This window comes from Pseudomonas sp. GW822-FHT04C11, from assembly GCF_058800905.1.
On the sequence record NZ_JBXAMS010000008.1, the window covers coordinates 55,575 to 110,813 of the forward strand.

Sequence of the window (55,239 nt, forward strand, 5' to 3'; positions counted from 1 at the left end):
AGCGAGTAGCCGCTGACCACAATTCGCTCGTCAGCCTGCACGGCCAGCGAGGTTGCGGTGTCCAGGCTGCGCCCCAGGCGAGTACGAACCCAACCTTGGCCATTGGCAAAATGGCGATCCAGGCGTCCGTCCGGGAGATGCCGCGCCAAAAGAAAATCCGCTGCAATGCCGCCAATGGTTGCTCCGACGCTGAGCACCCGGCCATCGGCGAGCACCTGGGCGGCTGTCCATTGGCAGCCGCTGTTACCTATTTCAGTGAGTCGCGCGTGACCGTTATTGCAATGAGTGTCCGGCCGACCATTGTTGCGCACGGTCAGCGACAGGCATTGCATCGGGTCGCGGCTGCTACCGAAACACTGCAGGCGCCCATCCGGTTGCTCGATCACCTGACTCACCTGGGCACTGCGCCCCTGGACCTTGAAGCTTAAAAAGCCGTCTTCAGCGAAGTCTTCGTCCAGCCGGCCGGTGCTGTCGAAGCGTGCCAGCAAACCTTCCTGCGGCAGGTTGATCGATCCGGCGACCACAATCCGACCATCTGCCTGCAACAGGAGGCTGCTCAGCCAGGTATTCATCAGCAGGTGCCTGACCATGACAAATCCGTGGCCGTTGAATGTCTCGTCCAGTGTCCCGTCTGGATTGAGCCGTATCAGGATGCCGACGTGATCCGCGAATTTGTAGTGATGGTTGGCCAACAGCAGGATTCGGCCGTCGGCCAGTACCCGAAAGTCGCAGGCTTCGGCGCCCGAGACTCCCGGTGGTAACCAGTCGTCACGCAGGCCTCTGGACAAATCACCGGGCAAACGCACGATCTGTACCCCCCGGTCGCCAAATTGCAGAACCAGGTGTCCCTGCGAGTCAAACATTGCCAGTGCCGGGAGTGTGCGGTGGGGGCTTTCGTAATGCAGGCCGGATAACAGGATTTTTCCATCGGGCAGTTCTCGAACCTTGCCTCCAGTGGCTTCGAAGCCGCTTGCGAACTGTCCGGTAATGCTGCCCTCCATGCCGAAGCTCCGATCCGCTGAGCCATCCTCAAGTAATCGGGCCAGCCCATAACCGTAACCGTCCCAGGTTCCGACCTTGGCCGCGACCAGCAAGCGGCCCATCGAATCGACCGCCACATCGTTGGCCATACTTGAAAGGCTGCCCGCGAACTGCACCCAGGCCTTGCCGGATGATGCAAAACTTGAGTCGAGTTGTCCCGCTGTGCCGAGAGGGGCCGCGAAGGCAAAAGCGTTATGGATGGGCATGTCGCATCTCCTTGCGAGTCGACCAGATCCAGAACCTCGGAGGAAGACCTTGAAGGAAATATTCAATCCCTGATTGATGCAATGCACAACGGTCTGAAATCACAAACGGAGCGTCGTTCTGTGCCAGAACAATGTCTTTGCGAACCGCTGACAAGTTGGTCTGGTTTATACGACCGTCTATCGCAATAAAGCGTTAACCGAGAGGGTCGAAGAGGAGGGGGTATCTTGAGAGGTATCGATAAAAAAGTGCGGATCACGGCGCAGTGATCCGCACTTTTTGTTTACTGCGGCATTGTCCAGGATTGCAACTGATAACCTTCCTCGCTCAATTCGGCGCGAACTTGTTCCAGCAAGGATGCAAGTTGGGCCGGGTCGGTATAGGTGCTGCTGGGGATCTGTTTGCGGCCGATAGGGGTGCTGGTGCGGTCGATGACGGTCAGGCTGAGTTCGCCGGTGCCGTCCTGTGGAGCCCAGGCCACGCATTGGAAGGGGGTAAATGCGCGGTCGGCAATCAAAAGAGCTTCGTTGATACGGAGCGGGGCGTTCATGGGGGCTTCTCTCGTCTGTGCCCAATCAAGTGATGTGCCGTCGGTTGGGCTTACCGTTCGGCTGGTTACTTGTACTGATGCGCGCAATGGGGGGGCGGGTCACACACATTCAAAAGAATTTTCAACTTTCTTTTATAAAGGCAATGACAAGGGGGGCGTTGAAAGCTGGATGAAAGGTTCAAACGTGTCAGGTCGCTAATATGGGCAGGTTTTATAACGTAAACAACGTTGACCTTATTATTAAACGATACAAGGCCGCGTCAAGATCTTGCTAACGTTACATTCAGGGACGCCAAACGACTGTTTCTAATAAATTTTCTAATTTTTGGCGCCAAGGAACAGTCATGACCGAAACGCCTGCATTGCGACGTTTGCTAGTGGTTGATCCGTGTGACGACTGCCATCGCTTATTACCCGGCCTGCGTACGATCGGCTGGGATGTCGACAGTTGTACCCTGGAGAACGCTTCCCATCGTACCTGTGATGTCGGCCTGCTGCGCCTTAAACCTGTTCATTTTGAGCGTCCTGAAGCCGTCAAGGAACTGATCAGCCGTAGCGACACTGAATGGATCGCTGTTCTCAACCAGGAAGTCCTGCGGTTGCAGAATGCCGGCGATTTTGTCTGCGAATGGTTTTTCGATTTCCATACCTTGCCGTTTGACGTCTCCAGGGTTCAAGTGACCCTTGGGCGGGCATTCGGCATGGCGCGTTTGCGCGGCCAGGGCACGATTCACGTCCACCAGCCCGAACATGAACTGCTCGGCGACAGTCGGCCGATCCGCGAACTGCGCAAATTGCTGAGCAAATTGGCGCCTACCGAGTCGCCGGTGTTGATTCGAGGGGAAAGTGGTACCGGTAAAGAGCTGGTTGCCAGAACCTTGCACCGTCAGTCGCAACGCCACAGTAAACCGTTTGTCGCGATCAATTGCGGGGCGATTCCCGAGCATCTGATTCAGTCCGAGCTGTTTGGTCACGAAAAGGGCGCTTTTACCGGTGCACACCAACGTAAAGTCGGACGCATTGAAGCCGCCAATGGTGGCACCCTGTTTCTGGATGAAATAGGTGATCTGCCCCTTGAACTGCAAGCGAACCTGTTGCGTTTCCTGCAGGAAAAACACATCGAACGGGTCGGCGGCAGTCAACCGATTCCCGTGGATGTCCGGGTCTTGGCAGCCACTCACGTGGACCTGGAAGCTGCGATCGAGGCCAAGTGTTTTCGCGAGGACTTGTACTACCGGCTCAACGTCCTGCAGGTGGTCACTGTGCCGCTACGCGAGCGTCACGGCGACCTGGCTTTGCTGGCCAACCATTTTTCTCACTTCTACAGCCGGGAAACCGGACGTCGGCCGCGCAGCTTCAGCGAAGACGCACTGATTGCCATGGGCAAGCACGATTGGCCGGGCAATGTCCGTGAGCTGGCGAACCGAGTGCGTCGAGGGCTGGTGCTGGCTGAAGGCCGACAGATCGAGGCACGGGATCTGGGGTTGATTGGCCAGCAGGTGATTGCCACGCCGATGGGCACCCTCGAAGACTACAAGACCCGCGCCGAACGCCAGGCATTGTGCGACGTATTGAACCGCCACAGTGACAACCTCAGTGTGGCCGCTCGAGTACTGGGCGTTTCACGGCCGACTTTTTACCGATTGCTGCACAAGCACCAGATCCGCTAGGGCGCGGAGAAACGAAAAGGCCCGCTGCGATTTACCTCGCAGTGGGCCTTTTCCTTGTGTGGCGTTTAGAAGTAGTACGGGAATTTCAGGCTGAAGGAGAAGGCCGGTGCGTCCTGGGTCAAGCCGATGGCGAGGTTGGGGACTATCGTCAGTTTGTCGGTTGCCGCCATGGTCAGGCCGATGTTGAAGTTGGCAGCGTTGTAGTCGCTGTCCGGGATTGATTGCCAGTCCTGGCCGCTTGGTTTGACTTTGCTTTTGCGGGCGAATTGGTCGGAAAACGAAAACGACATACTCATTTTCTCGTTCAAGGCAAATGCAATGCCGGCGCCGATCTGCCAGGAATCGCCCAGTTTCACGTCCCCCGGGACCGTGGAATTTACAGTGGGGCTGATATCGCTGAAGGAGTCCTGCATGTTGTAGGTATAGGACAGGCTGCCGAAGAGCACGGCAGGGTCGAAGGTCTTGACCAGTGAGATACCCGGGGTAATCGACCAGACACCGTTGCCGGTAGGGAGTGACTGAGGTACCGACAAATTGTCGTTGCCCGGGTCCTTGATCAGCTTGATTCCGTACGGATTTTTGCCGGTCGGCGCCTTGACTCGCAGAGTGACGACCGCGTCGGGCAGGTTTTCCGATTCATCCAGGAACTTGTAGGCAATACCAAAGTTGACATCGCCTATGGTCGGATCGCGCTTGACGGTGGCGTCGGATGAGACCGGGGCTGCGCCTCCTGCGCCACCAGAAGAGTATGTCGATTCTCGATAGACGACCGGGACGTTGATGTCGAACTGCCAGCGTTGCGCCACGTTGTAGCGGCCTGTCAGGTCCAGGGTCCAGTTGTCGGCCTTGATGCGGTCAATGTTGATGTTGCCGAGAAAAATCGAGTCAAGGGCCAGAAAGCCATTGAGCACCAATGCACGGGTATCGTAGTGGGTATAGGTCATGCCCGTTTCGAAACTGAACTTGCCACCACCGAAGAAACCGCTGGCTTCGTCATACAGGTTGGACACGCTTTGCGCCGGTCCCGAGTCGTCCTTGAGCGACTGCCCATACGAACTGGTCCCTGGGGCACCCGTGGCCACGGTCTTGGCGCCCGCGGTCTTCTCGGCAGGGGAGCGGGTCAGGCGCTTGGGAGCAGGTGTTGCTGGTGTTTCTTCGACTTGTTTAACGCGCTGCTCAAGTACCATCAGCGCGTTTTGTTGTTCTTGGTAACGCTGTTTCAGCTCCATGAGTTCTTGTTTTAAGGCTTCTACCTGGGGGTCCGGTGCGGCTTGCAGCAAAGTGGCCGGGACCAAGGTACTCAAACAAACGACAGCTCTGAACGTAAAAGATCTGTGCATGGGTTTGTCGTCCCTTCTGACTACATTCAATGAGACTCAGCGTAGATCAGTATCCTAGAGTGCGTAGGCCTTTTAGTTGGTCCAGATTGCAGTCCAGCGCCCCGACGGTCGGCAGGTTATTGCGCAGGACAACATTGAGGGACGTCAGGTTGTTCACCTGGTTTCTTCCGCCGAGCAAGGTCGCGTTCTGCATCAGGCCGCCCTGGGCAAGGCGTTGCACGGTACTGCCCTGATTGTTGTTGGCCTGGATGCTCAACTGCACGCCAGTGTTACTTGACGACATACTGAAGGTGCCGGCACCGTTGGACGCAGACAGGGTCGTACCGGCAGCCAATGGCTGGCCCTGGGTATCCATTTGTGGTGCCTGGTTGGCTTCTTTGACGTTGATGTCGACATTGTTGTAGGCGCTGTTGTAGTCGCCAGCGGCGCGCACGACCTGGGTTACACCCTGGGAGGTGCTGAGGCCGGCGCCGCCGCTGACAATGCCGGAACCCTGGGAGACCGGTGAACCATCACCTTTCTTGTCGATCATCGACACATAGAACTGTGGCTTGATGGTCGATTCCTGAATCTGCATCGAGGAGGTTGCCCCGATCACTTCGCCGCTGGCATTTTGCCAGGTACTGGTCATGACAATCCCGAAACTGATGATCCGGCCCGGCATGACATACCGGCCTCGAAGGGTCGCCAACTCCTGATCCTTGAGTTCAATCGGTTTGAACGTGAGTGCTTGTGTTGGCAGGCTGGCGGCCAGGCAAACGACGGCCAGCCAGTATGGAGTCTTCATTGGATACTCCCGGAGCTTCGTGCTCCCTTGTCATTAGAAAAAGTCGCTCTGGATGAATCCGAAATCCATCAATTCTGTGTCCCGCACCGGGCTGAAGGTGTTGATGCGGTTCTTGGCGGTCAGTGGCAAAGGTGGATCGCGCAAGACGTTGGTCTTGTCGTAGCCCTGGCCTATGACGGCGAAGATGATGCCGTTCCAGCCTTTGACAAAATCGTCGAACTTGAAGCGTCTGTGACCGAGTACCGGATCACCGATATACACCCAGTCTTTCTCCGCTTTTTGCATGACCACGAAGTGCTTGTAGCCGCGGATGTCCATGAGCACGATGACCGGAATGGCGACGCTGGTCAGAGTTTCCGGCGTTACCCGATAACCACGGGCCCGCATGCCGATACTTTCGACGTAACGCTTCATGTCGAGCATGGAGAAGCCCTGGACGCGGACCAGATTCTGGTCGGAGTGAGCCAGCATGCCTTCGATGATTTGTGCCTCGGTTACGTCCAGCCAATAGGCCTGGCGCAATATGGTCGCCAGGGAAGCTGCACCGCAACTGAAGTCGGTTTTCTGTTGGACCAGGTCGGCAAATTTGCGCTCACGCATGCTCTGGACCGGTTTGAAAACGACCGCTCCGCCGGGCAAGACGGAAAGCGGCATTTGTCCCGCTTCGCTCAGACCAGCCAGAAAAACCAGGAACGCCAGGGCGAAAATGCGCATGATCGGAAGCCCTCGTGCAAGAGTGAAAAAAAGCCCCCCGAAGGGGGCTCTCCAGACTCTGGAGCCAGGTTTACAGGCAGGTTCTGCAACCGGATGCAATGGACAGCGAGTTGCTTTGCTGGTTGCCAGCACCGGCAGCCACGTTGACGCCCAGGTTGCCACTGCCACCATTCACCGAACCGTTCAGGTTAGCAGTGTTGGTCACAGGGTTTGCCCAGCCAGTTGGGGTCAGCACTTGCCAGGACACGGTGTTGCTCAAGTCAAAGGCGCTGGACTCGCTGAAGCTTTGCGATTTATCTTTCGATTCACTGCCAGAAGCGGCGAACGATGCGCTGCCCGATGCGTCGCGCGATGCGCTGCTAGATGCGCTGCGCGATGCGCTGCTCGATGCGCTGTGCGATGCGCTGTTCGATGCGCTGCGCGATTTGTCGATCGATGCGGCGAGCGATGCGTCGATATCGGCGTCGAAAGTCGCACTCCTGCTGCTGGTGTGCCAGCCATTAGTCCTGCTAGAGCTAACGTCCACATCCACGTCCACATCCAGACTAGCTTTCAAAGCAGCATGCGAAGCAGCGGCGCTGGCGGCGGCGCTGGCATCGGCGCTGGCAGAGGCGCTGGCAGAGCTCGAAGCAGATTTCGTAGCTTCGTGCGTAGCAAAGGCGGTATCCAAGCGCTTGGTAAAGTCCGAAGCAGAGTGCGATTTGGATGCCTCGCTGAAAGACTGATGACCGCTGGCTGAGACGGTACGCGACAGCGTATCCAGGCGGTAGGTCCGATCGGCGTCGTTATCCACCCTCAGGCCTGGGCCTGATTGGTCGGCACTAGCGGTTGCAGTCGCGTGCTTGCCGCCAGACACAGCGATCGCCATGGTGTTTTTCTGTTGGTTAAGGTCGCCAGCAGCCATGTTGATGCCCATGTTGCCGCTGCCGCCGTTAGCCGAACCACTCATATTGGCGCTGTTGTTGGTGGATTGGTTGTAGACCTCGTTGTTGCTTTGGGTTTGCGTGACTTTGGCGGTTGCTACCACAGACCCGAAGACAAACGAGCCGTCACCGCTGGCGATGGCGGCAGCGTTGTCTTGTTGGTTGCCGTCGCCTGCTGCAACGTTGACACCCACGTTACCGGAGGCGCCCGTGGCCGAATTGGTCATGTTGGCAGTGTTTTTAGTCCCTTCATTGCTGATGTAGTTGCCAGTGCTGGTTTGTTTGTCCGTGGCGTTGGCAGTGGCGCCGGCATTGGTGGTGTCTTTTGGATTTACGTGATGACGATGATGATGCTCGTCATCACGCTGGCCAGCTTGTACAGCAATAGCCATTACCGCAGCGATTGCGAAAACCAGAGGCTTGAGTGCCATTGAGGGTTTCATGCTGATTCTCCGTACTTTATTTTTAGGTTAAGTGTTGTTTTTACCTTTTGGGTCAATCCGCGACCCGTACGCTCAGGGTGTTGGCCGTTCGGTTTCCCACCCCGGCGCTCTGATTCAACTGGATCACCCCACGGCTACCGGTGAAGGCCTGGTCGCTGGCAGCGACCTGGCGATGGCCAGGAGTAGGATCCGTTGAATCGGAGCTGTTGAGCAGCGCCACGTTCTGTTGCTTGAGGACGCTGTCGTCGATACTTTGCGGCGTAGCACTGATGCTTATCCGCAGGGCGTTGGCTTGCTGATTGCTGGCGCCCGAACTCTGGTTGACCCCCAGTACGCCATTGCCGTTACTGAAGGCGTTGCCTTTAATGGCTGACTGGGCATCGATCCTGGGATCGACCTGAGTACGCAACCGTTGGCGAATCTGTGTGGTGGCGCTGGCGTCGGTGTCAATGGCGATGGCTCGGGCGTTGGCCTGTTGTTGCTGATCGCCGGCAGCCTGGTTGACCGAGAAGTTGCCCTGGTACTGACTGCCGGAGTTGTCGATGGTGGCCGTATCGATGACAGGCGGTTGGGCAAAGGTCGGCGCACTGCAAAACATGGCCAGAATCAGCAGAGTGCGATTCATTTCATTGTCCCCCCGATAACATTCAGACTGCCCAGGCCTTGCTGGATGGTGCCGTCGATCCTGTTGGCAATACCGTTGCCGGAGCCCGCGGAATGTCCTGCGGACAAACCGGGCAACTGTGTCTGACCATTGATGTTGCCGCTCAGCGTGCCGGTGGCTTGAGTGATCGTGCCGGCGATGCTTGCACCGCTGCTGATGCCGGAAATGTCACTGTCCGACAGTTCATTGGTTGCACTGATGACTTGTTTGGACGGGTTGGCATTGACGGTCAGGGGGGTGGGGTCGGGAACCATGGGGCGGCGAGTCGCGTTACGCGTTTGAACTTCCCGCTGGATGACGATGATTCCATCGGCGGCCCGGACAGGCAGACTGATGACAGAGCTGAACGCACATCCGATCAGCAGGAGGCGGATAAAGCCTTTATCGATTGTCTCCACGTCGGCACTCCCTCGTCTTTTGTGCGCTGGCCTTGGTCAGCGTTGTGAAGGAGAGAGCAGAAGCCGTGCCGATTTTTATTTGTTGATTTAATTCAATGGGTTACGTGGTATTTCAGGCGGGGAGATGTATGAGCTGTATCAACCGTGAGACGGTACCGGCCATCGCGAGCCGCTCCTATCTGGCGAAAAGCTCTAAATCAAGTGTTTGCGGGCGAGTGTACCAATGACTTAACAATCAGCATGACAAGGGTATAAGGACCGTTAACAGGCCTGTTACACGGCACTGGAGTGTTTCAAGAACGGACATGTGCTCCCTCAAATGCAGGTGCTTTCACGGCGTGAGCAATTGCTCCACGGCAGCAAAGGCCTGACGACGGCGCTCGGCCCAATCGCCATTGATGACTTGCAGTCTTTGCTGGTGTTGTTCCAGCCAGGCTTTTGTTGCGCGGAAGAACGCCAGGCGCTGGTTCAGATCCGGTTGGCAGCGCTGGCCATCATCCGTCCAGTCAACCGATTCGGGAGACAGCAGCAAGTGCAGGTCGTACTGCCTGGCCAGCAAAACGTCTTCGATCCAGGCGGGGCATTCGCCAAACAGGGTTTGGCTCCACAACACATTGCTTAACAGGTGCGTGTCGAGAATCAGCAGCGCGGGTCGCTGGGCTCGGGCGTTGTCTTCCCAGGCCATTTGACCACGAGCTATCTGCGGGATATCGGCAAGGCAGGTATCACGAGGGTTCTGCTCAATGAAGTAACGAACGAATTCACCCACCAGCAACCCACCAAAGTGGCGTTGAAGCTCTGCCGATAACCAGCTTTTGCCACTGGACTCCGGGCCGGTGAGTACCAGGACCTTCATGCGCGCAACGCCGGATCGGCCTGCCATTCGCGCCAGCCTTGCACGGCGATCAGCGTAAACAGACCATAGAGCGCAGCCGTCAGGTACAAGCCCTTGTAGATAAACAGCCCGACGAAAATCACATCGACGGCAATCCACAGCGGCCAGCATTGCAGGCGCTTTTGCGCCATCCACAGTTGCGCCACCAGACTGAAACCGGTCAATGCTGCGTCCAGCCAGGGTTGCGCGGCGTCGGTCCAATGAGCCATGGCCGCGCCCAGCAGCAAGCTGCCGACGGCACCGACGGCCAATCCTGCCCACATCGAGCGGCCATCCAGTTGCGTAACTTGCCGGCCATGTTGCGCTTCGCCGGCACGGGTCCACTGCCACCAGCCGTAGAGCTGCAAGCCGGCGTAAATCACCTGCAGCAGCATGTCCGAATACAGCTTCACCTCGAAGAAGATCCAGCTATAGAGCAGCACCATGACCAGTCCGATCGGCCAGCACCAAGGGTTCTGTTTGACCGTCAACCAGACGGCAATCACGCCGAGTGCGGCGGCAAACAGTTCAAGCCCGGACATGAAGGATCCTTGGTGAAGTTGAAAAGGGCGCCGATTGTAACGCAGGTGGGGATTGTGGCGAGGGGGGCTTGCCCGAAGCCGGTCAGTTAAGACGCTCCCACATGGGCAGTGTTTCAGCGCAAGGTTCGTCTACACCCGAAACTGCTTGAGCAGGCCATTCAACTGCTCACTGAGTTCTTTCAAATGCACGCTTGCGACGCTCGACTGCTCAGCGGCCAAGGCGGTGCTGTGGGACAACCCCGCGGCCTGGGTGACGTTCTGGTTGATGTCCTCGACCACATGCGCCTGTTGCAGGGTTGCGCTGGCAATCGAGGCGTTCAGGCCGTTGAGATTATTCAGGGCCTGGCCGATCGCGTTCAGGCTGGCACCCGCCAATCCGGCCTGTTCAATGGTCAGTTGCGAGGCGCGGCTGCTGTCGCCGATCACTTTGACTGCCGCCTCGGAATGGCTCTGCAAGCGCTCGATCATCGACTGGATTTCGGCCGTGGACTTTTGCGTGCGCTGTGCCAGCAGCCGGACTTCATCGGCCACCACGGCGAAGCCCCGTCCTTGCTCACCGGCACGTGCCGCTTCAATGGCCGCATTGAGCGCCAGCAGATTGGTCTGTTCGGCGATCGAACGAATCACTTCGAGCACGCTGCCGATCTGTGTGCTTTCCGTGGCCAGGGTGCGGATCACCTCAACGGCTTGATCGATGGTGCTCGACAGTTGATCGATCTGCTGCAAGCTCCCATCGATGTTTACTTGCCCCTGTTGAGCCTGCGCTTGCGCATCGCGCATTTCGCTGGCGGCGTGTTCGGCATTCCTGGCCACGTCCTGCACGCCATAGGTCACTTCATTGATCGCGGTCGCCACCAGTTCCATTTGTTGGGACTGTTGCTGGCTGCGCGCCTGGGCCTGGGCCGCATCGTTGCCCAAGTCGCTGGATGACTGCCCCAGGGCACTGGCGGACAGCTGCAATTGAGTGATGACCCGGCGCAGTTTTTCCGTGAAGGCGTTGAAATGCTGCGCCAATTCGGTCACTTCGTCCTGACCATGGGTATCAAGGCTACGGGTCAGGTCGCTTTCACCGCTGGCGATATTGGCCATGGCGTGCACGGTTTCCTGGAGTGGGCGCACGATACTGCGCGCAATCAGGATCACCAGCAGTGCCATAAGGACAGCAATGGCAAGCCCGACAAGCGATGTCTGCCACATTTGTGCGTAAAACTCGGCCTGCATGTCATCGATGTACACACCCGAACCAATGACCCAGCCCCAGGGTTCGAAGAGTTTCACGTAGGAGGTTTTCTGGACCGGTGTACTGGCACCCGGCTTTGGCCAGCGATAGTCAACCATACCGGCGCCCTTGGCCTTGGCGATGACCACCATCTCGTTGAACAGCGCGAAGCCGTCCGGATCCTTGATCGTGGAAAGGTTCTGGCCTTCAAGTTTCGGATTGGTCGGGTGCATGACCATCACGGGTGTCAGGTCGTTGATCCAGAAGTAGTCGTTCTGGTCGTAGCGCAATCCGCGCACCACGCTCAATGCCTGTTTCTGCGCCGCTTCGCGGGTCAGGGTGCCGGTGGTTTCCAGGTCGTGGTAGTAGGCCAGAATGCCGCTGGCCGTCTGCACCACATGCTGGGTTTTCTGGGCCTTGGCCTGATAAAGGTCATCGTGGATCTGCTTGAGCATCAGCACACCCAACGTCAACAGCATCAGCACAGCCACAATCAGGATGAGCCACAGACGGCGGCTGATCGACACACTGCGCAAGCTATTCATAACCGTGTTACTCCTGGTTTTTTCTTGTTCTTGTCATAAACGACCGCCAGCATTCAGGCACGCTTTTGCTGTTGAGCCAACCCTACTCAAGTCCAATTACGGCGCAGCGTAATTCAGGCATGTCTGATAGGATTTCGGCCGCGTCAGCAAAAACCTGAAGTTGCGCTGATTTTTTACGGGGTTTTACGGCTTCGCGTGGGGATCGTGCGAATTGTCATTCGGTGACGCTGATCGCAGTGGACGCTTGAATTTGATTAACGAGGCATGCCTTGGAGGCATGGTTTCATTGGGGGATTGATGGATTTTTGGACCGCCGTTCAGGCTTTGATTCTTGGCGTTGTAGAGGGACTGACAGAGTTTTTGCCCATTTCCAGTACCGGGCACCAGATTATCGTCGCGGATTTGCTTAACTTCGGTGGCGAGCGCGAGAAGGCATTCAACATCATCATCCAGCTCGGTGCGATCCTGGCCGTGGTCTGGGAGTTTCGCCGCAAGATCCTCGACGTGGTGACCGGGTTGCCAACGCAGCGCAATGCTCAACGGTTTACCGTCAACCTGTTGATCGCTTTCATGCCGGCCGTGGTGCTGGGGGTGATCTTCGCCAATATGATCCACAAATACCTGTTCAACCCGATCACCGTGGCGACGGCGCTGGTGGTGGGCGGGGTCGTCATGTTGTGGGCTGAGCGTCGCGAGCACAGCGTGCACGCCGAAACTGTCGACGAGATCACCTGGAAAGACGCCCTGAAGGTCGGTTTTGCCCAGTGCCTGGCAATGATTCCCGGCACTTCGCGCTCCGGTTCGACGATCATCGGCGGCTTGTTGTTTGGCCTGTCGCGGAAAACCGCCACCGAGTTTTCGTTCTTCCTGGCCATGCCGACCATGGTCGGCGCTGCGGTGTACTCCGGCTACAAGTATCGCGACCTGTTTCAGGCGGCTGACCTCCCGGTGTTCGCCATCGGCTTCGTCACTGCGTTTATATTCGCGATGATCGCGGTCAAGGGCTTGCTCAAGTTCATCGCCAGCCACAGCTACGCTGCGTTTGCCTGGTACCGGATCGTGTTCGGCTTGTTGATCCTGGCGACCTGGCAGTTCGGTTGGGTCGACTGGGCGGCGGCTACATCATGATTGAGCCACGCAATGGGCGCGGGATTCAAAACCCGCGCCTCAAAGGCCTGGTGTTCCTGGCGCTGTGCGCTTTGCCGGCATTTGGCTCGATGCTTCTCTGGTGGCGCGGGATTTCGCTGATTCCGCTCGCGGCCTATGTGATTGTCAGCCTGCTGGCGTTCTGCTTGTACTGGAGCGACAAGCGCAAGGCTCGGGCAGACAACTGGCGTACACCGGAAAACGTGCTGCACGCAATCGAACTGGCCGGTGGCTGGCCGGGCGCCTTGCTTGCCCAGCAAGTGTTTCGGCACAAAACCCGCAAAGTGTCTTATCAACTGGTGTTCTGGATCATCGTGCTGTTGCACGAGGTGTTCTGGATCGACCAGTTGTTTCTTGGCGCCGGCCTGTTCAGGCTCTTCTAAATCAATAACCCGACCTGCACGCGCTTGGGCAACTTGCTCACCACCAGTTGGTGAGAACGTTGCAGCAAGCCTTGCAGCTCATCGGCGCCAAGTGGGTAGGGCGTTTGCATGATGATCCACTGCGCCCTTGCCAAATAGGGTGCCGGCCGGATACCCGGGCGGTCGACATGCCCCAGAAACAGCTCTTTGTCGACCTTGAACGCCAATGATTCACCCCGCAGGTTTATCAGGGCGAACATCTTGGTTCCAGCCACTGAAAACACCCGCACGCCACCCCATTTGTAATCCTCTTGCGCGCCGGGCAATGCCAGGCAGAAACGTGCCACGTCTTCTTCAGTCATCGGCTTGGCCTTCATAACAGTCGATCCCCGCAGGCTTTGAATGATTCGGTCAAATGGTCAATCCAGGCGCGCACCGCCGGCAGCAAACCGCGCCGATGAGGGTAGACTGCCAGCAGCCAACCGCCAGGCAGTGACCACTCGGGCAACAACTGCACCAGTGAGCCGTTTTCCAGTTCTTCTTCGCAGTACATCATCGGCAGCAGGGTGAAGCCAAGTCCCGCCAGCGTGCAGGCTTTGCGCACGATGAAATCATCGATCCCCAGTCGTGCTTCCAGCGTCAGGTCGCACGTTGTGCCCTGAGCGTCGAGCATGCGCACATGCACCATGCGATCAGCTTCCAGGGCGCCGAGCACCGGAACCTGCTTCAGATCTTCCGGGCTGTTGATGGGATGCTCGCGTATAAAGGCCGGGCTGGCGATCATCACCATTTGCGCCTGGCGCAAACGTCGGGTGACCAGCAGCGGGTCTTCATCACCCAGATCGCGCACTCTCAAGGCGACATCGATGCCTTCGGTCACCAGGTCGACCCGGCGATTGAGCAACTGCATCTCCAATTGCACTTGGGGGAAGCGTTCCAGAAACGTGCTGATGACCGATGGCAAAAACTCATGAGCCAGCCCAACGGGGCAGGAAACCCGCAACCGTCCTCGGGGTTCGCTGGACATGCTGGCGACGGCCTCGTCAGCCATTTCGGCCTCCAGCAGCATTGCCTGGCAATGGCGCAAATAGCGCTCGCCGACAGCGGTCAGCTTGAGCTGGCGGGTGGTGCGCTGGAGGAGGCGGGCACCCAGACGCTCTTCAAGTTCGGCGATACGCCGCGACAGCCGCGACTTGGGAATGCCCAACACGCGCCCGGCGGCGGCGAAACCGCCGGCTTCGACGACTTTGGCGAAGTAGTAAAGGTCATTGAGGTCTTGCATGGTTTTACTCGACTGTCCTATCAGTGGGACAAACTATCGCATTGTTGCTGACTAATCAGCTATTGGTTTCATCTGTAGGATTGTCTCCATCAGATCGCCCGGTGGCGATCCTCACTTGGAGATCCCACATGAAACTCTTACACATCGATTCGAGCATCCTTGGTGACAACTCTGCTTCCCGTCAGCTGAGCCACAGTGTCGTCCAGGCCTGGAAAACCGCCGAGCCTGCTGCCGTGGTGACTTACCGCGACCTGGCCAGCGATGCCATCAGCCATTTCTCTGCCGCGACGCTGGTCGCTGCCGGTACCACCGCCGAGCTGCGCAACGCCGCACAACAGCACGAAGCTGAATTGAGCGCTTCGACCCTGGCCGAATTCCTCGCTGCCGATGCCGTCGTGATCGCAGCGCCGATGTACAACTTCACCATCCCGACCCAGCTCAAGGCCTGGATCGACCGCATTGCCGTTGCCGGCCAGACTTTCCGCTACACCGAAGCCGGCCCTGAAGGCCTGTGCGGCAACAAGAAAGTCGTGGTGGTGTCGACTTCTGGCGGGATGCACGTGGGTCAAGCGACTGGCGTAGGTCACGAAGAGTATTTGAAAGTCATGCTGGGCTTCATGGGCATCACCGACATCGAGTTCGTCCGCGCCCATGGCCTGGCTTACGGTGACGACGTTCGCAACAAAGCCATGAGCGATGCTCAGGCGCACATCAGCGAGCAATTGTTCGCTGCCGCGTAAGGCTTGCGTAAAGAGTTAAAAAGCTCAGGCAATACCCACTAGACTCTGTATTCTGATCGTCGTAAAACGATCGGGGTACGGAGTCTTTCTGTATCTGTATCAAAAGCGCTGTCGTTTTAGTTGTTGGCCCAGGTTATGCAGTCTCGGGTTATCGGCCCCGTTCTGCATAGACCTTGAAAGCCGCAATCGTCGGCGCAAGGCTTTAATCCAAGGGATTGGCGGAAAACGGGTATTCCAATCGGGTAACAAGGTGGGGCATCCCATGATGCGTCTTTGTGCAATGTTACTGATTTGCCTGCTCAGCAGCCTGAATTCAGTGCAAGCCGCGCCTGCGCCGCACCCTCATTGGAGCGTTGGCTACCATGAGCTGACGTTTCTCGATCCGCTGGATTCACAACCCATGCGGGCCATCGCCTTTTACCCGTCGACCGGCATCGAGCATTCAAGAAAGCTCGAGGGTTATCAAATCCAGGCGACCGAAGACGCAAGGGTCGCGATTGGCCGCTTTCCGATGTTGATGCTCTCACACGGCAACATCGGCACCCCACTGGCGTTGCATGACCTTGCCACATCGCTGGCCCGCAAAGGCTTTGTGGTGGTGGCGGTGATTCATCCCGGTGACAACTCCAAGGACCACAGCCGCCTCGGTACGTTAAGCAACCTTTATGGCCGGCCGATCCAGATTTCCGAAGCCATCACCGCAACCCTGGCCGATCCCATGCTGTCGCCGTTCGTCAATCCCGACGAGGTCGGAGTGATCGGTTATTCGGCCGGTGGCGAAACGGCGTTGATTCTTTCGGGCGCCACGCCGGACCTGAATCGTTTACGCCTGTACTGTAAAGAACGCCCCGACGACGGAGACGCCTGCAGCACCAACGGTGAACTGATTGTCGACCGCGATGACTTGCAACCAGTCGCTGACCCACGGGTTCACGCGCTGTTACTGATGGCGCCATTGAGCCTGAAGTTCGGCCGTCATACCTTGGCCGGTGTGCATGTGCCGGTGCTGCTCTATAGCGGCGATGGCGACAAGCTGGTCGCCCTCGATAAAAACGCTGCGGCGCTCGCTCGCAAGCTACCCGTTGCTCCGGATTTCAAACTGCTGGCGGGGGCCGGGCATTTCGTGTTCATGGCACCGTGTACCCAGGAGCAACTCGCGGCGATGCCGGCCTTGTGCACCGATGCTGAGGGCGTTGACCGCGAGGGCATTCACCGTAACCTGATCTCCGAAGCGGGGAGATTCTTTGCTCAAACCCTGAGCAAGCCAAGCGGGGCGGGAATGCAGACGGCTGACCAGACGTTGCCGTAGACGCCAGGGTCTTACGACGGGCTGAGTGCTGAGCGACGTTTCAGCAGCAGGGTCAGCCCCAGTCCGGTGGTCGACAACAGCGCCGCGCAGAAGAAAATCCACGCGTACCCCAGGTTCAGCGCCACCGCGCCCATCAACGGCCCGGCGATCGCCAGCGCCAGATCGAAAAACACCGCATAGGCACTCAAGCCGGCGCCACGGCTGCTGCTTGGCACTTGCTTGATGGCCTCGACACCCAATGCCGGATAAACCAGCGACAAACCGAACCCGGTCAGCCCCGCCCCCATCAACGCCACGGCCGTCGACGGGGCCAACCAGAGCAGGCCCAGCCCCAGGGTTTCGATGCTCATGCAGGCGATGGCCGAGTTGAATCCGCCAAAGCGGTTGATGCTGGAGATAAACAGCAGGCGCGAGAGGATGAAGCAGATGCCAAAGACCGTCAGGCACCAGGCTGCACCGGTCCAGCCGCGACTGATATAGAACAGGGTAATAAAGGTGGTGAGCGTACCGTAGCCAATCGAAGCCAGACTCAGGCTGGCGCCAAAGGGGGCGACGCGCCCGAACACCGCCCAGAACGGCAACCGCTCACCGCGAATGACCGGCACCGAGGGTTTGTTGCGAATCAGCAGCAACGCCGCCAGCGCCAGCACCGAGAGCGCAATCCCAAGGCTGGCGAACCCCAACTGACCGACCATCACCACACCCAAAGGCGCACCAATGGCAATTGCGCCATATGAGGCAATCCCGTTCCAGGAAATCGAGCGGGCGGTGTGTTCGGCACCGACCTGGCCCATGCACCAACTGATGGTGCCGACACCGATCAAGCCTTGGGCGATCCCCAACAACAATCGGCCGCCGATCAGAATCATCAGGCTCAGCAACGGCAGGCTCTGCAACAAGGTCGACAGCAACGTCAGCACGCCACTGAGCATGATCCCCAGTAACCCGTAGACAATCGCCCGTTTGGTGCCGATGTTGTCAGACATACGGCCCGCCATGGGCCGGCTGAGCAGGGTGGCCAGGTACTGCGAGCCGATGGTCAGGCCGGCAATGACAGCGCTGAACCCCAGTTGCTCATGGACATAGCCCGGCAACACCGCAATCGGCAGACCGATGCAGAGGAACGCGACAAAGGTATAAAAGACGATGGAGACGATCTGTAGGGTGATCGCCGTGGAGCGGGCGGGAGGCGTTTGTTGCGCAGACATGAGAGCTCGTTCGCGGGCGGGCGGTTAGAGAGCTGCATCATGGCGTGGGCCTGAAATAAAAGGAAGCAGGCTAACGGTTTATGGAGGTCAACTGCATGACTTTTCAGACTGTAGGGTGACTGTGGCGAGGGGGCTTGCCCCCGTTGGGTCGTGAAACGGCCCTGAATCTGCGATCGCGGTCGATCAGAAATACCGCGTTCAACGGATATACGACTGCTGCGCAGCCGAGCGGGGGCAAGCCCCCTCGCCACATAGATTGCGCGGCCTTAGTTCAGGCCCAGTTTTCCACGCAGGGTCGACAGGTCTTCCGCCAGGGTATTGACCGGGCCGACCAGCGCCTTGCGGTCGTTTTCCTTGACCTTGTCGTAGGTCTCGAAACCGCCGCCAGCGGTTTTGTACTTGGCCAGAATCGTGTTCACGCTGGCGAAGTTCTTGTCGACTTTGGCGACGAAGGCCTTGTCCTGTTTCTCGAGTTGCGGACGGAACAGGTCGACGATTTTCTTCGCGCCGTCGATGTTGCCCTGGAAGTCATACAGGTCGGTGTGGCTGTAGCGGTCTTCTTCACCGGAGATCTTGGTCGCAGCGACTTCTTCGAGCAATGTAGCAGCACCACCTACGACTTTTTCCGGCGGGAAGGTCAGGCCGGCAACGCGGGTTTGCAGGTCTTTGACGTTGTTATTCAGACCATCGGCCAGATCACCAAGGCCCTCGGTGGTTTTCTCGGAGAACAGACTGTATTCGATGCGGTGGAAACCGGTGAAGTCTTCAGCCTTGACACCTTTTTCGTGGTCGTTGACGCGCGAGTCGATGGACGCATCGAGGTCACTGAACAGCTCGGCAATCGGCTCGATCGACTCGTAGTAAACACGGGTGGGCGCATAGAGTTTTTGAGCGGTGGCCAGGTCACCTTTCTTCACCGCGTCGGTGAATTGCTGGGTGTGGCTGGCAAACCCGTCGAGCTGCTCGGTGACGTAGATTTTGTAATCCGAGATCGGCCCCACCAGATCCAGCGGCGCTGTGGTGGCGAAAGCCGACAGTGGAGCGTGGAGCAAGCCAAGGGCGATCAGCAAAGCGAGAGGCGACTTCTTCATGGGACTTTTCCGTGGGTTTGTTGTGTTCAGGGGGTTAAGCCGTGGTTTTCGGTTGAGTGGCATCGAGCAGTGAACGACCGATGAAATCCTTGTCGCCAATGACGCCCGGCAAGGTGAAGAAGTAGCCGCCGCCGATGGGCTTGAGGTATTCCTCCAGCGGTTCACCGTTGAGTCGGGTTTGCACGGTGATGAAACCGTTGTGCAGGTCGGCCTGGTAGCAGATGAACAGCAAGCCCATTTCCAGCTGGCCGTTTTTGCTCACGCCGTTGGAATAATTGAACGGCCGACGCAGGATCAGGTTGGCCTGGGTCGCGGCAGTGCGCGGGTTGGCCAGGCGGATGTGCGCGTCCATTTTGGTCAGCTTGCCGTGAGGGTCTTTGGCGTAGTCCGGGACCTGGCTTTCATGGCTGCCGCCGATGGGCGCGCCGGTACTTTTGACCCGACCGAGAATGCTTTCCTGTTCTTGCAGCGGCGTGCGGTCCCAACGCTCGACGAGGTTGCGGATAATCCGCACCGCCTGATAGCTGCCATTGGCCGCCCAGGCCGGCTCATCGCTGCCTGGTTGCACCCAGACAATCTGCTCCATGGTTTTCTTGTCGTTGGAATCCGGGTTGGCCGAGCCGTCACGAAAACCGAGGAAGTTGCGCGCACTTTGCGCAGGTGTTCCAGGCTTTGCCGGTGCTTGCGGCGGTACGCTGCCTTCCTGTTTCCAGCGCACCAGCAGCAGGTCCGGCAGGTTCTTCACGATGTCGCGCAAGGCGTGAATATTGGTGTCGGCGGTGTTGGCGCAGAACTGCAGGCTCAGGTCGCCGTGGCAGAGCTCGGGTTGCAGTGCATCGTTGGGGAAGCCGACCATGCGGATCAATCGCTTGGGCTTGGCGCTGGCCAGGCCGAAACGCTCGTCGAACAGCGATTCACCCACCGAGACGGTGATAGTCAGGTTGTCGGGTGTCACCACCGGGCCAAGAATTCCCGAGTCCACGGGTGGGAACTTCGGGTCGACCTGAGCCACCGGGCCGCCGGTCATCAGGAACGCAATGCGTTGGTTCAACGTGCGAAACAGCCGCTCAAGGTCTTCGCGGTCGGTGGCCAATACGTCGAACGACACCAGCATGCCGCACGCCGGGCGTGGGGTGACGATGCCGGTCTGGTGCTGACCGTGGAAGTCATGGCGATCCTGGGTTTTGTCGCTGTTCGGTGCTTCAGTGACTTGCGCCGGGCTGGCGGCCATGGCCGGACAGCTCAACGTGCTGCCCGCCAACGCGACACCGGCGGCGCCCATGCCCAACAGTACGCGGCGACGCTGGGCATTGATCTGATCTAAATCGTTCATCTGAATAGGGTCTTCTGCTTATAGGCCGGAGAGGCCAAGGGCGGGATCGATTCCATCGAGTGCATCGGCCAGAGCCTTGGCCTTGTCGGCGAGTCTTGCGCGTTGAGCGGCGCCGACGCCGTCGTAACTGCTGTAGCCGCCTTTGACTCGCAAGCCATTGAGCTCGGCATCGAGAGCGTGAGTCGCCGTGTCCAATCGAGTCAGTAACGCGGCGGCAGGCTTGGTCAGTAACGGACGCAACAGATCGACCACTTTGCGGGTGACGTCCAGGTTGGCGGCGAAACCATTAAGGTCGATGTGGCTGTAACGTTCTTCTTCACCGCTGCTGGCGCGGACATCGGCCATGTTGCGGAGATTGCGGGCGACGATGCTCACCAGTTGTTCTGGTGGCAGCGATTGGGCCAGCAGTTGCTGTTTGAGCTGTGTGACGTCGGCGACCAGACGCTGGGCGACCGGTGTCAGACCGTCGACTGTTCGTTGCTGGAACAGCGCGTACTCGAGGCGGTGAAAGCCGACAAACTGCGGATCCTGCTCGCGCTTTTCAAAGTAATCAGCGCGAGCATTGATGACCTTGTCCAGCTCCGCCAGGCGTTGAGCCGCCGGGGCGAGGCGTTGATAGGCCACGCGGGCCGGCACATAGAGTGCCTGGGCCTGACTCAGGTCACCGGCGTCGATTGCCTGTTGCAACGCGGTGGCAGCGTTGATCAGTGCGGTGCCCTGACTGCTCAGGTAAACCCGAAACTCCGACAACGGACCGATAAATGCCACCATCGACGGCCGTGCCTGCGCCGCAGCATCGGATGCGACGGTGGGCGTGACGTGCAGCGTGCCGCGCGGATTGCTGAGCAAGCCGCAGGTAATCGCATAATCACCCGGCAGCAGGTTGGCGGTGATCACCTGGCTCAGGCCGGGGGCGATGTTTTCGCGTTCCTCAAGCACCAGCACACCGTCGAGAATCTCCCATTCAACCGCGCGATCCGAGTGGTTGACGATGCGAAAACTGCTGCGGCCCGCTGGAACGGTCAGCGCATTCGGTTCGCAACTGTGCGAATTAATCGTGACGGTGATCTCGTCATGATTTGTCTGACGCTTGGCCGCGGCCATTTGCGACGCGTAGTAGAACAACCCGCCGGCGGCGATCATCACGATCACCGAACCGGCCACCGCCCAGCGCAGGGCGCGGGGAGGCGAGGTCTGAAGAGGGGCCTGGTTTGACATGAATGCCCTTAATGGCTGGAGACGGAAGAGGGTGGCGTGGCGGCTGGTTTAGCCGGCGCGCCAGTCGGGAGGAAGAACATCACCAGTGCGACCAGCAGGTAAATCAGGTAGACGCCGAGGGTGCTGACGGTCGGGGCATCCTGATAACCGAACATGCCGGCCAGCACTGAACCCAACGGGCCATCCATCGGCAGGGTTGCGCTGAAATCGAACAGGACGGTTTGCAGGTGATTCCACAGCCCGGCTTCATGCAGTGCGCGCACCGAGCTTGCGAGAATGCCGGCCGCCACCACCAGGATGAACAGCCCGGTCCAGCGGAAGAACGCCGACAGGTTCAGGCGCATGCTGCCGCTGTAGATAAGGAAACCGATGACCATCGACAGCAGCAGGCCAAGCAGGGCACCGATCGGCGCCCCCGGGCCTTCGCTTTGCTGGAATACCGCGAGCAGGAAGAACACGGTTTCCAGGCCTTCACGGGCAACCGCGAAAAACACCATGGCGATCAGCGCGGTGACCTGGTGCCTGGAGCCGGCCAGCGCATGGTCGAGGGAAACGTGCAGCGAATGCTTGATCGAACGCGCGACCTTGCGCATCCAGAACACCATGGAGCTCAAAACCGCGACGGCGATCAGGCCGATGACGCCCTCGAAGAGTTCCTGTTGTTTTTGCGGGAATTCAGCGCTGACCAGTTCCAGGCCACCGCCCACCAGCAGGGCCAGCGCGACGGCGAGGAAGACCCCGACCCACATCGCGGGCATCCATTGGCCGCGTCCGGTTTGCTTGAGATAACTGGCAATGATGCCGACGATTAACGCCGCTTCAACGCCTTCGCGCAGCATGATCAGAAAGGGAACCAGCATTCAGCACCGCGTCATCTATGGAGTGGATGCTAATTTGTAACATAATGATACTCATTACTAAATAGAGGTGATTGTCATTTGCCTGAACGGCAGCTGAACAAGAGTAGGAGCAAGGCTTGCCCGCGAAAAACGATAACGTGCTGTACCTGATGAACCTCATAGCCAATTTCGCGGGCAAGCCTTGCTCCTACGGATCCTGTGCCTGCGCTAAGATGGCCGACAAACAAAAAACAGGGTTCACCACGTTCAATGTCGGAAAAAGACACCATCTCCATTCATTTGGTGCGCGAAGCATTGCTGCAAAGCTGCGAGTCGAGTGCTGTCAGCACTGAAGTCTTGCTCAAGGTCGGGATTGAACCGCGCTTGCTCAGTGTGGCGGGTGCGCGTGTTCCGGCCACGGCCTACGCACGGTTGTGGCGACTGTTGGCGCGGCGCATGGACGATGAGTTCTTTGGCATGGACCCGCGCCGGTTAAAATCCGGCAGCCTTGAATTTCTCTGTCGTTGCGCCATGGCCCAGCCGACGTTGGCAGCCGGGTTGACCGCCGGGCTGGGGTTTCTGTCGTTGATGCTGGAGCGCATGCCGGCGCAGCTGGTTCATCAGCAAAGCCTGGCGGAAATCGTCCTGCTCGAAGACGACCAGGAGCCGCGTCGCGCCTTCACTTATTTCACCTACTGGATGATCGTCCATGGTGTTGCCTGCTGGCTGGCGGGGCGGCGGATACCGATTCTGGCCATCGAACTGCGCTGCGCGGAACCGGACTTCTGCGATGACTATAAGGTGATGTTCTCCGAGAACCTGCGCTTCGACCGACCGCGTACACGGATGATTTTCTCGGCGGATTGCCTGGATCTGCCAATCAAGCGCAGCAGCGACGAGCTCAAGCGCTTTTTAGCCCATGCGCCGGCCAATATCCTGGTCAAGTATCGCGATCCGCAAAGCCTCGCCAGCCGGATCAAACACGATTTGCGGCATCTGCCTGCCGAACAGTGGCCGGAAACCGACAGCCTGGCGCAGCGCCTGTGCATGTCCGCTTCGACACTGCGTCGACGCTTGGCAGAAGAAGGGCAAACCTATCAAGGCTTGAAGGACAGCGTGCGCAAGGAGCTGGCGATTGTCTGGCTGGCAGAACCTTCGATCAGCTTCGCCGAGATCGCCACACGGCTCGGGTTTGCCGATGCCAGTTCGTTCTACAAGGCGTTTCGCAAGTGGTCGGGGTCCAATCCGGGGCATTACCGCAGTTTGATTCTCAACGAGGCAGGACAGTAATTGACTCCTGTGGCGAGGGAGCTTGCTCCCGTTCGATCGCGAAGCGGTCGCAAAGTCCGTTGATAGTGACCTTCTGATAGAACGCAATTGCAGATTTTGGGGCTGCTACGCACCCCGGCGGGAGCAAGCTCCCTCGCCACGTGGATTTTGCATCCTTGTCTTGGCCAAACCAGTCACGCAACTTGAAAGCTTTGACCATTGTCCCGCGCCGCCCGCGGAGCGAGTATTTCCTGGATTTTTACGGTTCCCCCAACCTAATAAAAATACAGAGGGATTCTGGCAATGCGCGATTACCTGTCTGCGACTTCACAGTTCAACTATCAGCACACCGTCGATGCTGCGCTCAGCGGCTCGTTGACCGCACTCAACGCCTGCGTTGAATGCTGCGACCGCCATGCGATACCCGGGCGCATTGCCTTGTTCTGGGAGGGCCGCGACGGTGCCAGCGCCACGTACACCTTCAGCGACCTGCAGGACAAAGCCGCGCGCTTTGCCAATTTCCTGCTGGCTCAGGGCGTGAAGAAGGGCGACAAGGTCGCCGGCCTGTTGCCACGCAATGTCGAATTGCTGATTGTGGTGTTCGCCACCTGGCGCATCGGCGCGGTCTACCAGCCGTTGTTTACCGCCTTCGGCCCGAAAGCCATCGAACACCGCCTCAACAGTTCCGGCGCCGCCGTGGTGGTGACCGACGCGGTCAATCGTCCAAAACTCAATGACGTTGCCGACTGCCCGACCATCGTCACCGTCGGCGGCCCGAAAGGTCAGGGCATCGTCCGCGGTGATTTCAGTTTCTGGGCCGAACTGCCCAATTATTCCGCTCAATGTGAACCCGTGCTGCTGGACGGCGAAGACCCGTTCCTGCTGATGTTCACCTCAGGCACCACCGGCCCGTCGAAAGCCTTGTCGGTGCCGCTCAAGGCGATCGTTGCGTTCCAGAGCTACACCCGCGACGCAGTGGACCTGCGCCCTGAAGATGCGTTCTGGAACGTCGCCGATCCGGGCTGGGCTTATGGCATCTACTTTGGTGTGACCGGACCGTTGTCCATGGGCCATCCGATCACCTTTTACGATGGCCCGTTCACCCTTGAAAGCACCTGCCGGGTGATCAACAAATACGGCATCACCAACCTCACCGGTTCACCGACCGCGTACCGCTTGCTGATCGCCGGCGGCGAGGAGTTCGCCCGTTCGATCAAAGGCAAACTGCGGATTGTCAGCAGCGCCGGCGAACCGTTGAACCCGGAAGTGATCCGCTGGTTCGCCGACAATCTCGGCGTGGTGATCCACGACCATTATGGCCAGACCGAACTCGGCATGGTGCTGTGCAACCACCATGGCCTTGAGCATCCGGTGCATGTCGGTGCGGCAGGGTTTGCCTCGCCCGGTCACAGGATCGTGGTGCTGGATGAGGCCTATAACGAACTGTCGGTCGGTCAGCCGGGGATTCTTGCCATCGATCGCACGCAATCGCCGATGTGCTGGTTTGCCGGTTACGAAGGTGCGCCGACCAAGGCTTTCGTCGGCAACTATTACTTGAGTGGCGATACCGTCGAACTGAACCCGGATGGCAGCATCAGCTTCGTCGGCCGCAGCGACGACGTGATCACCACCTCCGGCTACCGGGTCGGTCCGTTCGACGTGGAGAGTGCGTTGATCGAACACCCCGCCGTGGTTGAAGCAGCGGTGATCGGCAAACCGGATCCGGAACGCACCGAACTGGTGAAAGCCTTCGTCGTGCTCAGCGCGCAATACCGTGCTTCACCTGAACTGGCCGAAGAACTGCGCCAGCATGTGCGCAAGCGATTGGCGGCGCACTCATACCCGCGTGAAATCGAATTTGTCAGCGAATTGCCGAAAACCCCAAGCGGCAAATTGCAGCGCTTTATCTTGCGCAACCAGGAAATCGCCAAGGCTCAAGAGGCCACGGCGAAGAACGTTTCAGCTTGAATCCAAGGAAACAATGATGCAGATCGAAAACAAGGTTTTTCTCGTCACCGGCGGTGCGTCGGGCCTGGGCGCGGCCACGGCTGAAATGCTGGTGGGTGCCGGTGCCAAAGTCATGCTGGTGGACCTGAATGCCGAAGCCGTCGCGGCTCAGGCAAAACGGCTCGGCGCGCATTGCGTCGTCGCGGACATCAGTCAGGAAGCGGCGGCAGAAGCAGCGGTGCAGGCAGCGGTCGCAGCGTTTGGTGGCCTGCACGGGCTGGTCAACTGTGCCGGTGTGGTCCGTGGTGAGAAAATCCTCGGCAAGAACGGCCCGCACGCACTGGCCAGTTTCAGCCAGGTGATCAACGTCAACCTGATCGGTAGCTTCAACATGCTGCGCCTGGCGGCTGCGGCGATTGCCGAAACAGAAGCCAATGAAGACGGCGAGCGCGGGGTGATCATCAACACCGCTTCGGTGGCGGCCTTCGACGGCCAGATCGGCCAGGCCGCCTACGCTGCCTCCAAAGGCGCGATTGCCAGCCTGACCTTGCCTGCCGCCCGTGAACTGGCGCGCTACGGCATCCGGGTGATGACCATCGCCCCAGGCATCTTCGAAACGCCGATGATGGCCGGCATGACCCAGGAAGTGCGCGACTCGCTGGCCGCTGGCGTGCCGTTCCCGCCACGCCTTGGCAAACCGGTTGAGTACGCCGCGCTGGTCAGGCATATCATAGAAAACAGCATGCTCAACGGCGAGGTGATCCGTCTCGACGGTGCCTTGCGTATGGCCGCCAAATAAGGAGTATTTGTCATGACAATGTCCCACGATCCAATCGTTATCGTCAGCGCCGTCCGCACCCCGATGGGTGGTTTTCAAGGTGAACTGAAAAGCCTCAGCGCGCCACAACTGGGCGCTGCTGCGATCCGCGCCGCCGTCGAGCGTGCCGGTGTGGCCGCCGACGCGGTAGAAGAAGTGCTGTTTGGTTGCGTGCTGTCCGCCGGCCTCGGTCAGGCTCCTGCTCGTCAAGCAGCGCTGGGTGCAGGGTTGGACAAGTCCACCCGTTGCACCACCCTGAACAAAATGTGCGGTTCGGGCATGGAAGCGGCCATCCTCGCGCACGACATGCTGCTGGCCGGCAGTGCCGATGTGGTGGTTGCTGGCGGGATGGAAAGCATGTCCAACGCACCTTACTTGTTGGATCGTGCGCGCAGCGGCTACCGCATGGGCCACGGCAAAGTGCTTGACCACATGTTCCTCGACGGCCTGGAAGACGCCTACGACAAGGGCCGCCTGATGGGCACCTTCGCCGAGGACTGCGCCGAGGCCAACGGCTTCACGCGTGAAGCGCAAGATGAGTTCGCAATCGCTTCGACCACGCGCGCGCAACAGGCGATCAAGGACGGCAGCTTCAACGCTGAAATCGTTCCGCTGCAGGTCATAGTCGGCAAAGAGCAGAAACTCATCACCGATGACGAACAACCACCGAAAGCCAAACTGGACAAGATCGCCAGCCTGAAACCGGCGTTCCGTGACGGCGGCACTGTGACGGCGGCCAACTCCAGTTCAATTTCCGACGGCGCAGCGGCGTTGCTGCTGATGCGTCGTTCAGAAGCTGAAAAACGTGGCCTGAAACCGCTGGCAGTGATCCATGGTCACGCAGCCTTCGCTGATACGCCGGGGCTGTTCCCGGTGGCACCGGTGGGCGCGATCAAGAAACTGCTGAAGAAAACCGGCTGGTCGCTGGATGAGGTCGAGCTGTTCGAAGTCAACGAAGCCTTCGCGGTGGTCAGCCTGGTGACGATGACCAAGCTGGAAATCCCCCACAGCAAGGTCAACGTCCACGGTGGCGCCTGTGCGCTGGGTCACCCGATCGGCGCTTCGGGTGCGCGGATACTTGTGACCTTGCTCTCGGCCTTGCGCCAGAAAGGCCTGAAACGCGGCGTCGCAGCGATCTGCATCGGCGGCGGTGAAGCCACGGCCATGGCCGTTGAATGCCTGTACTAAGGAATCAACATGCTACCGACTGACGAACAACTACAAATCAGCGACGCGGCCCGGCAATTTGCCCAGGAACGGCTCAAGCCGTTCGCCGCCGAGTGGGATCGCGAGCACCGCTTTCCCAAGGAAGCCATCGGCGAAATGGCCGAGCTGGGCTTCTTCGGCATGTTGGTACCGGAGCAGTGGGGCGGTTGCGACACCGGTTACCTGGCGTACGCCATGGCCCTGGAAGAAATCGCCGCTGGCGATGGCGCCTGCTCGACCATCATGAGCGTGCACAACTCGGTGGGTTGCGTGCCGATCCTCAAGTTCGGCAACGACGATCAGAAAGAGCGCTTCCTCAAGCCGTTGGCTAGTGGCGCCATGCTCGGGGCGTTCGCGCTGACCGAGCCGCAGGCCGGTTCCGACGCCAGCAGCCTGAAAACCCGCGCCCGCCTGAACGGCGATCATTACGTGCTCAACGGCTGCAAGCAGTTCATTACCTCGGGGCAAAACGCCGGGGTAGTGATCGTCTTCGCGGTCACCGACCCGAGCGCCGGCAAACGCGGGATCAGTGCCTTTATCGTGCCCACCGATTCACCGGGCTACAAGGTTGCGCGGGTTGAAGACAAGCTCGGCCAGCACGCCTCGGACACCTGCCAAATCCTCTTTGAGGATGTGAAGGTGCCGGTGGCCAATCGTCTGGGCGAGGAGGGCGAAGGCTACAAAATCGCCCTGGCCAACCTTGAAGGCGGGCGCGTCGGGATTGCTTCGCAGTCGGTCGGCATGGCCCGCGCCGCGTTCGAAGCTGCCCGCGATTACGCCCGCGAGCGCGAGAGTTTCGGCAAGCCGATCATCGAGCATCAGGCGGTTGCCTTCCGTTTGGCTGACATGGCCACGCAAATCGCTGTCGCCCGGCAAATGGTGCATTACGCCGCCGCCCTGCGTGACAGCGGCAAACCGGCGCTGGTGGAAGCCTCGATGGCCAAGCTGTTCGCCTCGGAAATGGCCGAAAAGGTCTGCTCGACGGCCTTGCAAACCCTCGGTGGTTACGGTTACCTGAGCGACTTCCCGCTGGAGCGGATCTACCGCGACGTGCGGGTTTGTCAGATCTATGAAGGCACCAGCGATATTCAGCGCATGGTCATTTCGCGCAATCTTTGAGAAGGAACGTTGCATGAGCTACGAAACGATTTTGTTGGAAGTCCAGGGTCGCGTGGGTCTGATCACCCTCAACCGCCCGCAAGCCCTGAATGCCTTGAATGCGCAGATCGTCAGCGAGCTGAACCATGCGCTCGATGGTCTGGAAGCCAATCCGGAAATCGGCTGCATCGTGCTGACCGGCTCGAAAAAGGCCTTTGCCGCCGGTGCCGACATCAAGGAAATGGCCGAGCTGACCTACCCGCAGATCTACCTCGACGATCTGTTCAGCGACAGTGACCGGGTGGCCAACCGACGCAAACCGATCATTGCCGCGGTCGCCGGTTTTGCGTTGGGTGGTGGCTGTGAGCTGGCGCTGATGTGCGACTTCATTCTGGCCGGCGACAACGCCAAATTCGGCCAGCCGGAAATCAACCTCGGCGTGTTGCCGGGCATGGGCGGCACCCAGCGCCTGACTCGCGCCGTGGGCAAGGCCAAAGCCATGGAAATGTGCCTCAGCGGCCGCCTGATCGATGCGGTGGAAGCGGAACGCTGCGGCATCGTTGCGCGCATCGTGCCGGTGGATGAGTTGCTGGATGAAGCGCTGAAGGTTGCCGCGTTGATTGCCAAGAAGTCCTTGCCGATTGCAATGATGGTCAAGGAAAGCGTCAACCGCGCCTTTGAAGTCAGCCTGTCCGAAGGCGTGCGTTTCGAACGTCGGGTGTTCCATGCGGCGTTTGCCACACAGGACCAGAAAGAAGGCATGGCGGCGTTTATTGCCAAGCGTGAGGCGCAGTTCGTCGGTAAGTAATGCAGCGTCCTCACTGACGTCATCGCGGGCAAGCCTTGCTCCTACGGATCACCTGAATCCGTAGGAGCAAGGCTTGCCCGCGATGCTTTTAGGGCCTCACACCAGGTAGTTCTTGAGCTCCCGCGCAATCACCATCCGCTGAATCTCGCTCGAGCCTTCATAAATCTGCGTGATCCGCGCATCGCGGTAATAGCGTTCCACCGGATAATCTTCCAGATAGCCGTAGCCGCCGTGAATCTGTATCGCGGACGAGCAGACTTTCTCAGCCATCTCCGAGGCAAACAGCTTGGCCTGCGAGGCTTCCGACAGGCATGGCTTGCCGGCGCTGCGCAACCGCGCGGCATGGAGGATCAGCAGGCGTGCGGCGTTCAGCCGGGTGTGCATGTCGGCGAGCATGTTGGCGACGCTTTGGTGCTCGATGATCGGCTTGTCGAACTGCACCCGGTCACGGGCGTAGGCCAGCGCCGCTTCGAACGCTGCACGGGCGATGCCCAGTGCCTGCGCGGCGATGCCGATGCGACCGCCTTCGAGGTTGGACAAGGCAATCGCCAAACCCTTGCCGCGCTCACCGAGTAGATTGGCTTCGGGGATCGTGCAGTTGTTCAGCGTCACCGCGCAGGTGTCGGAAGCGCGGATACCCATCTTGTGTTCGCTGCGGTCGACGATAAAACCCGGTGTGTCGGTTGGCACCAGGAACGCCGACAAGCCTTTCTTGCCCAGCTCCGGGTCGGTCACCGCAAACACAATCGCCAGTTTTGCCCGTCGACCGTTGCTGACGAACTGCTTGGCGCCATTGATCACCCACTGGCCGTCGCGCAGTTCGGCGCGGGTGCGCAGGTTATGCGCTTCGGAACCGGCCTGCGGCTCGGTCAGGCAAAAGCAGCCGATGGCCTGACCGCTGGCCAGATCCGCCAGCCAGGTCTGTTTCTGTTCTTCAGTGCCATAGTTCAGAACCGGCCCGCAGCCCACCGAGTTGTGGATACTCATCAAGGCACCGGTGGCGCCGTCGCCGGCAGAAATCTCTTCCACCGCCAGCGCGTAGGCCACGTAGTCGACGTAAGTGCCGCCCCATTCCTCGGGAACCACCATGCCGAGCAAACCCAGCTCGCCCATCTTGGCCACGAGCGCATCATCGATCCAGCCGGCTTTTTCCCAGGCCTGGGCGTGAGGGGCGATTTCGCCGCGGGCAAAGTCCCGGGCCATGTCGCGGATCATCACTTGTTCTTCGGTCAATTCGATATCGTGCATGGCTCAGCTCCCGCTCTGGTCAAAACCGCTGAAGAAGCTCGCAACGTGTTTGGCGTCCAGCGCCTGCACGGTCGGAGGGTTCCAGCGTGGGCTCTTGTCTTTGTCGATCAGCAAGGCGCGGACGCCTTCGATCAGGTCACCGCGTTCGAACCACTGACGATCGAGGTGCAGTTCGAGGGCGAAGCAGTTTTCCAGGCTCAGCTGACGGCCGCGACGCAGCATCTCTAACGTTACACCCATGGCCAGCGGTGAACGACTGTCGAGTAAATCGGCAGTGGTCATTGCCCAATCGTGACTGTCGGCAACCGTAACGGTGCGCAGTTGCTCGACAATGCTTGGCACATCCGGCAGCGCGAAGAAGTGGTCGATCGTTGGCCGCAGTGCCTGCAATGGTGCATCGGGCAGTTGCTGTAGCGCGAGTTTCGCCAGTAGGCCTTGCAGGTCCTTGAGCGGGGTGTCGTGCCACTCGAGGCTGTCGAGGTGTTGATCCAGTTCGGCGAGTTTCTGGCTTTCCAGGTACCAATCGGCCAACCCGCAATACAGCGCATCGGCGGCGCGGATCTGCACGCCGCTGACGCCGAGGTAGATGCCCAGTTCGCCGGGAATCCGTGGCAGGAAGTAGCTGCCGCCAACGTCAGGGAAGTAACCGATGGCCACTTCCGGCATTGCCAGGCGACTGCGTTCGGTGACTACCCGCAGGTCTGCGCCTTGCACCAGGCCCATGCCGCCGCCGAGGACGAAACCGTCCATCAACGCCAGTACCGGTTTGCGGTAATGGTGGATCGCCAGGTCGAGGGCGTATTCCTCGACGAAGAAGTCTTCATGCAGGGTGCCGCCGCTTTTGAAACTGTCGTACAGCGAACGGATATCGCCACCGGCGCAGAAGGCCTTTTCGCCAGCCCCGCGCAACACCACGGCATGGATATGCGGGTCTTTCGACCAGGCATCGAGCTGTTGGTGCAGGCTGCGGACCATGTCCAGGGTAATGGCGTTGAGGCCGGCGGGGCGATTGAGGGTCAGGTGGCCAATATGGTTGCGGACCTCGGCCAGCACGTCGTTGGCGCTGGCATCAATGCCGCGGGTCGCCTGGGATGAAACCTGAGCAGTCATCACTAACTCCCTGCTTTTATTGTTCTTTATAGAAGTGTTCGCGCGCGAACGATGCCGGATCGTAACAGTGCAAATTTGCGATGTACAACCGTGATAGATGCAGGTCCGGTCTGCATTTTTGTAATACCTGCAAACGCCTTCATCGCAAAAATCCCCCAATAGGGCATTCACGACAGGATCGGCTGTGAAAATGCTGACATCAGCACAAGCGAGCTGTCTGCGACGGTCCTTTCGACACCTCGGCACAATCGACTGTTGGCATTCTGGCGTTCCATTCGAAGCCGTCTGCGCCAAGGGTTTCAGGGTGGGGTGTGGCCGGCCTTTGGCGGTGCACCGAACACAAACAATAAGAACGCTGCTGCGGCAGACGCCGCATCGACTCTCTGTTCCTGCCCATAAAGGCGCCCAGGCATTTGTGCCCGGTCGCGATAATTCCAATCAAATCGGGACTTATGAAGATGAAAACCCAATGGCTGACGTTGCCTGTACTCGCGATGCTGTTCTGCTCGGCCGGCGCTAGCGCCAAAGAGTGGACCGAACTGCGCTTCGGCACCAACCCAAGCTACCCGCCGTTTGAGTCGACCACTGCCGACGGTGGCGTGCAAGGCTTTGGCGTAGACCTGGGCAACGCAATCTGCGCCGAACTGAAGCTCAAGTGTGTGTGGGTCAGCAATGACTTCGACGGGCTGATTCCTGCGCTCAAGGCCGGCAAGTTCGATGCCATCGAGTCGTCGATGACCGTCACCGACGCCCGCAAGAAGCAGATCGATTTCACCGACCGTCTGTATGCCGGCCCGACCGCCATCGTCACCCGCAAGGATTCGGGGCTTGAGCCCACCGCCGAGTCGCTCAAGGGCAAGACCATTGGTTTCATGCAAGGCACCATTCAGGAAACCTACGCCAGGGCCAAACTGGCGCCGGGCGGGGTGAAACTGCGCGCCTATCAGAACCAGGATCAGGTCTACGCCGATCTGGTTTACGGCCGCCTCGACGCCTCGATTCAGGACAAGCTGCAAGCGCAGATGAGCTTCCTTGAGTCGCCACAAGGCGCCCCCTTCAAGAACAGCCAAGGCATCAGTGATCCGCTGGTGCCGGCGGATATCGCCATCGGTGTACGCAAGGACAACGACGAGCTCAAAGGCATGTTGAACACCGCCATCAAGGCCCTGCACGAGAAGGGCATCTACGCGCAGATCCAGAAGAAATACTTCGGCGATCTGGACCTCTACAACAACTGATCAGCGCACCTGAAGCATTGGGCCGTGGTTCACGACCCAATGCCTCGCTGTGGTGCTTCAAGACAGGTGACTTGCGTGAATACCTTCCTCAATGCTCTGGGCCTGGATCTCTCGGCCCTGCAAGGCTATGGCCCACTGCTGCTGCACGGCACCTGGGTGACCCTGAAACTCTCGGCGCTGTCGCTGCTGGTCAGCATGCTGCTGGGTTTGCTCGGTGCGGCGGCCAAGCTTTCGCCGCTGCGGCTGCTGAACCTGCCGGCAACCTTTTACACCACGCTGATTCGCGGTGTACCGGACCTGGTGTTGATGTTGCTGATCTTCTACAGCCTGCAAGGCTGGCTGAGCAGCCTGACCGAGTTCATGCAATGGCCGTACATGGAAATCGACCCGTTCGTGGCCGGTATCGTGACCCTGGGATTTATCTACGGCGCGTATTTCACCGAGACCTTTCGTGGCGCGATCCTCAGTGTCCCTCGGGGGCAACAGGAGGCTGGTGCGTCGTTTGGCCTGAGCCGTTGGCAGCGGTTTTACTGCGTGGTGTTCCCGCAGATGATGCGCTTTGCCTTGCCGAGTCTGGGCAACAACTGGCTGGTGCTGCTCAAGGCTACGGCGCTGGTGTCGATCATCGGCTTGTCGGACCTGGTCAAGGTCGCGCAGGAGGCCGGCAAAAGCACCTTCAACATGCTGGATTTTCTGTTGCTGGCGGCAGCGCTGTACCTGCTGATCACCAGCGCTTCGAACTATGTCTTGCGCGTGCTTGAACGGCGCTACAACCAGGGCGTGCGAGGGATGACGCGATGATCGAATTGATCTCCGAATACTGGAAACCTTTCCTGTTCAGTGACGGCTACAACTTCACCGGTTTGGCCATGACCTTATGGCTGCTGGTGGTGAGCATCGTGCTCGGCTTCTGCCTGTCGCTGCCGCTGGCCATCCTGCGCACGTCGCGCTGGGGGCTTTTGCGCTGGCCGGTGCAATTGTTTACCTATGTATTTCGTGGCACGCCGCTGTATATCCAGTTGCTGATTTGCTACAGCGGGATCTACGGCATCGCGGTGGTCCGCTCGCAGCCGCTGCTGGAAGCGTTCTTTCGCGATGCGATGAACTGCACCTTGCTGGCGTTCACCCTCAACACTTGCGCCTACACCGTCGAGATCTTCGCCGGGGCGATCCGCAGCATTCCCTACGGTGAAATCGAGGCGGCCCATGCCTATGGCCTGAGTGGCTGGCGTTTGTATGTGAAGTTGATTCTGCCTTCGGCGTTGCGTCGGGCGCTGCCTTACTACAGCAACGAAGTGATCCTGATGCTGCACGCCACGTCGGTGGCGTTCACCGCGACCATTCCGGACATCCTCAAGGTTGCCCGGGACGCCAATGCCGCGACCTTCATGACCTTCCAGGCCTTCGGTATCGCCGGGCTGCTGTACCTCGCGCTGTCATTTGGCCTGGTCGGCGCGTTTCGTCTCGCAGAGAAGCGCTGGCTGAATTTCCTCGGGCCGGCTCACTGAGATCCGGAACCGGTTTTTTCCCTCCCTCTTTCTGTCCAGAACGCTGTCGCCAACGGCAGCGCTCCAGGAGTGTTGCATGTACAAACTGACCGTTGAAAATCTGTATAAACGCTTCGGTGACAACGAAGTACTCAAGGGCGTCTCGTTGAATGCCCGCGCCGGTGATGTGGTGAGCATGATTGGCGCCAGTGGCTCCGGCAAAAGCACTATGCTGCGGTGTATCAACTTCCTTGAACGGGCGGATGAAGGAGCCATCGAGCTGGACGGCGAGCGGATTGTCACCCGCCAGGCGCCCGGTGGCATGCGGGTTGCCAACCCGGCGCAGTTGCAGCGCTTGCGCACGCGGCTGGCGATGGTGTTTCAGCACTTCAACCTGTGGAGTCATCTGACGGTGCTGGAGAACATTATGCTGGCGCCGTGCAAAGTCCTGGGCGTCAGCCGCAAGGACGCTGAAGTCAGCGCCCGGGCGTACCTGGACAAGGTCGGTCTGCCGCAACGCGTGGCCGAGCAGTACCCGGCCTTCCTGTCCGGCGGCCAACAACAACGGGTGGCGATTGCCCGGGCATTGGCGGTGGAACCACAGATTCTGTTGTTCGACGAGCCGACCTCGGCCCTCGACCCGGAGCTGGTGGGTGAAGTATTGAAGGTGATTCAGGCGTTGGCTGAAGAAGGCCGGACCATGTTGATGGTGACCCACGAAATGGGCTTTGCCCGGCAGGTGTCCAGCCAGGTGCTGTTCCTGCATCAAGGCCGGGTCGAGGAGCAGGGCGATGCAACGATTCTCGACCAGCCGAAAAGCGAGCGTTTACAGCAATTTTTATCGGGCCGTTTGAAGTGAGGCAAGGCGTACATGGCGGACATCCGCGATATGTCGATCGTGCTTGATCGTATCGATCAGGCAATCATTGAGGTGCTGCGCCACGAAGGGCGCATCACCTATCAGAAGCTTTCCGAGCGCGTGCACCTGACGCCAAGGCCATGCCTTGAGCGGGTGCGCAAGCTCGAACAGCTCGGCGTCATTCGTGGCTACGGGGCGATTCTCGACGAGAAAAAACTGACCCCCGGTCTGTCGTTGCTGGTGCTGGTGGCACTCTCGAACCAGAGCGGGCGCGCCGCGCAGAAAGCCTTCGAAGCCAAAGTCCGCGCCTGCCCGCAGGTGCTGGAGTGCCAATTGATCAGCGGCGCCTTCGACTACAGCCTGCGGATGCGCTGTCGCGACATGGAACACTACCGGGTATTGACCGAAGTCTGGTTCGACGACCCGGACCTGCACATCGACAAACTGGTCAGCCATCCTGAGCTGGCGATGGTCAAAACCTCCACCTAGAACGGGCCCAGCGCCGCAGTTCCGTAGCAGCAGGCTGCGCCAGCTGCTACGGTAATCAGCGATTTCAGACGATTTATCACGCCCGCCAAATCGGCTGCAAGCCACCCCGTTTTCAGCCATTTCCAGCACCAACTCCCTCCTTATCAGCCGGGTTTTTCCGGCGCCGAATCAGACAATGAGCACCTCTCAACCCTCATTGATTCTGTGCCCATGCAAACCACCAATACCGTTTTGATGATTCGCCCGACACGTTTCTCCTTCAACCAGGACACGGCCGCCAACAACCGTTTCCAGCGTCCGGCGGCTGCAGCCGAAGACGTACAACTCAAGGCCCTGCAAGAGTTCGACGGCTATGTCGCAGCCCTGCGCGAGCACGGCGTTGAAGTCATGGTGCACAACGACAGCGAAGCCCCGCACACCCCGGACTCGATCTTTCCGAACAATTGGTGGAGCAGCCATCCCGACGGCACGCTCGTGCTGTACCCGATGCAGGGTCACAACCGGCGCCTGGAGCGCGACAAAGGCGTACTCGACTGGCTGCGCGATGCCTACCGCATCGAGCAATTGCTCGACCTCTCCGACCTTGAGCAGCAGGACGTGTTCCTCGAGGGCACCGGCAGCATGGTCCTCGATCGCGAACAGCGGATTTGCTACGCCGGCTACTCGACCCGCACCCACGCGAAGGCGTTGGATCAGGTGGTTGAGCACCTCGGCTATGAGCTCTGCGCGTTCAACGCAGTGGACCGTCACGGTGTGCCGATCTATCACACCAATGTGATGATGAGCGTCGGCAGGCAACTGGCGGTGGTCTGTCTGGAGTCGGTCAGCGACCTGGACGAACGCAATGCACTGCGCTCACGCCTGGAATGCAGCGGCAAGCAAGTCTTGACCCTGAGCTTCGATCAACTGGAGTCGTTCGCCGGCAACATGCTTGAAGTGCACAACGCCGCTGGCGAGCCGTTGCTGGTGATGTCGCGCACGGCCTGGCGGTCGCTGCATGCCGACCAGCGCCGGATGGTCGAAGCGTACGCCAAACCTCTACCGGTAAACATCGACACCATCGAGCGGATTGGCGGCGGCAGCGCGCGCTGCATGCTCGCGGAAGTCTATCTGCCTAAACGCGTGAGCCCACAGGAGCAGCATTGATGATCGTCCGTCCTGCAACAATGAATGACCTGCCGGCGTTGCTGGCACTGGCCCACAGCGCCGGCGCCGGTTTGACCACCTTGCCCGCCGATGCCGGGCGTTTGCGTCAGCGCCTGGAATGGGCTGAAAAAACCTTCGCCGGTGAAGCCGAACGGGCTGATGCCGATTACCTGTTTGTGCTGGAGGCCGACAACGGCGAAGCTGTCGGTATCTGCGCCCTGGCTGGCGCGGTCGGGCTGCGCGAGCCTTGGTACAACTACCGGATGGGGCTGTTTGTCGCCGCGTCGAAAAACCTCGGGATCAACCAGCAATTGCCGACGCTGTTTCTCGGCAATGACATGACCGGGCAATCGGAGTTGTGCTCGTTGTTCCTGCACGCCGGTCATCGCAGCGGTCTGAATGGTCGTTTGCTGTCCAAGGCGCGGTTTCTGTTTCTCGCCGAATTTCGCCAGTACTTTGGCGACAAAGTGATCGCCGAGATGCGCGGTTACTCGGACGAAGACGGCGTCTCGCCGTTCTGGGAAGGGCTGGGCCGGCACTTCTTCAAGATGGATTTTGCCGACGCCGACTACCTCACCGGGCTGGGCAACAAGACCTTCATTGCCGAACTGATGCCGAAGTTCCCGCTGCCGACCTGCCTGCTGCCCGAGGCTGCGCGGGAAACGATCGGCCGGGTTCATCCCAACACCGAACCGGCGCTGGGGATGCTCAAGGCTGAAGGGTTCGAGCACAAGGATTACATCGACATCTTTGACGGCGGCCCGCTGATCGAGTGCGCCACCGGCGACATTCGCGCGGTGCGTGACAGCCAGGTATTGCAACTGAGCATCGGCACGCCGGGAGAGCAGGCGGCGGTGTATCTGATTCACAACCGCCAGTTCGCCGATTGCCGGATCACCGCCGCGCCAGCGCGGGTCGCCGCCGGGACCTTGATTGTCGATGCCCACACCGCCAAGGCACTGGGCTTGACGGCCGGTGCTTCGGTGCGCGCCGTCAGCCTGGCCGTGCCGGCGCGACAGCAGTCGGCTGCCTAATGGTTTAGTGGCTAAGGCCGAGTGCCAAACACTTCACTGATGCTGCGGCGTTTGGCATGCAGCTCGCTGGCGTGGATCAACTGCTCAAGGTCCTCGGGCGTGACGTCGAAGAACTCCTGCATGTCGGCCAGGGCCAGCTTGAGGTCTTCGGCGGTAATCGCCAGCGCGTCTGCGGGCGGATGATCTGCGGGCACCTTGGCGACCGGTTCACTGTGGCCCTTGGGGTAACGGATCCGCGTCAGGTTGTTATAGAAAAGGGCGCTGAGCAGCATGCACGTCGCGGCGAGCATCACCGGCCCGAGTTCGCACCATTCCATCGCGATGGTCGCCGGGTCCGCCACCACCAGCAGCAACGCCAACGCACCCGCCGGCGGGTGCAGGCAACGCAGCCAGCACATCAGAATCAACGCCATGCCAGCCGCCAGGCAGGCACTGCCCAGCGTGCGCCCAAGCACATGGGCCACCAGCAGCGACACCACCGCTGCACACAAATAGCCGCCGAGAATTGACCATGGCTGCGCCAGTGCGCCGGAAGACACGGCGAACAGCAACACCGCCGAAGCGCCCAACGGCCCGATCAAGTGCAAGGCCACATCCATGCCGAACACCTGGCCACAGAGCCAGACGCTCAGCAGCGTGCCCAGCGACATGCCGATGGCGGCACGGCTCCATTCAGAGGGGCGGGTGTTGACGGCAGCGGGTATCCAGCGAGCGAGCATAACGAAAACGATCCAGTGGCAAAGAACGGGCAAAAAGAAGGGCTTGTCTGGATCACCAGAAAGCCCTTTAAACGTTCCAACATTTGGGGGAGGAACCGGCACAGTGTGCCGATCTATCTCACCCCTGACAAATTCATATTAATGAGCTTTCAGTGCATTTATTTTGAAGTGTGGCGACGCGCCGACCACTCAGGAAACACAGCAATCCGCCCATGGCGGTCAGTGCGCTGAGGGCATAAAACATCGTCGCCGGTGCCGTGTGGGTCAGCAAAAAGCCGCAAATCACCGGGCTCGCCGCACCGCCCAATGCCGCCAGGTTCTGCGCGCCGTAGTAGCTGCCGCGCAGTTCTTCCGGTGCCAGGGTATCGACGAACAGGAACTCTGCCGGGTAGATGATCATTTCGCCAAGGGTGAAGACAAACATCGCCAGGCACCACTGCACCAGGTTCTGCGCAAAGCTGAAGCCGATCAATCCGAAGATGAACAGGCTGCTGCCGATAACAATCCAGTAACGCAGCTGTTCGCGTTTAAGGAATCGGCCGATCTGGTACTGCAAGAGAATCACGCTGATCGCGTTGCAGGCGAGGATCGCGGCCATGGTTTTCAGCGCAATGTGCTCGTTTTGCGTCACCAGCAGGTATTGCGACAGGTACAGGGTGAAACGTCCGTGCACCACGGTGCTGAGCAGGCAGCCGCAGGTGAACATGATCAGTGTGCGGTCGTTCTTCAGGGTCACCAGGGTTTTCAGAAAGCTCTGTGGCTGGCCAACAGCCGCTTCCTTGGCCGATCCGGGAATCCCTCTCATCAGGAAGGTGCTGAAAAAAGCGATGCCACCGGCAATCAGGAACGGTGCCAATGGCTGCCCCCCGGCAATCACCACCCCCAGCATCGGGCCGGTGGCGTAGCCAATGTTGGTCAGGGTATAGCGCAATGAAAAGGCCTTGGCCCGCTGGCCCATCGGCAGATTTTCACTGAGGATCGCTTTCGAGCCGATCAGAAACAGCGCCGAAGCGGTTTCGGTAATCACCAGCGTCAGCGTGGTCAGGTAAAGGTTGTGGGCGAAGGTCAGCAGGACAAAACCAACGGCGCTGGAAAGCATCGCCAGAATCAGCAACCGGCGTTTCTCCAGGCGGTCGATGATGTAACCGCCATACAGCGCGAGCAGGGTGGCGATGAACACCGCGATGCCCAACAGCAGGCCAACGTCCTGCTGATTCAGGCCCAGCTTGTTGCTGAGGAACAGCGTCAGCAACGGGCTGGTGATGGCGCGGCTGACGACGATGGTCAGCGAACAGATCATCAGGCGGCGAATAACGAGCGAGTAAGTAGCCACGGTGGTACGAATGTCCTTATTCAATGATCTCGATCAACGTACCGACCGATTGCAGTTTTTCCAGTTGCCACAACCGCTCCAGCAACCCGGTCGCCTGTTCCACCGGCAGCACCCGCGTCGCCAGGCTGAGGAATTTCTCCTCCAGCGCTGCATCACTCAACGGATTCCCCGGCGCGCCCAACGGCACCTCGACACACAGGCTTGCCGTGCGACCATCGCGGCTGCGAATGCTCACGACCGGCTCGCCATCCTCTGACAGTTGCGGATCCACGACAAGGTGAATGCGCGACATCCAATGCGCGATTTCTGAGGTACTGCGTTGTTCGTCGTCATAGGCCTCAAGCCGGCAATGACCATGGACCAATCGAGCAGCGAGGGCATATGGCAGGCTCATTTGCGCGGCGGCCAAACTGCCGATATCGCGCCCGCCGCACATCTCGTTGAGAAAACCACACAGCGACACCTGAACGTCTTCCAACTCACCGGCTTCGATCTGCAATTGCTCCAGCAACAAACCCAAGGCATCGATGGCCGAATGCGTGCCACGGCATGATGCGTAGGGCTTGATCGAGCAGCGGGCGAGTTTCCACACCACCCCAAGGTCTGCGTCCAGCGCCTCGGGTTGCGCGTATTCCGCCGCGAGGGTCTTGAGAAAGCCGCCCCAGACGTCATCGAACAACTTGGTTGGCCCGCTGATCCCTTGCTCGGCAAACCGCGCTGCCAGCAATCCACCTTCGGCAGCGCGGCCGCTGTGGAGCTTTTTACTGTGCGAGCCGTCGTGGATAAACGCCCAGAGGCCGCCGCTGAAACTGCCGGCAATGCCTAGTGCGGCGAGGGTTTGTGCCGGATCAAGACCGAGTATTCGCGCACTGGCCGCTGCCGCGCCGAACACCCCGCAGGTGGCGGTCGAATGCCAACCGGCGCCGTTGTGCGCCGAGTAACCACCACAGGCCTCAAGCACCCGCCGACCGATCTCGTAGCCGATCACTACGGCGGTAATCAGCTCGCGGCCATTTACCGGCGTAGGCCTCAGGCTGACCGCTGCCATCACTGCGGGCAACACCACCGCGCCGGAGTGATCGCAGCCGCCGGTATCGTCCAGTTCCAGCGCATGGGCGGCAATCCCATTGAGCATCGCTGCCTGCGCGGCGCCGACATACTGCGCAGTGCCCCAGACCAGTGTTTGGCCAGTTTCATTGGCAAAGGTTTGCCGGACGGTGACGGCAATCTCACTGGCGGCCCCGGCCAGGATCGCGCCGACGGTATCCAGAATGTGTCGCTTGGCTTGTGCCACCAATGCCGGCGGCAAGTCTTCGAAACGGGTCTCGACGCAGAATTGCGCCAGGCGCTGCAATCGTTCACTCATGGCAAGTACGCTCGATAATGCCGCTCATACACGGCGGCTGGATGCTCCTCGTCCATCGGCACAGCGCGCTCGGCCCACCATTGGACGACGTCGCCAGCCGTGGCGATCCACACGTCGTCGTGTTGCTGGATACCCAGCAGCAACTCGCGCAGGACACCGATGCGTCCCGGGGTTGCGATGATCTCCGGGTGCAGGCGCAGCACGTAGCACAGGCCAAAACGATGAAACCCGGCAAAGTCCATTTGCAGGTTGGCCAAGGTATGGCTGTAAGAAGCAATCCGCGATTGCGCGGGTGGGACTGCCGGGCTCAGGTTGAACGCGAAGTACGGTTCGTCCTCCAGTTCATAGTGCATTGGCAGTTCGATCACCTCGGGCGCCGTTGGATGGGCGAACGGCAGATCATCGCCGCGCCAGCAGGACGACCAGCGAATGCCTTGCTCGCGTAACGCTTCGGTAAACCCCGGTGCCCAGTTGCCGGCGGGAATCCGGAAGCCCGTTGGACGCTGGCCGGTAATGTCGGCCAGTGCCCGACAGCCGTGCTCTAGGGCAACCGTCTGCTCTGCGAGGCTCAGGGTGTCGTAGTTCTGATGACGATAACCGGCGCAGGCAATTTCATGACCGGCGGCCTGGATCGAGCGGATATGGTCCGGGTTCTCTTCGGCAACGATACCCGGCACGCACCAACTGCTGGCAACCCCCAACTCCTTGAACAGTGCGAGCAAGCGTTCGACCCCGCGCTGGGTACCGTAGCGCCACACCGACAGGGTCTTGTCGCGGCCGGCGACTTCCGGGGCCTGGGTCAGGATGCCGTGTACGTCGTTGTAGTCGACGGTCAACACTACGGCGCACCGGTAGCCTTTGGGCCAGGTCGTCGAATCAGCCATGTTGATGCTCCTTGAGCCACCAGTGGGCGACATCGCGGCAGGTGGCGAACCACACGTCATCACGCTGGCGCATGTGTTCGAAAAGTTTCTCCAGCAGCAGAATGCGCCCCGGTTTACCGGTGATCTTCGGGTGGAAGAGGGTGGTCAGGCACAGTCCTTCATTCATCGCACCGTCGAATTCGCGGCACCAATTGTCGAGGGTCAGCTCATAGCTGGCGGTACGGTCCAGCCCCGAGGGAAAGTCCGGCGCGCGGGTGTAGGCGATGGAGGCGTAATCGTCCATTTCCCAGCGGCCGGGGATTTCCACCAACGGGGTATCAAAGCCCGGCACGTTCACCAGGTACGGCCGGTCATCGCCGCGCATGCTGCTGGAATAAGTGACGCCGGCTTCCACCAGCATGGCCGGCGTCTCGGCCCGCCAGTCGCCGGACGGGGTGCGAAAGCCTTCTGCGCGGATGTTCAAATGCTGCCAGAACACCTCGCTGCATTTATTCATGACGTCCTTTTGCTGCTCCAGCGTCAGCGCGTAAAAGGACTCGTGTTTGTAGCCGTGGTAAGCCACTTCATGCCCGCGCTCGATGATCGACTGGCACTGTTTCGGCCAGTTCTCCACGACCCAGGCCGGGACGAAGAAGGTGGTCGGGATGCGGAACTCATCAAGCAGGTCGAGTATCCGTGGCAAGGCCCGATACGGCCCGTAACCGCCAAAACCGAAATACTCGGGCTTGTGCCAGATCGAACCATTGAGCATCGCATCGCCGGTCGGGCCGTCGAGATCGAAGGCCAGGGCCAGGCAAGCGTTGTGGCCATCGGGCCAAGTCGGTTGAGGCGAGGAGGACATCGTGGCGCTCCAGTAATTTATGGGTGTAACACCCGTTGCATCCGTAACCCGCGTAACACTCGTAACCCCCGTAGCAGCTGCCGAGCCTGCGAGGCTGCGTTCGGTGGCGTAGCCGCCGCGAAATCAGATGACGCATTCTTTCAGGTAAACCGCGTACACAGACTTGCGAGGACTGCGTTCTCGAACGCAGCCTCGCAGGCTTGGCAGCTGCTACGAGGCAACGTATTTCAGCGTTACTTCCCGGCGTTGATGGTCACCGTCTTGATGGCACCCAACTCCAGATCCCACTTCTTCAAGATCGCCTGATAGCTGCCGTCATCAATCATGCTTTGCAGCGCGACTTTCACTGCCTCGCTCAACTCAGGTTTTTTCTTGCTGACGCCCAAACCGCTGAACTGCACCGAGATCGGCGCCCCCACGGTCTTGTAGGTGTCTTTTTCCTGGGTCTTCAGATACGACAGGGTTTCGCTGCCCTGCATGGCCGCATCGATGCGGCTCTGGCGCAGCTGCGCACGGGCGTCGGCGGAGCCTTCGGTGCCGATCACATTGATCGCCGGTTTACCCTTCGCTTCGCAGTTGGCCTTGCTCCACTCAGCGATTTCCGCCGGGAAAGTGGTACGTCGGCTGGTCCCGACTTTCTTGCCGCACAGGTCGGCAATTTCGTTGGTGTCCTTGTTCTTTTGCAGGGTGTAGAACTGCGGCCCGCTGGTGAAGTAGTCAACGAAGGTCACGCTCTGCTGACGCTCGGCGGTGTCGGTCATGCCCGACAGCACCACGTCCACACGGTCGGTGGTCAGGGCGTTGATCATTTGCTCGAAGCCGGTTTCCTGCCATTTGATTTTCACCCCCAGACGCTCGGCCAAGGCGTTGCCCAGGTCGTAGTCCAGACCGGTGAGGGTGTTGGTGGCCGGGTCCTTGAAATCCATCGGCGGATAGTTGGGCATGATCGCCACGACGATTTCGCCCTTGGCCTTGATGCTCGCGGGCAAATCAGCTGCCCAGGTCATCGAAGAGGCCATCAGGCCAGCCACTACTGCAGGGATAAGGAGGTTTTTCATGGTCGTTCTCTTTTTGAGTTGTCGTTAGGTGCGAACGGCAGAAATGAAGCTTTGGGTGCGCGGGTTTTGTGGACTTATTAGTATTTCTTCGGGGCTTCCTGCCTCCACGATCTGCCCGCCATCCATGAACACCATGCGATTGGAAACCTCGCGGGCGAAGCCCAGTTCATGGGTGACGACGATCATGGTCATGCCGGTCTGCGCCAGATCGCGCATCACCGACAGCACCTCACCGACCAGTTCCGGGTCGAGTGCCGAAGTGGGTTCATCGAACAGCATCAGCTTGGGCCGCATGGCCAGCGCCCGGGCAATGGCTACCCGTTGTTGCTGACCACCGGAGAGTTCGATCGGGTAGCTGTTGCGCTTGTCGGCCAGGCCGACGCGGGCCAGCAGTTCCAGGGCTTCTTCGTGCGCTTCCTTGGGCGAGCGCTTGAGCACCTGACACGGGCCTTCGACGATGTTTTGCAGCACAGTCATGTGCGGAAACAGGTTGAAACGCTGGAACACCATGCCGGTGGCTAGCCGCTGCCGGGCGATCTGCGACTCGTTGAGTTCATGCAGTTTGTTGCCGACGACGCGGTAGCCCACCAGTTCGCCGTCGACCCAGAGGCCGCCCTTGTCGATCTTTTCCAGCTGATTGACGCAGCGCAGCAGGGTGCTCTTACCAGAGCCGGACGGGCCGATGATGCACAGCACTTCGCCTTGCTCGACTTCGATGTTGATGTCCTTGAGCGCGTGGTACTGGTCGTAATATTTGTTCAGGCTCACGGCCTTGACGATGCTTCTCATGTCGGACTCCTCAAGAACGCTTGCCGGCGCCGCGAGCGAAACGACGCTCCAGACGGCTTTGACCAAAGGACAGGACTGTGACGGCGGCCAGGTACCAGATACCCGCGACGATCAGTAATTCCATGACCCGGGCGTTGGCGTAGTAGATGTTCTGGGCGTTGTAGAGCAGTTCCGAGTACTGGATCACGCTGGCGAGCGAGGTCATCTTGACCATGCCGATGAACTCGTTGCCGACCGGTGGAATGATGATGCGCATGGCCTGCGGCAGAATGATCCGGCGCAGCGCTTGCAGGCGCGGCATGCCGATCGACTTGGCCGCTTCGTACTGACCGGTGTCCACCGAGAGCAGGCCGGCGCGCACCACTTCAGCGGTGTAGGCGCCCTGGTTGATGCTCAGGCCCAGCAGTGCGGCGACGAAGGGCGTCATCAGGCTGACGGTATCGAGTTCGAACAGCCCGGGAATGCCGATGGTGGGAAATATCAACGCCAGGTTGAACCACAACAGCAGTTGCAGAATCAGTGGCGTACCGCGAAACAGCCAGGTGTACGTCACCGCGACATAGCGCAGGATCGGGTTCGCCGACATGCGCATAACAGCGGTGATCACCCCGAAGACAATCCCCAGCGCCATCGCCAGCACGGCCATGATAATGGTGTTGAGCAAGCCGAACAGAATCGCCTGGGAGGTCAGGAACTGGCCGATGTACGACCACTCGATCTTGCCCTCGGCGAAAGCCCTGACCAGGCCGACGATGGCGACGACGATCAGCGTGGCGAAGAAGATCCGCCCGTAGTAGCGCCGAGGTACATGCTCGTACTGAGTGATGTCGAACTGGTTTTCGGCTTTTTTGCGCTCCGCGAGGAGCTCTGCCTGAGTCTGGTTCATTTCGGTTCTCCGAACACGGGTGTTTCAGATCAACACAATCCCTGTAGGAGCAAGCTTTGCTCCTACAGGGGGTTGGTGCTTTATTCAGAGGCGGAAGCCTTGATAGTTTTCGGCCCATTGCTGCTGTGCGGCGAGGGCGGTTTTCAAGCGGCCGATCTGTTCACGGACCTGCTGCGGCGCGGTTCCGCCCCAGCCACTGCGGGCAGCGATGGCGGCTTCCAGGGTCAGGCTGTCGCGAACTTCGGGGGTCAGGCGCACATCGATCTCGGCCAGCAGCGCCGGTGAGGCTTCCCACAGTTCGATATCGTGTTTCTCACAGGCCTGAACCAGCGCTCCGGTGATTTCGTGGGCCTCCTTGAACGGCACACCGCGCACCGCCAGCCAGTCGGCGACCTCGGTGGCGAGAGTGAAGCCCAGCGGTGCCTGGCGACGCAGCTCTTTGACATTGACCTTCATGGTCGCAACCATCCCGGCCATGGCTGGCAGCACCAGCAGCAGGGTGTCGACGCTGTCGAGCACACCGTTCTTGTCTTCGCTCAAATCGCGGTTGTAAGACAGCGGCAGGGATTTGAGGGTCGACAGCAGACCGGTCAGGTTGCCGATCAAACGGCCGGCCTTGCCCCGCGCCAGTTCAGCGATGTCCGGGTTTTTCTTCTGCGGCATGATCGAACTGCCGGTGGCGTAGGCATCGTCCAGCGCAACCCAGCGAAATTGCCGCGAAGACCACAGGCAAAACTCTTCGGCCAGACGCGAGATGTTGACGCCGAGCATGCTCGCAACGAACAGGAACTCGGCAACGTGGTCTCGGCTGGCCACGGCGTCGATGGAGTTTTCGCAGACACCGCTGTAGCCCATTTCCTTCGCCGATTGCTGCGGCTGACGGGCGATAGCCGAACCGGCCATGGCCGCTGCACCCAATGGCGACAGGGAAGTGCGCACGTCCCAATCCACCAGACGTTGCACATCGCGCAGCATCGACTGGGCGTGGGCCAGCAAGTGATGGGCAAACACGATCGGTTGCGCCTGTTGCAGGTGAGTGAAACCCGGGCAAATGCTGTCGATGTGCAGCTCGGCCTGCTCGACCAGCGCCTGTTGCAGGGCCAGCACTTCGGTGGTCAGGGTGCGAGCGTGATCACGCAGAAACAGCCGCAGATCGTTGGCGGTCTGGTCGTTGCGCGAGCGTCCGGCGCGCAGCTTGCCACCCAGCGCCCCAAGGCGTTCAGTCAGCAGGCGCTCGATGAAGGTGTGGACGTCTTCGTCATCCAGCGTCGGGCTGACAAAGCCAGCACGGAAGTCTTCACCGATACGCTCCAGCGCATCGAGCATGGTTTGGGTTTCCTGTGCATCGAGCAAACCGGCGCGGTGCAGTTCCCCGGCATGGGCCTTGGAACCGGCCAGGTCGTAAGGGGTGAGGCGGAAGTACCGCTCAGGGCAGCGGGACAGGGCTGCCAGGGCTTCGGATGGACCGCTTTTGAAACGCGCCCCCCACAAACGATCGGTTGCTTGAGTCATTGTTGTTTTCCTCGTCGGTAACACGAACTGATGTCGTTACGCAGAGCCTTGAACACTCGCCGGGATCGTCCGGGCGTGGTTCGGCTCATGCAGTTTTCAAGAGGGCAGTTGCAAGTGGCGAGAGCTGATCGAAGTGTCAGCTTTTAATAGTTTCGAATCAGCGAGTTGGCGCTGATCGGGGGGAATTATTGGGAGTTGCCAAGCCTGGTTTTCTGTGTTCATTATTATTAGCCAGCGTTGTTTTTGTTGTTGGACACAGACTGTTGAATCGGGCGCCAGAGGTAAATAAGCATTATGGAAACCCCACTTTCCAATTCGGGAAACCCGCCGTTGAAAACGGCCCATCGAGCGCCTTTGGCCCTGAGCGGGCTGGACTTCAAACTGCTCAAAGTGTTCAAGGCAGTGGTCGAGGCCGGAGGTTTTAGTGCGGCTCAAAACGAGCTGAATGTGGGGCTGGCAGCCATCAGCAAACAGATCTCCGACCTTGAGATTCGCATTGGCATGCGCCTGTGTACTCGGGGTCGAGAGGGGTTTAATCTGACCGAAGAAGGGCGCCTGGTCTATCAGGCGTCGATTGACTTATTTGCCTCGGTCGACAACTTTCGAGACAAGCTTAGTTGCGCTCAAAATGAATTGATTGGCGACTTGGGAGTAGGGGTGATCGACAATACGATTACCGATGAAAACTCTCCGTTAGTTGCTGCATTGAAACGAATAAATGAAGAGTCGCCGAAGGTACGCTTTCAACTTCAGGCCTCGCAACTGGATGAAGTGGAAAGAGGCGTTGTAGAAGGGCGGTTGGTCGCCGGAATAGTGCCGGTTTATCAGAAAAGAGAAGAGTTCGATTACTTCACGTTGTATGAAGAAAGATCAGAGGCCTACTGCGCGGTGGGGCACCCGTTGTTCAGCGTTCCGAATGAGCAGATGGGCGAAGATGTGCTCAAGCAGCATGAGTTCATCAACCATCGCTACGCCATCCACCGAGACAAGCTGACGTTTGCCCGGTACGACAGTTTTTCCGCCTCGGCATCACAGGTCGAAGCGGTCGCCATGCTGATCAAAACCGGGCGCTTCCTGGGTTTTCTGCCACAGCACTATGCCGCGACTCTGGTTGCACAAGGCACGTTCAGAGCCCTGCGGCCGGACCTGATCAGTTTCAATACACCGTTCAATTTGATCCTGCGGCACAACACGGTGCGCAGTCCGTTGGTCAAGGCGTTTGCCCAAGCGTTGGGGGTGGATCTGAAGGCAGGTGTCTGAAATCAAGCGTGAATGCCAACTGGGTTGATAGCCGCTGATAACTCGGCGGAGTTGTCGCAGGCTTTGGCGTTTATAGCGCCTGCCAGGCAGTGTCGAACAGTTTTAAAAATGTTCGACGGACAAGTAAAACAGCGACTCTGTTTCACCTGAAGTATTGGCTGATATCGGTTCGAGACTGTTCGACGCAAGACCGGTTGATGACATGAAAGTGCTGGCCACAGGACAATGGTTCCTGCGGCTATCTCCCGCCGATACATACCCTTTACGATTTGATGCAATAACGCATCGCACACCGTCGGGCGCCAGGCAATCCATGGGCGATTTCCGCCTCCAGCACTGCCTGCAAGCGTTGATCGAGATCGAAAAATGCCAGGGTTTCAAAGCCGAACCGCTGATAAAACGGCTCGTTCCACGGCAGTTCGCGAAAGGTCGTCAGCGTCAGCGCGGTCAACCCGCTATGGCGTGCGTACTCAAGGGCGGTCTGCAACAACCTGCGCCCCAGGCCCTGGCCCTGAAACGCGCTGCTGACAGAAACCTCCTGGATATGCAGTTCGGTATCGACGGCATGGGCGCTGAGAAAACCCACGATTGATCCATTGGCCATCTCGGCAACCCAGACCTGCGCGGACTCTATGGCGCGCAGGTGCTGTTCGACGCTGGTCACGGGGGCGTCGGCAAGCCAGGCAAGTTCAGGGTCATTACGGAAGAGAATGGCAGCTGAGCGCTCTACGGCGGGCAGTGCGCTGGCATCGTCGAATTGGGCACGGCGGAGGGAGGGAGTCATGGGCGCAAGCTTAAGCAAGCGCCCAGACGATGTGCAACCCGTTCAGGGCTGCACGGGTACCAGATGCAGCAGGACGTAATCGTCCTTGTCGAAGTTCCCGTTCAGCACTGGTTGCAATGTTGCCAACCGAGAGCCTTTCAGGGCCTCGTAGTCACTTTTTTCCATCACCAGCCAGGCAGGGCCTTTCAGGTTTTCCAGTTCTTGCACTGAATGAGTGAAGACCGGGAACAGATCTTGCTCGACGTTGACCATGAACTTGATCGCCTTGGCGTCTTTGCCCATGGCGTGCAAGACCACAGGCGCCGGGTCTTTCTGGATCAGCTCAAAGGCTGCACGACTGAACGTACGGGTGTCGAAGAGCCTGCGCTCTGCGGGCTCGAACACCAGAATGTAGGTCGACCACAACGCCAGCACTGCGGTGAACGCCAGGCCCACTGCACGTACGCGTGGCTTGAACAACAGCCCCAGTGCGATCACCTGCAACACCCCGAGAATCGTCATCACCGCCGTCACCGAGGTGAGATGTTCCGGGAAGCGTCGCTTGGCGACCAGCAGCCCGACGATCAGCAGGCCAGGAATAAGTAGCCACAGGCCCTGCATCAGGCCGCGCAACCACTGGAATACCCGGCCCTGCGCGCCCTGGAACGGGTACGCGGCAATGATCGCGGCCATCGGCAGCATCGGCAGCATGTAGCGGGCTTTTTTCGCCATCGGAATCGACAGGCCAATCATCACGACCAGCCCGGCAGCGGTGCACAAGGTCAGCAGGCGCAACGCCGGTCCGCGATCCTTGCGGCCGAACAGCAAGACCGCGGCCAGCACCACGACTGCCAAGGGATACGCCAGCGCATAGTTGCCCAGCGAGCTGCTGAAGTAAAACAGCGGACCGCTCGCGCCTTCGCGGCCATCCATGCGCCCCATGAACTGCATGCGGATCACGTCTTGCACGAAGGTCGGACCGCCACTGGCGTTGGCCAGCCACAGCAACAAACCAATACCGGCTGCCAGCAGCAAAGCTGCCAGCAAGCCGATCGTGATCATCCGCCGCCACTGGCCATTGAGCAGGTAATAACTGCACAAGACGCCGGTAGGCACCACCAGGCCGACAGGCCCGCGAATGGCAAAACCGAGCACCAGCAACGCGAGTATCAGCGGCAGTCGTCGCGGTGCCTGAAAGTGGTCAGCGGCATAGCCCAGATAGAACACGGCGAAGGTCACGGCCGCGACCATCTGGTCGAGGGACACGGCGCGGGTTTCGGTGATGAAGGTATTGCTCAGCATCATCAAGGCAATGCTGATCAGCGCCCAGGTTCTGGAGTAGGGCGCTACCAACCGGTACATCAGCGTGACAATCGTCGCTGAGGCAATGGCGCTGGGTAACCAGGCCGTGAACGCGTTTACCTGGCCAAAGGGCAGCGAAAGCAGCCAGGTAAAAAACGTCGAGGTAGCCCAGTAATCAGCGTAAGGCTGGCCATAGGTGGTCGGGAAGAATCCCGGCCCATGGCGCAGCATTTCCTGGGCAAACAGTACAAACCGCGTGTCGAACCCGATCGCCGATTGCTGGTAGACCCCGGCGCAGAACAGCAGCAGCGCCAGTAGCCCCAGACCTAACGATTGTTGACGGATCCCTGTCGATGGATATGCGTGCACGCGGCCTCCTGGGCTTAGACGGACGAAGCTGGCCACTGTTGCTGAGGGATTGGCAGGTTGCGCGACTCGCCACGACCCATCGGGAAGTACTTGAAGCCTTTACGTGCCAGGCGTTCGGCGTCGTACAGGTTGCGACCGTCGAAGATCACCGGAGCTTTGAGACGCTCTTCGATCAACTTGAAGTCCGGCGCCTTGAACTGTTGCCATTCGGTGCAAACGATCAACGCGTCTGCGCCAACCAGCGCGGACTCCGGAGTACCCATCAGCGACAGGTTCGGTTGATCCGGGTACAGGCGTTGAGTTTCCTGCATGGCTTCAGGGTCGAATGCACGTACGTGTGCGCCGGCAGCCCACAACGATTCCATCAGCACGCGGCTTGGCGCATCGCGCATGTCGTCGGTGTTGGGTTTGAATGCCAGGCCCCAGAGGGCGAAGGTCTTGCCTTTCAGCTCGCCTTTGTAGAACGCGTTGATGCGTTCGAACAGCTTGTGTTTCTGCCGCTGGTTGATGGCCTCGACCGCTTCCAGCAGGTCGCTGGAGCAATTGGCTTCCTGGGCGCTGTGGATCAATGCGCGCATATCTTTCGGGAAGCACGAACCGCCATAGCCGCAGCCAGGGTAGATGAAGTGGTAGCCGATGCGCTGGTCTGCACCGATGCCCATGCGTACGGCTTCGATATCCGCACCCAGGTGTTCGGCCAGTTCGGCGATCTGGTTGATAAAGCTGATTTTGGTCGCGAGCATGCAGTTGGCTGCGTACTTGGTCAGCTCGGCGCTGCGCAGGTCCATGAACATGATGCGGTCATGGTTGCGGTTGAAGGGGGCGTAGAGGTCGCGCATCACTTCACGGACTTCTTCACGTTCGCAACCGATGACGATGCGGTCAGGGCGGCGGCAGTCGCTGACGGCCGAGCCTTCCTTGAGGAATTCCGGGTTGGAGACGATATCGAATTCCAGGGTGCGCCCGGCTTTTTTCAGCACGCCTTCAATGTGCGCGCGCAGGGTGTCGCCGGTGCCGACAGGAACAGTGGACTTTTCCACGAGAATCAGCGGCTCGACGCGATGGCGTGCAACTGCATCACCCACGGACAAGACATATTTCAGGTCGGCCGAGCCGTCCTCGTCAGACGGTGTGCCGACAGCGATGAACAGGACCTGACCGTGCTCGATGGCCATTTTCTCGTCGCTGGTGAAGTGCAGGCGCCCGCTCTCCAGGTTCTCCTTGACCATGCTCTCCAGCCCTGGTTCAAAGATAGTGACGTGGCCTTTCTGCAGCATTTTGATCTTGTTCTGATCGACGTCCATGCAGACGACATCATGACCGACTTCAGCCAGGACAGTCGCCTGCACCAGACCGACATAACCGCTACCAATTACACTGATTTTCATGAGGCATTCCTGACTTCTGTGGCGCGAGCAGTTCGAGAGTTGATAGTGATGACACCGAGGATGACCAAGGCCACCCCGAGTGTTTTGGAAAGACTGAAGTTTTCGTTGAACAGCGGCAGGCTGGCGGCCAATAGATACACCAGTGCATAGCTGATACTCAACAGCGAGTAGGCCCGGCCCAGCGGCAGATCGCGCAGAGCGACGAGCCAGCACAGCATGGACAGGGCGTAAGCGCAGATCGACGCAAGGACCACGCCGATCGCGAGCAAGTCGATGCTGCCGTTGCTCAGGGCCTGCAGCCACTGATCGGGCAGTGGCAAATGGCTCATGCTCCAGCGCATGCCCAACTGGGCCGCACTGACCAGCGCGACGCTGCCCATGGCAAAGCTGATTCCACGACGAAGGCTCATGCGTGCCTCCCGAGCAGAACGACGCCGGCAATGATCAGCGCAACACCGATCCAGTGACGGCGATCAATGGTTTCGTGGAAGACGAAGTGGGCGGCCAGGGTGATCAGCACAAAGTTGAGGCTGAGCATCGGGTAGGCGATACCGACTTCCAGGCGCTGCAACACCAGCAGCCATACCAGCAGGCCAAAGCCCAGGCATGCCAGCGCCAGCCACAACCACGGCGAGAGCAGTTTTTCGCTCCATCCGGAGTCCTTGCCGCGCCAGCTTTCCACGGCGTATTTCTGGGCGATCTGGCCCATGCAGGTCAGCAGACAGGCGGACAACAGCAAAATCAGGGTCATGGCGCGCTCTGTGGAATGATCAGAATGACCATGTTGCCTTGCTCGTAACGCTTGCCATCCTTGGGCAGCAGGTCGAGTTCGTGGACTTCATCGTCACCCTTGACGCGCATGACGACACCCACCGGGCCGGTCTTGCGGGCTTCGCTCATCCACTGTTGCACGTGGTCGGTATCGACCCGACGTGCCGCGGCATCCGGGTAGTCGAGGCCATATTTCACTTCGCCGATGGTGTTGTACAACGCCACTTCAGGGCGTTGCAGACGCCAGGCCGCCGCGGAGGCAGCACCCAGGTCATTGCTCAGCAGGCTTTTGGTCTGGCTGAGTTCGTCAATGTGCTGGAGGACAAACTGGTCGGGCATCTTGTTGTAGACCACCGAGTGCGGCAATGCAGCCGGCAGGATGGCGATCAGCAGTCCGCTGCCGATTGCCGGCGCAGCCCATGCGCTCAACGGTCGAACCACCAGCAACAGGTTGGACAGGATCCAGCCCATGAGCACGATGAACACCAGCACCAGGCTGTGCATTTCATCGACATACACGGGTTTTTTCAGTTGCAGGTAAACCATCGCCAGCAAGGTGGTCAGGCCGATGACCAGGTTCAGCAGGCCGTTGACCTTGAACAGCCGGCTTTGCCCCAGGTTCAGTCGGTCAATCAATGCGTTCCCCATCAACAGCGCCAGGGGCAACAGGCACGGCAGGATGTAGGTTGGCAACTTGCCTTTGCTCAGGCTGAAAAACGCCAACGGCAGGACCAGCCACAGCAGCAGGAAGCCGGTGCTGGCCTGACGTCTGGTTTGCCACGCTTGCTTGAGCGCCGACGGCAGGAATGCCGCCCACGGCAGGCTGAACGCTACCAGCATCGGCAGGTAGAACCACCACGGCGCTGCGTGCTGCGCGTCGTCACCGGCAAAGCGGCGAATGTGCTCGTGCCAGAAGAAGAAACGCCAGTAGTCGGGTTCCTGCGCATGCACGGCCAGGACCCACGGCAGGCTGACGACAATCGCGACCACGATAGCCATCGGGCCGTAGGCCAACAGTTCACGCCAGCGTTTTTGCCAGATCATGTAGGGCAGGGCGATCAATACCGGCAGCAACCAGGCGAGGAAACCCTTGGTCAGGAAGCCCATGCCGCAGGCCAGTCCCAGGGTTGCCCAACTCATCAGCCGCGCATTGCGACTGCTGCTGTCCAGCGCAAACCACAAGGCTACCAGGCTCAGGTTGACCCAGAACGTGAATTGCGGGTCGAGGTTGGAATAGCCGCCTTGACCGGCGACCACGGCGAAACTCATGTAGAGCAATGCGCTGGCGATGCTTTTACGCGGATCGTTCCAGAGCCTGCGTGCGATCAGGTAGGTCAGCACGATGCTCAAACCGGTCGCGAGTGCCGATGCGACACGCACCCCGAACAGGTTCTCACCGAACACGGCCTGGCCGATGGCGATCATCCAGTAACCGGCAATCGGTTTCTCGAAATAACGCAGGCCCATGAAATGCGGCGACACCCAGTTGCCACTCAGGAGCATTTCCTGACTGACCTGGGCGTAACGGGTTTCATCCGGAATCCACAGACCATGCGTGCCCAGCGGCAACAGATAGACCAGACCGAAAGCGATAAGCAGTAACGGCAAAGCCCAGCGTTTGCTCATGCGCCTTGCACTCCCAACCATCCTTCTCGGCCTTCAAGGGCGCCACGTATTACGCGCCCCTGAGGCAGGGTTGTCGGTTGGGCGGGCAAAAGGTTACCCAGCGGCTGGAACTGGAAGTCACGCTGACGCGCATCAACCAGCAGTTGACGGAAATCGTTTGCCATCAGAATCCCT

Annotated in this window: 55 protein-coding genes (2 of these 55 running past the window's edge); 19 read left to right on the forward strand and 36 right to left on the reverse strand. The window is 59.5% G+C overall.

Annotated elements, in window-relative coordinates:
* Both AC1RJ3_RS15060 and AC1RJ3_RS15065 read right to left on the reverse strand, forming a co-directional pair.
* Positions 1-1,247, reverse strand: partial view of an NHL repeat-containing protein gene (locus AC1RJ3_RS15060; protein WP_493079392.1) — the 5' portion only. It extends 43 nt beyond the left edge of the window; 1,247 of the gene's 1,290 nt are visible here — the first part of the coding sequence; it begins with the start codon at positions 1,245-1,247; its stop codon lies beyond the left edge, outside the window.
* Positions 1,248-1,528: 281 nt separating this feature from the next.
* Positions 1,529-1,795, reverse strand: coding sequence for a hypothetical protein (locus AC1RJ3_RS15065; protein WP_054597516.1), 267 nt, complete (start codon positions 1,793-1,795; stop codon positions 1,529-1,531).
* A 344-nt stretch (positions 1,796-2,139) separates the two neighbouring features.
* On the opposite strand from AC1RJ3_RS15065, the gene AC1RJ3_RS15070 reads away from it, so the two are divergent.
* Positions 2,140-3,465 carry a sigma-54 dependent transcriptional regulator gene (locus AC1RJ3_RS15070; protein ID WP_493079393.1) on the forward strand — a complete coding sequence of 442 codons (1,326 nt, stop codon included), beginning with the start codon at positions 2,140-2,142 and terminating at the stop codon, positions 3,463-3,465.
* 65 nt (positions 3,466-3,530) lie between these two features.
* Here AC1RJ3_RS15070 and fapF read toward each other — a convergent pair whose 3' ends face one another.
* The 9 genes from fapF to AC1RJ3_RS15115 all read right to left on the reverse strand — a co-directional run bounded on the left by fapF (position 3,531) and on the right by AC1RJ3_RS15115 (position 11,914).
* Complete coding sequence (gene fapF / locus AC1RJ3_RS15075; protein ID WP_054597514.1) at positions 3,531-4,805, reverse strand: fibril amyloid transporter FapF; 1,275 nt, start codon at positions 4,803-4,805, stop codon at positions 3,531-3,533.
* Between the two features lie 46 nt (positions 4,806-4,851).
* Positions 4,852-5,592 carry a fibril amyloid subunit FapE gene (gene fapE / locus AC1RJ3_RS15080; protein ID WP_493079394.1) on the reverse strand — a complete coding sequence of 247 codons (741 nt, stop codon included), beginning with the start codon at positions 5,590-5,592 and terminating at the stop codon, positions 4,852-4,854.
* Between the two features lie 33 nt (positions 5,593-5,625).
* Complete coding sequence (gene fapD / locus AC1RJ3_RS15085) at positions 5,626-6,306, reverse strand: fibril amyloid maturation endopeptidase FapD (RefSeq protein ID WP_347926887.1); 681 nt, start codon at positions 6,304-6,306, stop codon at positions 5,626-5,628.
* 70 nt (positions 6,307-6,376) lie between these two features.
* Positions 6,377-7,672 carry an amyloid-like fimbrin subunit FapC gene (gene fapC, locus AC1RJ3_RS15090; protein ID WP_347926885.1) on the reverse strand — a complete coding sequence of 432 codons (1,296 nt, stop codon included), beginning with the start codon at positions 7,670-7,672 and terminating at the stop codon, positions 6,377-6,379.
* Positions 7,673-7,724: 52 nt separating this feature from the next.
* Complete coding sequence (gene fapB / locus AC1RJ3_RS15095) at positions 7,725-8,297, reverse strand: fibril amyloid subunit FapB (RefSeq protein WP_347926884.1); 573 nt, start codon at positions 8,295-8,297, stop codon at positions 7,725-7,727.
* Positions 8,294-8,734 carry a functional amyloid chaperone FapA gene (fapA, locus tag AC1RJ3_RS15100; protein ID WP_347926882.1) on the reverse strand — a complete coding sequence of 147 codons (441 nt, stop codon included), beginning with the start codon at positions 8,732-8,734 and terminating at the stop codon, positions 8,294-8,296. Before fapA ends, fapB begins: the two co-directional genes overlap by 4 nt.
* Positions 8,735-9,065: 331 nt before the next feature.
* Positions 9,066-9,590, reverse strand: a complete 525-nt coding sequence (locus AC1RJ3_RS15105) for an AAA family ATPase (RefSeq protein WP_493079395.1) — start codon at positions 9,588-9,590, stop codon at positions 9,066-9,068.
* Positions 9,587-10,150, reverse strand: coding sequence for a nicotinamide riboside transporter PnuC (gene pnuC / locus AC1RJ3_RS15110; protein WP_103316511.1), 564 nt, complete (start codon positions 10,148-10,150; stop codon positions 9,587-9,589). The genes AC1RJ3_RS15105 and pnuC overlap by 4 nt, the downstream gene beginning before the upstream one ends.
* Before the next feature lie 129 nt (positions 10,151-10,279).
* Positions 10,280-11,914 (reverse strand): methyl-accepting chemotaxis protein, encoded by a 1,635-nt coding sequence (locus AC1RJ3_RS15115; protein ID WP_493079396.1) that lies wholly within the window; start codon positions 11,912-11,914, stop codon positions 10,280-10,282.
* A 297-nt stretch (positions 11,915-12,211) separates the two neighbouring features.
* On the opposite strand from AC1RJ3_RS15115, the gene AC1RJ3_RS15120 reads away from it, so the two are divergent.
* The gene (locus AC1RJ3_RS15120) at positions 12,212-13,042 is read left to right on the forward strand and encodes an undecaprenyl-diphosphate phosphatase (protein WP_493079397.1); all 831 of its coding nucleotides are present in this window, start codon (positions 12,212-12,214) and stop codon (positions 13,040-13,042) included.
* Positions 13,039-13,443, forward strand: a complete 405-nt coding sequence (locus tag AC1RJ3_RS15125; protein WP_489110547.1) for a DUF1294 domain-containing protein — start codon at positions 13,039-13,041, stop codon at positions 13,441-13,443. Before AC1RJ3_RS15120 ends, AC1RJ3_RS15125 begins: the two co-directional genes overlap by 4 nt.
* Here the strand turns inward: AC1RJ3_RS15125 and AC1RJ3_RS15130 are convergent.
* Positions 13,440-13,799 carry an MmcQ/YjbR family DNA-binding protein gene (locus AC1RJ3_RS15130; RefSeq protein WP_493079398.1) on the reverse strand — a complete coding sequence of 120 codons (360 nt, stop codon included), beginning with the start codon at positions 13,797-13,799 and terminating at the stop codon, positions 13,440-13,442. The genes AC1RJ3_RS15125 and AC1RJ3_RS15130 overlap by 4 nt on opposite strands.
* Positions 13,796-14,704, reverse strand: a complete 909-nt coding sequence (locus AC1RJ3_RS15135) for a LysR substrate-binding domain-containing protein (protein ID WP_054597503.1) — start codon at positions 14,702-14,704, stop codon at positions 13,796-13,798. The genes AC1RJ3_RS15130 and AC1RJ3_RS15135 overlap by 4 nt, the downstream gene beginning before the upstream one ends.
* Before the next feature lie 128 nt (positions 14,705-14,832).
* Here AC1RJ3_RS15135 and AC1RJ3_RS15140 point away from each other — a divergent pair, with 128 nt between their 5' ends.
* Both AC1RJ3_RS15140 and AC1RJ3_RS15145 read left to right on the forward strand, forming a co-directional pair.
* Complete coding sequence (locus tag AC1RJ3_RS15140) at positions 14,833-15,444, forward strand: FMN-dependent NADH-azoreductase (protein ID WP_347926871.1); 612 nt, start codon at positions 14,833-14,835, stop codon at positions 15,442-15,444.
* A 262-nt stretch (positions 15,445-15,706) separates the two neighbouring features.
* The gene (locus tag AC1RJ3_RS15145; protein ID WP_347926869.1) at positions 15,707-16,753 is read left to right on the forward strand and encodes an alpha/beta hydrolase family protein; all 1,047 of its coding nucleotides are present in this window, start codon (positions 15,707-15,709) and stop codon (positions 16,751-16,753) included.
* Between the two features lie 11 nt (positions 16,754-16,764).
* Here AC1RJ3_RS15145 and AC1RJ3_RS15150 read toward each other — a convergent pair whose 3' ends face one another.
* The 5 genes from AC1RJ3_RS15150 to efeU all read right to left on the reverse strand — a co-directional run bounded on the left by AC1RJ3_RS15150 (position 16,765) and on the right by efeU (position 22,463).
* On the reverse strand, positions 16,765-17,961 hold the full coding sequence (locus AC1RJ3_RS15150; protein ID WP_493079399.1) for an MFS transporter: 1,197 nt from the start codon (positions 17,959-17,961) through the stop codon (positions 16,765-16,767).
* Between the two features lie 266 nt (positions 17,962-18,227).
* A complete protein-coding gene (efeO, locus tag AC1RJ3_RS15155) occupies positions 18,228-19,052 on the reverse strand; it encodes an iron uptake system protein EfeO (protein ID WP_493079400.1) in 825 nt (274 codons plus the stop codon).
* A 34-nt stretch (positions 19,053-19,086) separates the two neighbouring features.
* Positions 19,087-20,385: an iron uptake transporter deferrochelatase/peroxidase subunit gene (efeB, locus tag AC1RJ3_RS15160; protein WP_493079401.1), complete on the reverse strand. Its 1,299-nt coding sequence runs from the start codon at positions 20,383-20,385 to the stop codon at positions 19,087-19,089.
* Positions 20,386-20,403: 18 nt separating this feature from the next.
* Entirely contained in the window at positions 20,404-21,603 is a 1,200-nt protein-coding gene (gene efeO / locus AC1RJ3_RS15165; RefSeq protein WP_493079402.1) for an iron uptake system protein EfeO, read from the reverse strand.
* Between the two features lie 8 nt (positions 21,604-21,611).
* Positions 21,612-22,463 (reverse strand): iron uptake transporter permease EfeU, encoded by an 852-nt coding sequence (gene efeU / locus AC1RJ3_RS15170; protein WP_493079403.1) that lies wholly within the window; start codon positions 22,461-22,463, stop codon positions 21,612-21,614.
* Between the two features lie 249 nt (positions 22,464-22,712).
* On the opposite strand from efeU, the gene AC1RJ3_RS15175 reads away from it, so the two are divergent.
* From AC1RJ3_RS15175 to AC1RJ3_RS15200, 6 genes are all read left to right on the forward strand, one after another.
* The gene (locus AC1RJ3_RS15175; RefSeq protein ID WP_493079404.1) at positions 22,713-23,732 is read left to right on the forward strand and encodes an AraC family transcriptional regulator; all 1,020 of its coding nucleotides are present in this window, start codon (positions 22,713-22,715) and stop codon (positions 23,730-23,732) included.
* A 282-nt stretch (positions 23,733-24,014) separates the two neighbouring features.
* Positions 24,015-25,679 carry an AMP-binding protein gene (locus AC1RJ3_RS15180; RefSeq protein WP_493079405.1) on the forward strand — a complete coding sequence of 555 codons (1,665 nt, stop codon included), beginning with the start codon at positions 24,015-24,017 and terminating at the stop codon, positions 25,677-25,679.
* A gap of 16 nt (positions 25,680-25,695) precedes the next feature.
* Entirely contained in the window at positions 25,696-26,457 is a 762-nt protein-coding gene (locus AC1RJ3_RS15185) for an SDR family NAD(P)-dependent oxidoreductase (RefSeq protein ID WP_054597492.1), read from the forward strand.
* A 12-nt stretch (positions 26,458-26,469) separates the two neighbouring features.
* Positions 26,470-27,663, forward strand: coding sequence for an acetyl-CoA C-acyltransferase (locus tag AC1RJ3_RS15190; protein ID WP_054597491.1), 1,194 nt, complete (start codon positions 26,470-26,472; stop codon positions 27,661-27,663).
* 9 nt (positions 27,664-27,672) lie between these two features.
* Positions 27,673-28,800, forward strand: a complete 1,128-nt coding sequence (locus AC1RJ3_RS15195) for an acyl-CoA dehydrogenase (protein WP_103316482.1) — start codon at positions 27,673-27,675, stop codon at positions 28,798-28,800.
* Between the two features lie 13 nt (positions 28,801-28,813).
* Complete coding sequence (locus AC1RJ3_RS15200) at positions 28,814-29,587, forward strand: enoyl-CoA hydratase (RefSeq protein ID WP_477770171.1); 774 nt, start codon at positions 28,814-28,816, stop codon at positions 29,585-29,587.
* Positions 29,588-29,683: 96 nt separating this feature from the next.
* On the opposite strand, the gene AC1RJ3_RS15205 is transcribed toward AC1RJ3_RS15200, so the two are convergent.
* Positions 29,684-30,835: an acyl-CoA dehydrogenase family protein gene (locus AC1RJ3_RS15205; RefSeq protein ID WP_103316477.1), complete on the reverse strand. Its 1,152-nt coding sequence runs from the start codon at positions 30,833-30,835 to the stop codon at positions 29,684-29,686.
* A 3-nt stretch (positions 30,836-30,838) separates the two neighbouring features.
* A complete protein-coding gene (locus AC1RJ3_RS15210) occupies positions 30,839-31,945 on the reverse strand; it encodes an enoyl-CoA hydratase/isomerase family protein (RefSeq protein ID WP_493079406.1) in 1,107 nt (368 codons plus the stop codon).
* Positions 31,946-32,403: 458 nt separating this feature from the next.
* Between AC1RJ3_RS15210 and AC1RJ3_RS15215 the strand changes: the two genes are divergently transcribed.
* The 7 genes from AC1RJ3_RS15215 to astA all read left to right on the forward strand — a co-directional run bounded on the left by AC1RJ3_RS15215 (position 32,404) and on the right by astA (position 38,198).
* Positions 32,404-33,183 (forward strand): transporter substrate-binding domain-containing protein, encoded by a 780-nt coding sequence (locus AC1RJ3_RS15215; protein ID WP_054597486.1) that lies wholly within the window; start codon positions 32,404-32,406, stop codon positions 33,181-33,183.
* A 39-nt stretch (positions 33,184-33,222) separates the two neighbouring features.
* Positions 33,223-33,984: an ABC transporter permease gene (locus AC1RJ3_RS15220; RefSeq protein WP_054597485.1), complete on the forward strand. Its 762-nt coding sequence runs from the start codon at positions 33,223-33,225 to the stop codon at positions 33,982-33,984.
* Positions 33,981-34,691, forward strand: a complete 711-nt coding sequence (locus tag AC1RJ3_RS15225; protein WP_103316471.1) for an ABC transporter permease — start codon at positions 33,981-33,983, stop codon at positions 34,689-34,691. The genes AC1RJ3_RS15220 and AC1RJ3_RS15225 overlap by 4 nt, the downstream gene beginning before the upstream one ends.
* Before the next feature lie 76 nt (positions 34,692-34,767).
* Positions 34,768-35,529 (forward strand): ABC transporter ATP-binding protein, encoded by a 762-nt coding sequence (locus tag AC1RJ3_RS15230; RefSeq protein ID WP_054597483.1) that lies wholly within the window; start codon positions 34,768-34,770, stop codon positions 35,527-35,529.
* 12 nt (positions 35,530-35,541) lie between these two features.
* On the forward strand, positions 35,542-36,018 hold the full coding sequence (locus AC1RJ3_RS15235; RefSeq protein WP_054597482.1) for an Lrp/AsnC family transcriptional regulator: 477 nt from the start codon (positions 35,542-35,544) through the stop codon (positions 36,016-36,018).
* A 210-nt stretch (positions 36,019-36,228) separates the two neighbouring features.
* Positions 36,229-37,164, forward strand: coding sequence for a citrulline utilization hydrolase CtlX (gene ctlX, locus AC1RJ3_RS15240; RefSeq protein WP_493079407.1), 936 nt, complete (start codon positions 36,229-36,231; stop codon positions 37,162-37,164).
* Positions 37,164-38,198, forward strand: coding sequence for an arginine N-succinyltransferase (gene astA, locus AC1RJ3_RS15245; protein WP_493079408.1), 1,035 nt, complete (start codon positions 37,164-37,166; stop codon positions 38,196-38,198). Before ctlX ends, astA begins: the two co-directional genes overlap by 1 nt.
* An 11-nt stretch (positions 38,199-38,209) precedes the next feature.
* Here the strand turns inward: astA and AC1RJ3_RS15250 are convergent, their stop codons facing one another.
* The 9 genes from AC1RJ3_RS15250 to argH all read right to left on the reverse strand — a co-directional run bounded on the left by AC1RJ3_RS15250 (position 38,210) and on the right by argH (position 47,586).
* Entirely contained in the window at positions 38,210-38,917 is a 708-nt protein-coding gene (locus tag AC1RJ3_RS15250; protein WP_493079409.1) for an HPP family protein, read from the reverse strand.
* Positions 38,918-39,050: 133 nt separating this feature from the next.
* Complete coding sequence (locus tag AC1RJ3_RS15255; protein ID WP_493079410.1) at positions 39,051-40,250, reverse strand: MFS transporter; 1,200 nt, start codon at positions 40,248-40,250, stop codon at positions 39,051-39,053.
* Positions 40,251-40,266: 16 nt separating this feature from the next.
* Complete coding sequence (locus AC1RJ3_RS15260) at positions 40,267-41,616, reverse strand: MmgE/PrpD family protein (RefSeq protein ID WP_493079411.1); 1,350 nt, start codon at positions 41,614-41,616, stop codon at positions 40,267-40,269.
* The gene (locus AC1RJ3_RS15265; RefSeq protein WP_493079412.1) at positions 41,613-42,500 is read right to left on the reverse strand and encodes a polysaccharide deacetylase family protein; all 888 of its coding nucleotides are present in this window, start codon (positions 42,498-42,500) and stop codon (positions 41,613-41,615) included. Before AC1RJ3_RS15265 ends, AC1RJ3_RS15260 begins: the two co-directional genes overlap by 4 nt.
* On the reverse strand, positions 42,493-43,341 hold the full coding sequence (locus AC1RJ3_RS15270) for a polysaccharide deacetylase family protein (protein ID WP_493079413.1): 849 nt from the start codon (positions 43,339-43,341) through the stop codon (positions 42,493-42,495). The genes AC1RJ3_RS15265 and AC1RJ3_RS15270 overlap by 8 nt, the downstream gene beginning before the upstream one ends.
* Before the next feature lie 233 nt (positions 43,342-43,574).
* On the reverse strand, positions 43,575-44,399 hold the full coding sequence (locus AC1RJ3_RS15275) for an ABC transporter substrate-binding protein (protein WP_054597475.1): 825 nt from the start codon (positions 44,397-44,399) through the stop codon (positions 43,575-43,577).
* Between the two features lie 24 nt (positions 44,400-44,423).
* A complete protein-coding gene (locus AC1RJ3_RS15280; protein WP_054597474.1) occupies positions 44,424-45,188 on the reverse strand; it encodes an amino acid ABC transporter ATP-binding protein in 765 nt (254 codons plus the stop codon).
* Between the two features lie 10 nt (positions 45,189-45,198).
* Positions 45,199-46,074, reverse strand: a complete 876-nt coding sequence (locus tag AC1RJ3_RS15285; protein WP_103318560.1) for an amino acid ABC transporter permease — start codon at positions 46,072-46,074, stop codon at positions 45,199-45,201.
* Positions 46,075-46,158: 84 nt separating this feature from the next.
* On the reverse strand, positions 46,159-47,586 hold the full coding sequence (argH, locus tag AC1RJ3_RS15290; RefSeq protein ID WP_493079414.1) for an argininosuccinate lyase: 1,428 nt from the start codon (positions 47,584-47,586) through the stop codon (positions 46,159-46,161).
* A gap of 294 nt (positions 47,587-47,880) precedes the next feature.
* Here argH and AC1RJ3_RS15295 point away from each other — a divergent pair, with 294 nt between their 5' ends.
* Entirely contained in the window at positions 47,881-48,846 is a 966-nt protein-coding gene (locus AC1RJ3_RS15295) for a LysR family transcriptional regulator (RefSeq protein ID WP_054597471.1), read from the forward strand.
* A 262-nt stretch (positions 48,847-49,108) separates the two neighbouring features.
* Here the strand turns inward: AC1RJ3_RS15295 and AC1RJ3_RS15300 are convergent, their stop codons facing one another.
* The 7 genes in view from AC1RJ3_RS15300 to arnD are tightly spaced (at most 42 nt apart) and all read right to left on the reverse strand, a layout consistent with a single transcriptional unit that may run on beyond the window.
* On the reverse strand, positions 49,109-49,630 hold the full coding sequence (locus AC1RJ3_RS15300) for a GNAT family N-acetyltransferase (RefSeq protein WP_493079415.1): 522 nt from the start codon (positions 49,628-49,630) through the stop codon (positions 49,109-49,111).
* A gap of 42 nt (positions 49,631-49,672) precedes the next feature.
* Positions 49,673-51,280 carry an ArnT family glycosyltransferase gene (locus tag AC1RJ3_RS15305; protein WP_493079416.1) on the reverse strand — a complete coding sequence of 536 codons (1,608 nt, stop codon included), beginning with the start codon at positions 51,278-51,280 and terminating at the stop codon, positions 49,673-49,675.
* 14 nt (positions 51,281-51,294) lie between these two features.
* Entirely contained in the window at positions 51,295-52,668 is a 1,374-nt protein-coding gene (locus tag AC1RJ3_RS15310; RefSeq protein WP_054597468.1) for a UDP-glucose dehydrogenase family protein, read from the reverse strand.
* Entirely contained in the window at positions 52,665-53,078 is a 414-nt protein-coding gene (arnF, locus tag AC1RJ3_RS15315) for a 4-amino-4-deoxy-L-arabinose-phosphoundecaprenol flippase subunit ArnF (protein ID WP_493079417.1), read from the reverse strand. The genes AC1RJ3_RS15310 and arnF overlap by 4 nt, the downstream gene beginning before the upstream one ends.
* Positions 53,075-53,419, reverse strand: coding sequence for a 4-amino-4-deoxy-L-arabinose-phosphoundecaprenol flippase subunit ArnE (gene arnE, locus AC1RJ3_RS15320; protein WP_019690505.1), 345 nt, complete (start codon positions 53,417-53,419; stop codon positions 53,075-53,077). Before arnE ends, arnF begins: the two co-directional genes overlap by 4 nt.
* Complete coding sequence (arnT, locus tag AC1RJ3_RS15325; protein WP_054597467.1) at positions 53,416-55,065, reverse strand: lipid IV(A) 4-amino-4-deoxy-L-arabinosyltransferase; 1,650 nt, start codon at positions 55,063-55,065, stop codon at positions 53,416-53,418. The genes arnE and arnT overlap by 4 nt, the downstream gene beginning before the upstream one ends.
* On the reverse strand, positions 55,062-55,239 hold the end of the coding sequence (gene arnD, locus AC1RJ3_RS15330) for a 4-deoxy-4-formamido-L-arabinose-phosphoundecaprenol deformylase (RefSeq protein WP_493079418.1). Its footprint extends 707 nt past the window's final position; the window shows 178 of its 885 coding nt (coding positions 708-885); its start codon lies off the right edge, out of view — the gene reads right to left on this strand; it ends in the stop codon at positions 55,062-55,064. Before arnD ends, arnT begins: the two co-directional genes overlap by 4 nt.

What these genes read in the sequence shown, in the direction of transcription:
- fapF (WP_054597514.1), bottom strand. Translation starts at nt 4,805, where the DNA reads ATGCACAGATCTTTTACGTTCAGAGCTGTCGTTTGTTTGAGTACCTTG.
- AC1RJ3_RS15125 (WP_489110547.1), top strand. Translation starts at nt 13,039, where the DNA reads ATGATTGAGCCACGCAATGGGCGCGGGATTCAAAACCCGCGCCTCAAA.
- ctlX (WP_493079407.1), top strand. Translation starts at nt 36,229, where the DNA reads ATGCAAACCACCAATACCGTTTTGATGATTCGCCCGACACGTTTCTCC.
- AC1RJ3_RS15215 (WP_054597486.1), top strand. Translation starts at nt 32,404, where the DNA reads ATGAAAACCCAATGGCTGACGTTGCCTGTACTCGCGATGCTGTTCTGC.
- AC1RJ3_RS15220 (WP_054597485.1), top strand. Translation starts at nt 33,223, where the DNA reads ATGCCTCGCTGTGGTGCTTCAAGACAGGTGACTTGCGTGAATACCTTC.
- AC1RJ3_RS15310 (WP_054597468.1), bottom strand. Translation starts at nt 52,668, where the DNA reads ATGAAAATCAGTGTAATTGGTAGCGGTTATGTCGGTCTGGTGCAGGCG.
- fapE (WP_493079394.1), bottom strand. Translation starts at nt 5,592, where the DNA reads ATGAAGACTCCATACTGGCTGGCCGTCGTTTGCCTGGCCGCCAGCCTG.
- AC1RJ3_RS15130 (WP_493079398.1), bottom strand. Translation starts at nt 13,799, where the DNA reads ATGAAGGCCAAGCCGATGACTGAAGAAGACGTGGCACGTTTCTGCCTG.
- AC1RJ3_RS15235 (WP_054597482.1), top strand. Translation starts at nt 35,542, where the DNA reads ATGGCGGACATCCGCGATATGTCGATCGTGCTTGATCGTATCGATCAG.
- AC1RJ3_RS15200 (WP_477770171.1), top strand. Translation starts at nt 28,814, where the DNA reads ATGAGCTACGAAACGATTTTGTTGGAAGTCCAGGGTCGCGTGGGTCTG.
- efeO (WP_493079402.1), bottom strand. Translation starts at nt 21,603, where the DNA reads ATGTCAAACCAGGCCCCTCTTCAGACCTCGCCTCCCCGCGCCCTGCGC.
- AC1RJ3_RS15280 (WP_054597474.1), bottom strand. Translation starts at nt 45,188, where the DNA reads ATGAGAAGCATCGTCAAGGCCGTGAGCCTGAACAAATATTACGACCAG.
- arnT (WP_054597467.1), bottom strand. Translation starts at nt 55,065, where the DNA reads ATGAGCAAACGCTGGGCTTTGCCGTTACTGCTTATCGCTTTCGGTCTG.
- AC1RJ3_RS15205 (WP_103316477.1), bottom strand. Translation starts at nt 30,835, where the DNA reads ATGCACGATATCGAATTGACCGAAGAACAAGTGATGATCCGCGACATG.
- AC1RJ3_RS15140 (WP_347926871.1), top strand. Translation starts at nt 14,833, where the DNA reads ATGAAACTCTTACACATCGATTCGAGCATCCTTGGTGACAACTCTGCT.
- AC1RJ3_RS15150 (WP_493079399.1), bottom strand. Translation starts at nt 17,961, where the DNA reads ATGTCTGCGCAACAAACGCCTCCCGCCCGCTCCACGGCGATCACCCTA.
- AC1RJ3_RS15135 (WP_054597503.1), bottom strand. Translation starts at nt 14,704, where the DNA reads ATGCAAGACCTCAATGACCTTTACTACTTCGCCAAAGTCGTCGAAGCC.
- AC1RJ3_RS15120 (WP_493079397.1), top strand. Translation starts at nt 12,212, where the DNA reads ATGGATTTTTGGACCGCCGTTCAGGCTTTGATTCTTGGCGTTGTAGAG.
- AC1RJ3_RS15230 (WP_054597483.1), top strand. Translation starts at nt 34,768, where the DNA reads ATGTACAAACTGACCGTTGAAAATCTGTATAAACGCTTCGGTGACAAC.
- fapD (WP_347926887.1), bottom strand. Translation starts at nt 6,306, where the DNA reads ATGCGCATTTTCGCCCTGGCGTTCCTGGTTTTTCTGGCTGGTCTGAGC.
- astA (WP_493079408.1), top strand. Translation starts at nt 37,164, where the DNA reads ATGATCGTCCGTCCTGCAACAATGAATGACCTGCCGGCGTTGCTGGCA.
- AC1RJ3_RS15070 (WP_493079393.1), top strand. Translation starts at nt 2,140, where the DNA reads ATGACCGAAACGCCTGCATTGCGACGTTTGCTAGTGGTTGATCCGTGT.
- pnuC (WP_103316511.1), bottom strand. Translation starts at nt 10,150, where the DNA reads ATGTCCGGGCTTGAACTGTTTGCCGCCGCACTCGGCGTGATTGCCGTC.
- arnF (WP_493079417.1), bottom strand. Translation starts at nt 53,078, where the DNA reads ATGAGCCTTCGTCGTGGAATCAGCTTTGCCATGGGCAGCGTCGCGCTG.
- AC1RJ3_RS15185 (WP_054597492.1), top strand. Translation starts at nt 25,696, where the DNA reads ATGCAGATCGAAAACAAGGTTTTTCTCGTCACCGGCGGTGCGTCGGGC.
- AC1RJ3_RS15300 (WP_493079415.1), bottom strand. Translation starts at nt 49,630, where the DNA reads ATGACTCCCTCCCTCCGCCGTGCCCAATTCGACGATGCCAGCGCACTG.
- efeU (WP_493079403.1), bottom strand. Translation starts at nt 22,463, where the DNA reads ATGCTGGTTCCCTTTCTGATCATGCTGCGCGAAGGCGTTGAAGCGGCG.
- AC1RJ3_RS15145 (WP_347926869.1), top strand. Translation starts at nt 15,707, where the DNA reads ATGATGCGTCTTTGTGCAATGTTACTGATTTGCCTGCTCAGCAGCCTG.
- AC1RJ3_RS15175 (WP_493079404.1), top strand. Translation starts at nt 22,713, where the DNA reads ATGTCGGAAAAAGACACCATCTCCATTCATTTGGTGCGCGAAGCATTG.
- AC1RJ3_RS15065 (WP_054597516.1), bottom strand. Translation starts at nt 1,795, where the DNA reads ATGAACGCCCCGCTCCGTATCAACGAAGCTCTTTTGATTGCCGACCGC.
- fapB (WP_347926884.1), bottom strand. Translation starts at nt 8,297, where the DNA reads ATGAATCGCACTCTGCTGATTCTGGCCATGTTTTGCAGTGCGCCGACC.
- AC1RJ3_RS15105 (WP_493079395.1), bottom strand. Translation starts at nt 9,590, where the DNA reads ATGAAGGTCCTGGTACTCACCGGCCCGGAGTCCAGTGGCAAAAGCTGG.
- efeO (WP_493079400.1), bottom strand. Translation starts at nt 19,052, where the DNA reads ATGAAGAAGTCGCCTCTCGCTTTGCTGATCGCCCTTGGCTTGCTCCAC.
- AC1RJ3_RS15225 (WP_103316471.1), top strand. Translation starts at nt 33,981, where the DNA reads ATGATCGAATTGATCTCCGAATACTGGAAACCTTTCCTGTTCAGTGAC.
- AC1RJ3_RS15285 (WP_103318560.1), bottom strand. Translation starts at nt 46,074, where the DNA reads ATGAACCAGACTCAGGCAGAGCTCCTCGCGGAGCGCAAAAAAGCCGAA.
- argH (WP_493079414.1), bottom strand. Translation starts at nt 47,586, where the DNA reads ATGACTCAAGCAACCGATCGTTTGTGGGGGGCGCGTTTCAAAAGCGGT.
- efeB (WP_493079401.1), bottom strand. Translation starts at nt 20,385, where the DNA reads ATGAACGATTTAGATCAGATCAATGCCCAGCGTCGCCGCGTACTGTTG.
- AC1RJ3_RS15190 (WP_054597491.1), top strand. Translation starts at nt 26,470, where the DNA reads ATGACAATGTCCCACGATCCAATCGTTATCGTCAGCGCCGTCCGCACC.
- AC1RJ3_RS15115 (WP_493079396.1), bottom strand. Translation starts at nt 11,914, where the DNA reads ATGAATAGCTTGCGCAGTGTGTCGATCAGCCGCCGTCTGTGGCTCATC.
- AC1RJ3_RS15295 (WP_054597471.1), top strand. Translation starts at nt 47,881, where the DNA reads ATGGAAACCCCACTTTCCAATTCGGGAAACCCGCCGTTGAAAACGGCC.
- fapC (WP_347926885.1), bottom strand. Translation starts at nt 7,672, where the DNA reads ATGAAACCCTCAATGGCACTCAAGCCTCTGGTTTTCGCAATCGCTGCG.
- AC1RJ3_RS15210 (WP_493079406.1), bottom strand. Translation starts at nt 31,945, where the DNA reads ATGACTGCTCAGGTTTCATCCCAGGCGACCCGCGGCATTGATGCCAGC.
- AC1RJ3_RS15275 (WP_054597475.1), bottom strand. Translation starts at nt 44,399, where the DNA reads ATGAAAAACCTCCTTATCCCTGCAGTAGTGGCTGGCCTGATGGCCTCT.
- AC1RJ3_RS15270 (WP_493079413.1), bottom strand. Translation starts at nt 43,341, where the DNA reads ATGTCCTCCTCGCCTCAACCGACTTGGCCCGATGGCCACAACGCTTGC.
- arnE (WP_019690505.1), bottom strand. Translation starts at nt 53,419, where the DNA reads ATGACCCTGATTTTGCTGTTGTCCGCCTGTCTGCTGACCTGCATGGGC.
- AC1RJ3_RS15180 (WP_493079405.1), top strand. Translation starts at nt 24,015, where the DNA reads ATGCGCGATTACCTGTCTGCGACTTCACAGTTCAACTATCAGCACACC.
- AC1RJ3_RS15195 (WP_103316482.1), top strand. Translation starts at nt 27,673, where the DNA reads ATGCTACCGACTGACGAACAACTACAAATCAGCGACGCGGCCCGGCAA.
- AC1RJ3_RS15265 (WP_493079412.1), bottom strand. Translation starts at nt 42,500, where the DNA reads ATGGCTGATTCGACGACCTGGCCCAAAGGCTACCGGTGCGCCGTAGTG.
- AC1RJ3_RS15260 (WP_493079411.1), bottom strand. Translation starts at nt 41,616, where the DNA reads ATGAGTGAACGATTGCAGCGCCTGGCGCAATTCTGCGTCGAGACCCGT.
- AC1RJ3_RS15250 (WP_493079409.1), bottom strand. Translation starts at nt 38,917, where the DNA reads ATGCTCGCTCGCTGGATACCCGCTGCCGTCAACACCCGCCCCTCTGAA.